Origin of the sequence: Streptomyces sp. NPDC001401 (genome assembly GCF_042895385.1) — a bacterium.
GTDB lineage: Bacteria > Actinomycetota > Actinomycetes > Streptomycetales > Streptomycetaceae > Streptomyces.
Map to the genome: position 1 here is coordinate 1 of NZ_JBIAWI010000004.1, position 56901 is coordinate 56901.

The window sequence follows — 56901 nt, forward strand, 5'->3', positions numbered from 1 at the left end:
ACGGTCAGCGTCCCCATGGGGAGTCGTGACCACAGTGGTGGGGAATTGGCTGACGCCGATCATGCAGATCGTGGGGAATTGTTTGACCGTCGACATCTGGGCCGTGCGAGGTCACCCGACGCCGACCGACAACGACAGAAGCCCACGGCATCTGAACTGGTCAGAGCCGTGGGCTTCCTCAGCCTCACTGGTCGGCGAGGCCTGTGTTCAGTAGACCGGCTACTGATCGCCCGCGACGGCACTTGACATTGAGACTCCGCCAACCGCGATGCCAAGATCTGGGTTCACGAGGCGAGGAGGGCCGCAACCTGGGCTATGAGCCCGACAGCAACGAGGAACCAACCGAGCACCTGTTCGCGTAGGCCTTCGAGGGCATCACGCTTCGCCTGTTCATCGAGCGCCGAGATCTGCGCTCCAAGGTCCGCAGCAACTTGTTGATCTCTCTTATCTCGGACCTGCTCCTCCTGCCTCAGCTCATGTTGCACGTCCTGAGCCAACTGGAAGGCGCGGTTCAGCCGACGCTCAACCTCTGCCGTGAAGGCTGCTGGCTCCTGCGTTACGTCTGGCAAGGGCCCGAACTGAACGAACCCACGGAGATTCATCGCTGTCTCCACGGACAGAGCCGTGCCGAGGGTGGCCGTGATGGTTGGAGCGGGCCGTCGAAACGCGCGGCGAACGGCACGGGTAAGACAAGAACGCCAGCGAGTAACCAACGCAACCTCAGTCGCGAGCACACGCCTGAAGAATGGATCGCCAGGGGCAGTGACACTCTTGAACGTTCGGCGAAAGCCGTCGGCAGCATTGAACAGCCCTAGAGCCGAAAACCCAACGCTGATCAAGTTGAACGTCATTTCAGCGGACACGGGATCATCATGATGTTGGGTAGCAGATCAAGTCACGCGGTCAGGGCACCCAGCACACCGGACCCTGCACCGCCCGAGGCTCCCCGAGGCCACCCAACGACGGCCGACAGCGACAGTCGAGTCACAGCCGCCGGCAGTGAAACCCCCAAGTCAGGGCCCGCCGACCTTACCCGTTTTCCCCGGAGGGTAGCGGTCAGGCAAGATGGGGTGTTTTCCCTCCGGGCGAGGTGCGCCGCCCGACATGACAAAGCGGCTACAGACGGACACGCCCCGGCCTAACAGCCCAACGGCGCATCGTGGTTCGACCATCACTACGACTGAGAGCAGCAGTGGATCCTCAAATCCAAGGTGCCTTGCTGGGTGCCGGCGCGACGGCTCTAGGAGGTGCGGTCGCATGGGTAGGGGCCAGAGCGCAAGCGCGGGCAGCGTTGGAAGCCGACCGGATGCAGGTGCGCGGGCAACGGTTCGATGCCCGTTGGCAGATGAGACGTGACGCGTACGCTTCGTTCTTCGGAGCTGTTGAAGAGGTTCGGACTGCAGTTGCTCATGCGCGCGGCGTCCAGGCTGTGCACTTGCAGCACCCTGGGCAGTCTTTCGGCGATAGCCCTGCTGAGGCCCGTATCGCAGTTGCCGAGGCGATGAAGCGGCTGTGGTTCCAGCAGTCCCTGCTGCGCCTCTCTGTGTCATCTCTCGAAAGGATGAGCGCCGACAGCCTCGTCGAGCAGATGAGTGGCCTGGTGCGGTACTTGGATGAGTGGTGGGGTGCTGCACTCAGCGATGAACCGTCAGCGGGCGAATTGGATGAAAGGCTTCGGCATCGGTCTGGCGAGCTGATCGAGGTGATAGATCACGTGATGCAGTCAGCACGAGACTGGTTGGACGCCGCCCCCGATGTCGACCCGCCCAGGCAATCGCCGTGGCGCCGGTTCTGGTCGTGGTACCACGATCGAAGATTGCGCGGCGTCCTTGATTGATACACCCGGCGCGCCACCGGGATGTGCACCTACGAGCGGGCCTCTGTCGAATCCGTGTCGACGTCCGCCCAGATGAGGGCTCAAATGGGAAAGGAACCCCAGGTCAACAGTAGGTTGAGGATCAAGCCGCTAAGCGCCTTCTAAGCGCTTGGCTGCTGCCCCCTGGTCTACTCATCGATTCGGTCATCTGCCACAGCGGCAACGAAAGTTGCGAGATCATCTTCGGATGGTGGCTCCAAACCGAGTCTCGAGTACCGCAGATAGTAGGCGCGCACGTGCTGGCGTAGTGCAGCTTCCTGCGAAGCTGCGGAAGCAAGCTCCAACCGTGGCACCCCCTCCACCCAGGCCAGCCGCAGCGGGCGCCCTCGACCGTCGTAGCCGTAGGCAAAGTCCTCTGGTGACTCAATCTGCTCTTCGCCAAGAGCAACGTCACCTGCCCACCACATGTGGCAATCAGCTGCAAACAGAAGCACCAGGTCGTCCGGCTCACTCAAAGCCTCTCCCCGCTTCGAAGTGCTGAAACGACGCGAACTCGCCCAGCACACCGCCTTCGTCATAGTGCACGCCCTCGATCTGGATCGCAGCGCTACCGCACCAGACTGTCGGCGACATCCTGCACTGCGTCTCACTGTGGGCGGTAGACGAGGACGATCTAACCGTCGTCTCGTACTTCTACAGCACGGGTCCGTGGTCTAAGCGTGCAGCTGCGGGTGGAGCCCCTCCGCCGGAAGGAGTGACAGGTGACGGGGCGAATGTGTGGGATGACAGCCGGCCCGCCTCCCGGAGGCCAATAGATCAGCGAAGTACAGCAACCTCGCCAACACGCTTCCACCGTCGGCGGTCCATACAGCCCTCCTGATCTGCCCGGCAGACCTCAGCAACCCTCGTGCCCGCGGTTCGTATCTAGGGGGCATGGGCTCAGATCCCCTCAGGTCCACGCAGGACAGAGACTTGTTCCCGGCTTGAGAGCGGGCCTCTTCTCACGCATGCGGTAGCCATAGTTGCTTGACTCGACCATTAGGACTCCACCGACCTTCGCTGCGGTCTGCACCTTCATGACCCAGTGCCCCTACCGTGCGCCCCCTTGTCACGCACCTAAGACCATGCTTTAAATGATCAATCGGATCTCATCTGTGGGGGCAGGATGTACTTCAGCGAGCGATTCGGAATCGAATATCTGACCGAATATGACTGGTTCGATCCAATTCTCGAACGAGACACCCTACTTTTTGTTGATCCGTTTCTTATCTTCAGCGACGCCGATGAACATTGGAAGCAGTCCCACGACGAAATCATGGACTACTTCCAGCACGCGTTCAACACGCTCGCTAAAAGCGGCTTACGCAAGCAACATCAGTACTACAAGCGAACTCTCACCCTGATGGAATTCCCCGAGCCAAAGGAATTCCGACTCGGTTTCGCGGGAAAAAGCGCCAACGGGTCCGGGTCTGGACCTGAACTTGCTGCACGCGTAGTAGAGGCTATGCGTGAAGCCATCCAGCGCGGGATGCAAGACATTGAGCATTTCGAAGAATTGGGCATTCTAGTTGAGGGAATCAACAGGGACAGAATATCCGACATCACCTGCAACCTCCTCAAACCTAAGCTGATTAAGTACACTCAGAGTGTATGTCATAGCTTGGGCATACCCATGCAAGAAACCGAAATCCGCCATAGCCGGTTCGACGAAATGCGGCAAAGATGGATGCCTGCTGAGCAACTGGTACCCATGGATCCCGACACGGGCAAGCCCATTCTCCTTGTCCCGAAGAGATTCCTGCGCGAACTGCCGACTTTGTCCTCAAATAACTGGGGCGACTTTCTTGACACGTCACTCAGAGACGACCTGAATTTGCAGATTTCTGGCAGGATGCGAAAGCCCGACATCGTGGCCATCGCCCGCCGGCGTCCGGAGTTCGTCCGTGAGTGGATCCGAATGATGGAGCAGGAAGGGTCCCGACCGTACGACACTGACGTGGACCCCAAACTGTACGTTAAGTGGCAAAAGGTGGCCAAGAATGCCGCCGATGAAGCGCCACTAGCTTACGAAACAGAAATCAAGACCCCCCGAGACCTCCTCGATTTTGCGCACACCGCGATCGCGACCTTCCGACATTGGGTGGAGAACAAAGGCGGATGGCGGGTATTTTGGCGTGATCTGCCAGAAAAGCGCGCCATTCCAGAACCCAACATGCAACTCCTGTTCCTGGGTGTGCTAGACGACTATTGCAAGAGAGCAGGGGTAATTCTCGACCGTGAGGTTGAGACAGGCCGCGGTCCAGTAGACTTCACATTTACTTCGGCAGGAAATCTCCGCATTCTTCTAGAGATGAAGAAGCTGAGCCACGGGGACTTTTGGAACGGCCTAAAGACACAAACCCCGATCTACATGGCAAGCCAGGAGATAGACCATGCAATTTTCCTGACTGTCCGCGACTCAGACACTGCACCAATGCAAAAACGCTGGCGGAGTCTCGAGGAACAAGCACGGCTCGTGAGTCAGGTATGTGGGCGAACAATCGAAGTGTCACGCATCGATATCTTGCCCAAGGAATCGGCTAGCAAGTCGAGTTGATACATCTGTATCTCCTGGCATGGTGCACTATGCTTGTTCCGTGCAAGGAATTGGCCGAATTACCTGCGTGGCAACGCCGCGCACAGCCGCAGACCGCCGTACGCACCTGTGGACCGCCGCCCCGAGCTGCAAGTCGTTATGTCACTGGCGCCATTTAGAGTCAGGTACGGCATAGTTCGATCAAGGCTAGGAGGGGGCGTTGTGCTGCAATCTGCCAACGTGGAGGAGCTCTGTGCAGCTGTCGAGGCGCTGCGAGTGGCTCAATCCACAGGGCTCCCAGCACGGCATCAACCGATCACGTTGTTGTGGGGGCTCGGGCGTGCCGCAGTCGGACAACCACGCTTGGTGCCATGGGCAGACGCGCGTACCGAGTTGCGCCGCCTGCTGCGCAAGTACGGACGCCCAGGCTCGGATCCTTCGCCTGAGTACCCGTTCGTGGCCCTAAGCCGATCCGAACTATGGGAGCTTGACGGTGTGACTGGCGAAGTGGCGCAGGCACGTAGTTCACGACTACGGCCTTGGCTCACCACACAGAACCCGCGCGGTGGCCTACGCGACGAGGTTTACCACCTCATGGCTACGGACCCGGTTGCACGACAGCGAGTGGTTGACGCGCTCTTGCTCCGCTTTTTCGAGGACGATGATCCCTCCGAAATGCTGCAGGACTGCCAACTGACCGATCGAGCCTTCGACGGGTTCGGAACCTTGCCAGGAAGCGACGTAGGCCAGGCCTTTACAGATCGGCGAGCGTTGGCAGCCACCCGCGTTCACCGTCCTCTGCAGGCAGGCATCTGCGGCACCGCGCAGCAGGGCGCAGAATCCATCGTGGTCTCAGGCGGCTACGAGGACGACGAAGACTACGGCGACGTGATCGTCTACACCGGCCAAGGCGGCCGCGACCCCGATACTGGCAGACAGGTACGCGACCAGGAACTCACCCGAGGAAATGCCGCCTTGGTCACCAGCCTGACCACGGGCGCGCCGGTGCGCGTGGTGCGTGGGGCGGGCGGAGAGCCTAAATACTCGCCGACATCCGGGTTGCGGTACGACGGACTGTTCCGCGTCGAGGACTACTGGTCCGAACGCGGACGCGCCGGCTACTTGGTCTGGCGCTACCGGCTGACACAACTTCCCCTGACAGAACCCACACCGCCGCTGGCCATCCCAGCCTCCCGCCAGCCGGAAGGTCAACAGACCCCTGGACGCACCAAAGTAACCACCCAACGCATCGTGCGCAGCACCGCGGTCGCAGACTTCGTCAAGCACGCTCACGACTACACCTGCCAGGTCTGCGACATTCGATTGACCACTCCAACCGGGGCCTACGCTGAAGCCGCTCACATCCAGCCCCTCGGTCGCCCCCACGCCGGCCCCGACATCGCCGCCAACGTCTTGTGTCTGTGTCCCAATCACCACGTGCTCTTCGATCTCGGCATGCTGACCATCGCCGCCGACTTGACCATCACCAGCCTTGCCGGTGGTTCCCATCGAGAGCGACTTCGCGAGGTCCCCACCCACCAGATCGGCCGCGAATACCTCGCTTACCATCTGACGCACCACGCGCAGCCTCCCGCGGCACATTCATGAGACGGGCTGTACATCCCCTCAAGCTTCCGAGCGGGCGCGTTGGCTAGTGCCAAGAGCCGCCGGTCAATCACAAGCGGCACGCGCCAGGGGCACGAATGGATGCTCAGAGCCAGTGAGTTTTCCTCAACTGGCTGCAGCACTTGCCACGTAACTGTAAGTTATGAACTAAGAGAGAGGGATCAGATGGCTACGGACAGTATTCTCGAACAGTTTCGCATTCACGACTTCTTGGACTGGCATGACTCGGGAGCTCTCATCCTCAACCCTACATTTCAGCGCAGGGAAGTGTGGCGCCCCGAGGCCAAGATCTACCTGATCGACTCCATCTTGCGAAGCATGCCCATTCCAAAGGTCTATATCCGCACCATCGTAGACCCTCGAACCCGAAAGAGCCGTCGGGAAGTAGTCGATGGTCAACAGCGGCTTCGCGCTATCATTCAGTTCGCTAACGACGAAATCACACTCACCCGACGAAGTAAAGAATTCGCTGGACTCAAGTATTCAACTCTCCCTGAAGACGTACAGCGCGATTTCCTCGACTACCCGATCGCTGTTGATACGCTCCAGAACGCTAGCGATAGCGACGTGCTGGAAGTCTTCGCACGGCTCAATAGCTATACGGTTTCGTTGAACCCCGCAGAGAAGCGTCACGCCAGGTTCCAGAGCGCGTTCAAATGGGCCGTGCACGATGCCGCACGCGACTGGAGGATTCTTTGGGAAGATCTAGAGATCGTGACAGGTCGGGACAGGTTGCGTATGGGAGACGACAACCTTATGGCGGAGATGTTCTCGGTGATCATGAAAGGCGTGACCGACGGCGGATCCGCCGCAATTGACCGACTGTACGCAGAGATGGATGAGGGATTTGAGCAAGAAGAACAAGTACGAGCCACTCTTGACTCAACCCTGAACTTCATGGTTTCGAACTTCTCGCCGATCATCCGGGAGACCTCCCTCAAGAGGTCCCCTCAGTTCCTGATGTTGTTCGCAGCTTTTTGTCATGCACTGAAGGGCATCCCGCAAGGTGACCTCTTGGAAATCCCAGCCAAAAAACAAGGAGTTAAACGAACGGCGGAGGTGAGGGATTCACTCGCAAGGCTAGCAGCCGCCTTGGAAGCGAACGAACCAAAGGGTGAACACGCCGATTTCGTACTTGCGAGCCGGGGGTCGACCCAGCGCATTGCGACTCGACGAGTTCGGTTCGGCGAGTACTTTCGCGCCGTTTCCAAAGGGTAGCCCACCTAATGAAGGACTTGCTCCGAATCGCACAAAGATTCACCAAGAGGGCATCCGCCTTAGACGTAGCCGTTGAATCGACGCTAACGACGCAAATAGACCCACTGCACGCTATGGCTGTTCAGCGGATTTCAACGATCAATTTGTATGCCGGATGGGAGGAGTTCACCCATCGCCTCCTCCTGTCGAGTTCCTACGCCAAGCCATACACCGCATCTGGAATCCGGCTTATACGAGCGACAGCTGTAACCTGCCCTAAAGACTTCGAAGACGAGGTAAAACGCACGTTCAATAGAAACGTTAATGCCCCGTGGTCTCCGTCATGGGGTCGCATTCAACATGTCCGGCGAATCCTCAATCACGTACAGCCGCAGAATTCTGGAACCGTACTGGCGGCACTGTCGTCTGCCACCTCTCCGGCAGACGACCTTAGGCTAGCTCGAAATTTCTTTGGACACGTCAACCCAGACACAGCACGCCAAGTACAACGACTTCTGGTCTTCCAAGGAAGCGGTTCGTTGGAGGCTTGGATTTGCCAGAGAAACCCTCAAGGAAATACCAGATTCACCGAGTGGGTTGCCGCCATGCAAGACATGGCATATGCAGCCGTTCAATGAAAACGAGGCAGTGATGGTGCCGCCAGTCCGTGGACTATGCGTGGACGGCATCCATTCCATACGACGTCTATGGGCCTCCGACCAGCAAGTTTCCAGCGGAGGGAAGGGGCCTCCGGAGCCGTGTGCGCAGGTTCGAATCCTGCCGGGGGCACTCGCCAGTCAGCCAGCATGAACCAAGCTCTGACCTAGGCGGATGCCGACATGAGGGAGCGGGAGTCAGTCTCACTGACTCCCGCTCTTTCTCGTTGTCTCTCAGTGTTCGCGACACACCTCCGACACGCCTCGGCTACGAAGCCTGATCACAGTGTTCTGCTGGCCGCGTCGAACCACCGCTCAGTCGATACCCGTCAAGGCCGCCCCCCGTGACGACATCAAAGTCAACTCCCGAACGACCTGGAGCCGCGTCGCGAAGTGCATCCAAGCCCGTTTCGCGGCGCTTCCAGTTGGCCCCAGAAGCGTCTTGGAACGTCATGGCGGGGATTTCCACCAAGCGGACGCTGTCAGGCACGTAGTCGAGCGACTGTTGCCAAGTCTTGGCCATAACGACTTCCGTCAGGTCAAGACGTGTACACGGTGGAACCACGTCGAACTCGTAGCCAACCGTGCTGCCCTTCCGTGGCTGGTGTGGAGCGTTGCCTTCCCCTGGAACCTTGATCCAGGAGGATTGATAGCGGAGATAGACGGTGAGGGAGTAGACCGGATCCAGGGAGCGGTTATTGATGATCAAATCAGCTTCGCCCTTACTGCTGTACTCCCACCAGTAGGAAATCTGCGCGGCCTGTTGGCGCCGTTCGCGAGCTGAATCCGCCGCCTGCTGCTGCCGTTGATCCTGTGCAGCCTGGGCCCCTAGCACGGTGACAATCCCGCTGAATATCAGACCCACCGCTGCGGCAAGCGCGGAGATCATGGTGCCCCAGGAGGAAAGCCAAGCCGCTTTCCGCTCGGGAGCACCACCATCCGCCCTACCAGGAACCGAAGCATCGCCGTCAGGGGCCCCGTCGCCTGTATCGTCTGTGCCGCCATCTGGGTTCCCGTTGGTGCCACTTGCGGCGCTATCTGCGTCCCCATCCGGCGTCTCATCGCCAGGTCCGCGCCGTGCGCTGCCTCCGGCATCGTCTGGGCCGCGACCGTCCGAACGGCCATCAGCGGCCCCGTCTGGAGAATCCCCCGATGTCATGAGGCCAAAATAGCCATCGCGCGGTGGTCGGGGATGCTAAATCTGGCCCCACCGCACCCAATGGCTCACGCCGAATCCCCTTCCTCCTCCAGTGCCTTCGTGATCTTTGCGTTGGCCGCCTCTTCGTGTCCGTCGATGCAGCCGTGGTATCGCCGATGGATGACCTCGGGAGAGTTGCCGACCCGGCGAGCCACCTCAGCGATCGGCACTCCGGCGTTCAGCCAACGCGTGATGCACGCGTGCCTCAGGTCGTAAGGACGCCCGGCGAGCGGCGAAGCGACCCGCTCGGGCGGTAGCCCGTACTCCCGCGCTTCCTCCCACACCCGCCAGTAGGTGGATGAGCCGACCACTCCCCCACGTTCGTTCCCGAACACGCGCCCTTCCCTGGCCGTCCCGAACTCCTTCAGGTGTGCTTGGAGGATGGAGACCAGGACGGGCGGGATCGGCACAGGCCGGTCGGTGGATGCCTCCCGCGCCTTCAAGCCCCGGCGGTCGTGTCGTTCCCCGGAGTCAGTCCACTGCTTGCCGGAGACGGGGCGTGTCTCCCGCAGCGTCAGCGCGCCCCAACCCGAGTCGGGCAGGTGGCAGTCCGACAGTCGTAGCCCGACCGCCTCAGCGGGCCGAAGCCCCGCGTAGTAAAGCACCGCGTAGAAGGCCACCAAGCGCCGCCCACGGCAGCGATCCCACGACCCCACGTAGGAAACGGCGGTGAGCAACTGCCGCGCCTGTACGGCGTTCACCAGGACGCGGCGGTCCACCACGTCGTTTGAGCCGACGTGCTTCCGGCGGGTGCGCTGAAACGGGTTCTCCGGGAGCTCCCCGGCGACCACAGCGTGTTCGAGGGCGGTGTTCAGAGCGCGACGGCGCCGCTTGTAGGTGTCGCTAACAATGTAGCTAGTCACTAGAACGGGCCCCATTCGTCTCGGCCCTCCCCGGTGCGAAGTGACCGCACCCGCCGGGCGAATTCGGCGGCAGCCCTGTCGTTCGTCGCGACCTGGTGACCGAGCCAGGCAACCATCATCAGTTTCACGCAGGTCCGCAAGGGTCTCGTACCCAGGCCAGTTCATCAGGTCGAAGCCGTACCGGTGCACGAACTCCGAGTATTCCGCCCTTGTGTGCCAGCCGTACCTTTCATAGAACATCGCTGTCTGGACCAGGTCCCACTCGCGTGGCGCGAGAGCGAAGCCGTCCAGGTCGATGACCACCGCGTGCCCGTCCCGATGACGAAGGATGTTCCCGATGCCGGCATCCCCGTGGATCATGCCGAAGGGGAGAACGAAGTCCAGCCGGTCGTAGTCCTTGCCGAGGCTCGCCGCTCGCTCCTCCAGGAACTTCCGGTCCTCCCCCGAGATGCCGTCCAGCCCCTCTAGGGACGCCGCCACCTTGGCCAGCGGGTCGAAGAACGGCAGGCGCAGGGATTCCGGCTCTTCGAGCCAATGCAAGCGGCGTAGAAGATCGGCGAGTTCGCGTACCGTTCCGTACTCCTCGTACTCCTCGTACTCCTCGTGCTCCTGAACGCTCTCCCAGAAGGTGACCACCGGCCGCCGACGACGAGCGGTTGGGCGACCGCCGCCGGCACACGTATGGCCGGGAAGTCCTGCGTCTCAAGGCACCGGGTCACGTTCACGGCCCGTTCCATGTCGGCGGCACCGATGGGTCACGCGCGATGCGGACGATGATCGGTAACGATGCCAGGCGATAGGCCGCGTTCGAGCCGAGCCGCAGCAACTCGGCGCCGCGGGAGTCGAGTTCGGCCGTCGTGCATGCCTCCCGAAATGGTCCCGAATAACCCCACTTCCCGCATCGGGAGGGGGCTACCTTCGCTTTCAGCGGTCATCGGGCGGGCCAGGCCCGCCCGATGCGTGGCTCTGTCACTGGCCGGCACTCAGGCGTTGACGTCGTCGTATGCCAGGTCGCTGCCCAGTACGCGGGATGCCTGGGCCTGTGCCAGGAGCTCCCTGGCCTTGGCCTCGACGCCTTCGATGGCGTCGGCTCCGGCGACGAAGCGCTGCAGAGGTTTTTCCTGGTCGGCGATGGTCAGCAGGGCGCGGGCGAGCTTGGCCGGGTCGCCGGTCTGCCGGCCGTTCATGCTCTTCCAGGCCGCGATGGTGGCCGTGGTGCGCTCGGCATAGTCGTCGATGGTCGGCTCGGGCCAGGTGGTGGAGGCGTCCACGAGCAGCTCGGTGCGGAAAAAGCCGGGTTCCACGACCGTGGTGTGGATGTTGTACGGCTCGACGTCGTAGTGCAGCGACTCCATCCACCCCTCGACGCCGAACTTGGAGGCGGCGTAGGCGACGCAGAACTCCTGACCGATCAGACCGGCGGAGGAGGAGAGCGTGATGATGTGGCCGGCGCGCTGCTTGCGCAGGATGGGTAGGACGGCGCGGGTGACGTTCATGGGTCCGAAGAGGTTGGTCTCGATCTGCTGGCGCATCTGCGCGGGGGTGATCTCCTCGAAGTAACCGGCGAAGAAATTCCCGGCGTTGTTGATGAGGACGTCGATGCGGCCGAAGCGGTCGACGGCGGCTTGCGCGGCGGCCTCGGCGTCCTCCGGGCTGGTGACGTCCAGCTTGGTGACCAGCAGGTTGTCCTGGGGTCCGCCGAGGGTCTTCTCGACCTGATCGGGGCGGCGGCCGGTGGCGACGACCTGGTGGCCGGCGGCGAGGGCCGCGCGGACGATGTCCGTGCCCAGACCGCGGCCGGCACCGGTGACGAGAATGACCTTGTTCATGGGTGCTTCCTTTCAGGTGCCGTGATCGGGCACCCGGTGTTGTGCGGTGATGCTGCGTGGCGTCGCGGCGGGTGGGCGAGCCGTGGGTGAGGGGAGACTGTTCAGGCTTGGTCGGTGGGCATGATCCACAGTTCGCCGATGGAGGCGTGGCGGGGCCGGGTGACCATGTACACGACGCCGTCGGCGATGTCGTCGGGGGTGAGAATCTCGGTCTGCTCGTAGAAGGTGCCGATCGCTTCGCGGACCTCGGGCTTGTGGTCGTTGTGCGAGCCGAGTTCGGTGTCCACACCGCCCGGTTCGAGGACGCCGACGCGGACGTGGCGCTGGGTGACCTCTTGGCGCAGGGACTCGGTGAAGCCGTTCACGCCGAACTTGGTGAGGTTGTAGACGCCGTAGCCGTTCCAGGCGACGCGGCCTGCGATGGAGCTGATGTTGATGATGTCGGCGACTCGGCGCGGCCCGTCCTCGGCGGCCTTGAGCAGGTGCGGGAGGGCGGCGCGGGTGGTGTAGAGCAGGCCCTGCACGTTGACGGCGATCATCCGCTCCCACTCCTCGGCGTCCGCGCCGACGACCGGGCCCAGGAGCATCAGGCCGGCGTTGTTGACGAGGGTGTCCAGTCGTCCGAAGTGCTCGACGGACTGCTGTACGGCGGCTTCGGCCCGGGCGCGGTCGGTGATGTCCGCTTCCACCGCCAGGGCTGTGCCGCCCGCCTGCTCGATCTCGGTGGCGAGGTTGTCCAGCCGGTCCTTGCGGCGGGCCACGAGCGTTACCGAGGCGCCGTGCTCGGCCAGCCGACGGGCGGTGGCGGCGCCCGATACCGCTGCTCGCGCCGGTGACGAGAGCGACGGTACCGGTCAGATTCGATGCGGTCGGGGGAGCCATGGGGGTGTCCTGTTCTGTGGCCGGGGTTCGTGGTGCGGTGGGCCCGTAATCCAGGCAAACACCTGCCGACCCCGCCTGGGACGCCGTAAAGGGCACCCTTCCACCGGGGGTCCCGCAGTACCCCTTTCCGGGCAGCCGACGGCCCGGGAGCGGCCGTACGGTGGATTCATGGACCGCAGCACCGAGATCCGCGAGTTCCTGCGCACCCGCCGGGCCCGGGTCACCCCTGAACAGGCCGGCCTCGCCCCGCACGCGGGCGCTCGCCGGGTTCCGGGGCTGCGTCGCGAGGAAGTCGCTCAGCTCGCCGGTGTCAGCGTCGACTACTACGTCCGTCTGGAGCGGGGCCGCGTCCAGGGCGTCTCCCACGCCGTTCTGGAGGCTGTGGCCCGCGCCCTGCAACTGGACGACACCGAACGCGCGCACCTCTTCGATCTCGCCCGGCCCAGCGAGACCCGGGTCCGCCGCAGGCAACCGCTGAGCCCGCAGCGGGTGCGACCGGTCCTGTACCGGGCGCTGGACTCACTCGGCACTCCCGCGATCGTCCTGGGACGACGTATGGATGTCCTGGCGGCCAACCGGCTCGGCTACGCCCTCTTCACGGACTTCCAAGCCCGGCCTCACCGTGAACGCAACTTCGCCCGCTACGTCTTCCTCGACGAGACCGCCCGCGCCCTGTACGCCGACTACTGGGAGACGGCCGCCGGAGACTGCGTGGCCACGCTGCACCTGTACGCCGGACGTCACCCCGACGACCCCCAACTCACCGAGCTGATAGGTGAGTTGTCCGTGCAGAGCGATGTCTTCCGCCGGATGTGGGCCGACCATGACGTCCTCGCCCACGCCACCGGCACCAAACGCCTCCACCACCCGCTGGTCGGCGAACTGACCCTCGACTACGTCGTGTTGGCCGTCGAGGGCGACCCTGACCAGAACCTCACCATCCTTACCCCCGAACCCGCCTCACCCTCCGCACAAGCCCTCGACATTCTCGCCAGCTGGACCCACACGTCCGGTGGGCAGGTGAGCGAGGGGATCACGCAGAAAGGCTGAGCCAGAGCGCCGGCCAGCCATCGCCAGGTCATCTTGCCGTTGGTGGGCCGGCCCGTCGCGTATCAGGCCGTGCGTTTGCGGGATGTCGTTTTCTTTGCGGTGGTTTTTTTCGCCGTCGTCTTCTTCGCCGTCTGCGTCGACTTCGCCGTCGACTTCTTTGCTGATGCCGACGCCGTTGTCTTCTTCGCCGTCGTCTTCTTGGTCGTGGACGTCGACTTCTTTCCGGCCGCCTGCTTCGGTGCCGTCCGAGCCGACTTCCGGGCCGGCAGCTGCCTGACCTCTGCCGGCTCCTCGCCGCGCGATTCCTTGGCGGCCTTCACGCTCTTCTCCAGTGCCGCCATGAGGTCGAGGACCTTGCCGCCGCCGGCCGGTTCCGGGGCTTCCCGTGGTGTCTCGCCGGCTGCCTTTGCCGCTACGACCTCCTCGAGCGCTTCGCGGTACTCGTCGTGGAGTTCGTCGAGATCGATGCCGCCCAGGGTGTCCATCAAGGCGTCCGCGAGGTCGAGTTCCTTGTCGTTGATGTTGACTTGCGTGTCGGGGGCCACGCCCTCGGGGGCACGGACCTCGTCCGGCCACAGGAGGCCGTGCATGGCTATGGCGTCCTCCACCACGCGCAGCATGCCCAGCCGTTCCCGGCCGCGCAGCGCGTACTTGGCGATCGCCACCTTGTTGCTGCGTTTGAGGGCCTCGCGGAGCAGGACGTACGGCTTGGCGGCCGGGGCGCCTCCTGCAGCCAGGTAGTACGAGGCGTCCATCTGGAGGGGGTCGATGCTGTCCGCCGGGACGAAGGCCACGATCTCGATCGTCTTCGCCGTGGGGAGCGGCAGGTGGGCCAGGTCCTCGTCGGTGATCGGGATGATCGTGCCGTCCGCGTCCTCGTAGCCCTTGCCGATCTCCGCCCCGCTCACCTCCTTGTCCTCCAGTTCGCAGACCTTGCGGTAGCGGATGCGGCCGCCGTCCTCCAGGTGGATCTGGCGGAAGGAGATCGAGTGGCTCTCGGTGGCGTTCACCAGCTTGATCGGGATGCTGACCAGGCCGAACGAGATGGCACCGTTCCATATGGATCGCACGTGCAGCACCCTTTCGGTCGGTTTATACCGTTCACGCCGTTCCATTGGAGTTTGCGTGAGATTCTCATCGTATGACGCCGATGACAGAGGTGGAGGGGAGACGGCTCGCGCTCAGCAACCTGGAGAAGGTGCTGTATCCCGCCACCGGGTTCACCAAGGGCGAGGTGCTGCATTACTACGCCACCACCGCCGACCACCTCCTCCCCCACCTCCGCGATCGGCCCGTTTCCTTTCTGCGGTATCCCGACGGGCCGGACGGGCAGGTGTTCTTCACCAAGAACGTCCCGCCGGGTACGCCCGATTGGGTCAGCACGGCAGAGGTGCCACGGGTGGAAGGGCCCGCGCGGATGGTGCTCGTGCAGGATCTGGCCAGCCTCATGTGGGCCGCCAATCTCGTCACCGAGTTCCACACTCCCCAGTGGGTCATCGAGGATCCCGGCGTCGCCGATCGGATCGTCTTCGATCTCGACCCAGGCACCCCCGCAACCATCGCCGACTGCTGTCAAGTCGCTCTCTGGCTGCGCGAGCGGCTCGCCGCCGACGGCATCGACGCCTTCGCCAAGACCTCCGGGTCCAAGGGGCTGCACCTTCTCGCCGCCGTCCGCCCCACCCCCTCCGACCAGGTCAGCGACTACGCCAAACAGCTCGCCGTGGAAGCCGAGCGGGCCATGCCCCGCCTCGTCCTGCACCGCATGACCCGGAGTCTGCGGCCCGGGAAGGTGTTCGTCGACTGGAGTCAGAACGCCTCCCGGAAGACCACCGCCACGCCCTACACCCTCCGTGCCCGGCCTCGGCCCACCGTCTCCGCGCCCGTCACCTGGAGCGAGGTCGAGGAGTGCGCGGCGCCCGCGCAGCTCACCTTCCAGGCACCCGACATCGCGCCCCGCCTCCAGGACTACGGCGATCTGCTCGCCCCGCTGCTCGACCCCGCCGGTGCCGCCCCGCTGCCCTGAGCCCACGGCCCGCAGATATCACCGCAAACCGCTCCAACGGGTGCATCGCGCACGCCCTTCAGGGGGCACGAACAAAGGGGCACTTCAACACCAAGGAGCAGCATGGAAGTACGACCACCCTCCCGAACCCGTGGCACCCGTCGTACCGTCCTCGTCGGCCTCGCCTCCCTCGCCCTCAGCGCCCTCCCCTGGGCATCCGGAGCAGCCACCGCGAACCGGACCCCGAGGCCGGCCCCGAGTGCCTCGGTCATCACCGACTGGAACAAGACCGCCGTCGACGTCATCGCCGGTGACGCCCAGCGCCCGTCCGCCGAGCCCTTCCTCTGGTACGGCTTCGTCCATGCCGCCGTGTACAACGCGGTCGTAGGGATCGAGGGGCGGTACGCCGAGTACAAGTGGGATGTACGGGGACCCCGTCGTGCCTCCTCCGAAGCAGCCGCCGCGGCCGCCGCCCACCGGGTCCTGCTCACCTACTTCCCGGCCTCCCAGGCCCGCATCGACGCCGCCTACACCGCCTCCCTCGCCAAGATCCCCGACGGGCGCGCCGAGCACGAAGGCGTCGCCTTCGGCGAGAAGGCCGCCGCCCGGATCATCCGGCTCCGCGAGCATGACGGGCGTGACGCCCAGGTGGCCTTCGACCCGGCTCCCGCCCCCGGCGTCTGGCGCCCCGCCCCGCCCAGCTACAGCCCTGCCGTCGACCCGTGGCTCGGCAAGGTGCGGCCCATGACCTTCGACTCTCCGGACAAGTTCATGCCAGGGCCACCGCCCACGCTGACCTCGAAGAGGTATGCCCGGGATCTGGCCGAGACGAAGGCGGTGGGCGGGAAGAACAGCACGGCACGGACCCCGTACGGCACCGAGACCGCGCTCTTCTTCTCCGATCCGCTGCCTCAGCAGCTGCAGGCCGGCTACCGCGACTACACGACACGGCACGGGCTGGACATCGTCGAGGCCGCCCGGTTCTTCGCGGCCCTCAACACCGCCGCCGCCGACGCGACGATCACCACCTGGAACGCCAAGTTCACCTACGCCTTCTGGCGGCCGATCCATGCCATCCGGCTCGCCGACACCGACGGCAACCCCGCCACCGTGGCCGACCCCTCCTGGGAGCCGCTGCTGCGCACGCCGCCGTACCCGGAGTACATCGGCGGGCACTGCGCCAACGACGGCGCCGTCATGGCCGTACTGGACGGGCTGACCGGCGGCCGCATCGACCTGCGGCTGTATTCGGCCGTCACGGGCACCACCCGTACGTACACCCGGTCCGCCGACTACAACCGTGACGTGATCGACGCCCGGATCTGGAGCGGGATCCACTTCCGCACCGCCGACGTCGTGGGGAACCGGATCGGGCGCCACATCGGCCACTGGGCGCTCGACCACTACTTCCAGCCCTTGCGCTAGCCGCCGTATCGCGTTCAGCGGACTGGCCAATCTGGGGAATCCCCCAGTCCGCCCCGGTCGTGGGTGCACTCTTGGCTCCAACAAAACCAGCCAAGGGGGGCACCCCGTGACAAAGAAACCGACAAAGGATCTACTTGGATCATTAGCAACACCGCGTTCCCGCACCGTCCGCCGCGGCCTCGTCGTCGGACTGACGGTTCTCACCCTGGGCGCCGTGCCCTGGGCATCCTCGTCAGCCACCTCCGCCCCAGCCGCCAAGCCGGCCCCGGGCGCCGGTGTGATCAACGACTGGAGCGAGACCGCCGTTGCCGTCGTCCAGACGGACGCCAAGCGACCGGGGGCCGAGCAGGCCCTCTGGTACGGCTTCACGGGCGCCGCCGTCTACAACGCGGTGGTCGGGATCGAGGGGCGGTATGCCGAGTACGAGTGGCATGTGAGCGGGCCGCGCCACGCCTCCTCCGAAGCGGCCGCCGCTGCCGCCGCCCACCGCATCCTGCTGACGTACTTCCCGGGCTCCCAGGCCCGCGTCGACGCCGCCTTCGCCGCCTCCCTCGCCAAGATCCCGGACGGGAAGGCGGAGGACGAGGGGGTCGCCTTCGGGGAGCGGGCGGCCGCGCGGATCGTCCGGCTCCGTGAGAACGACGGACGCGGTGCCCCGATCACGTTCGACAAGCCGCCCGCACCCGGCGTCTGGCGGCCCACCCCGCCCGCCAACGCGCCCATGGTCGACCCCTGGCTCGCGAAGGTGCGGCCGATGCTGCTCGACTCACCGGATCAGTTCCGGCCCGGTCCCCCGCCGAAGCTGACCTCGAAGACCTACACCAAGGACTTCAACGAGGTGAAGGCGATGGGCGCGAGGAGCGGATCGTCCCGGACCGACGCGCAGACCGACACCGCGCGCTTCTTCAGCGATGTGCTGCCGGTGCAGTTCCAGGCCGCACTGCGCAGTTACACCCAGCGGCACGGGCTGGACATCGTCGAGGCCGCCCGGCTGTCCGCCGCCACCTGGACCGCGACCGCCGACGCCCAGATCACCGCCTGGAACACCAAGCTGACGTACGGCCAGTGGCGGCCGATCACCGCCATCCAGCTGGCCGACACCGACGGCAACCCGGCCACCACGCCGGATCCGTCGTGGCTGCCGCTCATCGACACGCCCGCCTATCCGGACTACATGAGCGGTCACTGCACCTTCGACGGCGCCGCCATGGCGGTCCTGTCCGGCCTGACCGGCGGGGACATCGACCTGCGTGTCTCGTCGGCCGTCACGGGCACCACGCGTACGTACGCCAGTGCGCGCGACTACAACCAGGACGTGATCAACGCCCGGGTCTGGGACGGCATCCACTTCCGGACCAGTGACATCGTGGCCGACCACGTCGGCACCCACATCGGTGCCTTCGCGCTCGGCCACTACTTCGAACCGCTCAAGTAACCGGTCGAGCAATCGGTCAAACAGGGCTCACACCCGCGTCCACGTCCCCCGGTCCCGTGCCATCGCGTGCAGCGCCTCCACGTCGGCCGGTTTGAGGACGCCGCCGAGGCGGGCCAGGCCCTCGAGGTCCGTGTCCTTCAGGACGCGGACCTCGCGGAGCGGGGCCGGGATCGCCACCTCCGCGGGCTCCGCAAGGGCCAGGACCGGGTGGACCTCGGCCGTCAGCGCGTACGACGCCCGGTCGGCGTCGGCGCGGACGCGGCGCAGCAGGGGGTGGGGTTCGCGGCGGCCCAGGGTGACCATGGGGTCGGCGACCGTCACCTTCTGCTTACGGGCGTACAGCGTGTGCACGGCGAACAGGCCGCCCGGGCCGATCGCCAGGTGGTGGATGCGGTCGCCGCCGGGCAGCGGGACCGAGTGCAGGGCGTGCCAGCCCGCGCCGTCGAGGCGGTCCAGGGCCTCGCCGACCGCCTGTTCCGCCGCCAGCGCCCTGCGGCGCGGGTCCGGACGCAGGCGGTGCGGCGGGCCGGGTTCCCGGTCCAGGGCGACCAGCAGCGCCTCGCCGGGGCGGTTGGGCGCCAGGTCGTCGTCCGGGTGCAGGGAGAGCCGGGCCAGCTCGGCCGGGGTCGGGACCGGCGGCGGGCCGACGGTCACCGGGCCGGTGAGGAAGGGGCCCAGCGCCTGGAGGACGCCCTCCCGCTCGTCCTCGCTGAGCAGGTTGATCCTGGCGGCCTCCCTGTCGTACCAGGCGATGTTCCGCCCGTCCGTGAGGCATACGTAGAGCCGCTCCTGGCCGTGCCGCCAGGACGGTACGACACGCAGTCCGGTCATGCTCATCACCCCTTGACCATGGGAACAGGCGGGGTGCTCCCCGGGCAAGAACCCGGCTACCTTTGAGAGCAGTTGGGAGGGGGACTTGGGGAGGCGTGTTTGCGTACCCGCAGGAAGCAGCCCGACGTACCGGCTCCGGACAGTCCATGGAGCGAGATAGTGCCCGGACTGTGGATGGGCGGGCACGAGTTCAGGGGTCACACCGGGCAACTGGAGTTCGCTGTCGTGCGGGACGAGTTCGATCTCGTACAGACCCTGCTGAGACTGCCGGGACACGGGCCCGACCCCGGCGTGGAGCACCATGTGTGGGCGATACCCGACGGGCCGCTGGACGGCACACAGCTCGCGGGCGTGATGCGCCTGGCGCAGGCTGCGGGCGAGGCACTGGACGAGGGCCGCGAGGTCCTCGTCCGCTGTTACCACGGGTACAACCGTTCGGGGCTGGTCATTGCGCACGCCCTGGTCCGCCGGGGGCACTCCACCGAGGAGGCGATACGGCTGATACGGTCCCGTCGCTCGCCCTGGGCGCTGCACAACGAACTGTTCGTGGACTATCTGCGGGCGGGGCTGTCCACGGCCCGGCTGCTGGAGGAGCTGGCCGAGTAGCGAGGTAATCGTTTCGCCGGACGAATAGGGTGTACCGGGTCACCGATCGTTCTCAGCCACAGGAGTACAGTGCTCCGCACTCGCGCCGCACGCACAGCGCTCGCCACAGCCGTCCTCGCCCTGCTGGCGGCGGGCTGCGGCGACGCGGGCGGGCTGCAGGGCGCGGGGTCGACCCCGACCGCGACCAGCCCGGCCAAGCTGTGGCCGAGCCTGAGCCCCGCGGCCAGTCCCGCCTGGAACTACGACAACGGTGAGTCCGAGGCCATGAAGGGGATCACGGCTGAGGGCGACGACATCCGCAAGGTGGATCCGGTGGCCGTCGTCAGGGCCGAGATGTCCCAGCACCCGGACGACTACTCCGGTTCCAAGGCGCCGTACCGCGAGACGGCCCGCCGGATGGCCTACTGCGGCAGGAAACCGGCGAACCCGAAGTGTCCGCTGCTCAAGGCGTACTACCGCGACATCACCGGCGACGGGCACGTCGACCTGACGCTGGGCTTCCGGCTGCTGCCCGGCAACCAGACGGCCGTGCGGGTCTACACCGTCGAGGGGGGCCGGGTGGTCCAGGTCATGTCCAACAACGACGCGGTGAGCGGCGTCGAGCTGGCCGGCCGGTCCGTGATCATTCATGCGCCGTCCGATCTCGCGGACTACGAGTACCGCTTCCAGTGGACCTGGGACCCCAACCAGCGGGTCATGCTGCTGACCCACGACGAGATGCTGCACATCGGCAAGCGCGAGCACCCCTCGAGCCCCTCCCCCTCCACGTCCCCTTCCGCATCCCCCTCGGCGACCCCATGACAAGGCTCGCGCTTCCCCAGTGGGCCGGCACGCTCGCCCTGAAGGCCGCCGTCTTCATCGCCGTTATGTGCTGTGCGCTCGCCGCGCTGCTGGGCGTGCTCGTGCACGTGTCGGTGACGAACCAGACCGTCGGCCAGGCCCGCGACCTCGCACTGTCGCGCCTGACGGACGCGACGAAGGCGTACGAGGCCGGGGACTCGCTGCTGCCGGGCGCGGGCGTCGACCCCCCGGGGCTGCCGAAGGCACTGCGGAGGCTGGCGGCGGACGGGGATCGCGGCACGATGGTCTCCGACCGGCACGGGCACCCCACGATGTGGGCGGCGGGTCCCGCCGACCGGAACAGGGCGCTTGCCGTCGAGGTCGACTACTCGCAGCAGTCCCGCACGATCGCCGGGCTCGACCGGGCGATCCTGTGGTCGTCGGGCCTGGCGATCACGGTGACGCTGCTGGTGGGCGCGTTCGCCGTGACCCGGGTGACGCGGCGGCTGCACGCCACGGCGCAGGTGGCCCGGCGGATCAGCGGCGGCGACCTGGACGCGCGCGTCGACGATCCCCGTACGAAGGATCCGACGCACCCCCAGGACGAGGTGGCCGCCGTGGCCGCCGCGCTGGACTCCATGGCGGCCTCGCTGCAGGGCAAGCTGCTGAGCGAGCAGCGGTTCACGGCGGACGTGGCGCACGAGCTGCGCACCCCGCTGACCGGGCTGCACGCGGCGGCCGAGCTGCTGCCGCCGGGGCGGCCGACGGAGCTGGTGCAGGACCGGGTGGCCGCGCTGCGCACGCTCACCGAGGACCTGCTGGAGATCTCCCGGCTGGACACCGGGCGGGAGCAGCTGGAGCTGGACGCGGAGGAACTGGGTGCGCTGGCGACGCGGGTGGTGCGGGCGTCGGGTACCGACACGTCGGTCGTCGTCCTGCAGGACGCCCGCGTGGAGACGGACCGGCGGCGGCTGGAGCGGGTGCTGGGGAATCTTGTCGCCAATGCGCACAAGCACGGGCGGGGGCCGGTGTCGCTGACCGTGGACGGGGCGGTGGTGACCGTGCGGGATCACGGGGACGGGTACCCGGACTATCTCGTGGAGCACGGGCCGCAGCGGTTCCGCACTGAGGGGGGTGCCAAGGGGCACGGGCTTGGGTTGACCATTGCGGTCGGGCAGGCGGAGGTGTTGGGGGCGCGGCTGGAGTTCGCGAATGCGGTGGACGGTGGGGCGGTGGCGATTCTGACGCTTGGTCTGGGGGACTGAGAGAGCTCGGGGCTGCGGGTCGTTCGTCGGGTGCGGGTCGGTGGGGGCTTGTTGCGCCCACGCGGCGGAGCCGCATATCGATACAGCCCCGCGCCCCTGAAGGGGGCGCTCCTATGGACCAGCGTGACAGGCGAGCCCCGGTGCCTCCTCCTAATGTGGCGAATATGTGGCGAATAGTCAGCTTCGCCCCCGTTCACGGAGGTACCCCCCATGTCCCTGCGTTCCAGCCTCATACGCCTGGCCACTGCCGCCGCTGTCGGCGTTCTCGTCACGTCCGTGGCTGCGGGGCCCGCCCTCGCGGACGACGGATGGGGCGACGGTGACGGTGACCCCGGTTTCGGCCAGGAAGGCGGCCACCACAACGACCGGCTCGCACGGGGCGTGGTCACCGCGGAGACGCTGTTTCTGCGCAGTGCGCCGAACCGCGGCAGCCAGGTGATCCGGGTGGCCCACCGGGACGATGTGGTCTCGATCTTCTGCAAGACCACGGGCCAGAGCGTCCAGGGCGACAACCTCTGGTACCTGCTCCCGGACGGCACATGGGCGTGGGGCGCGGCCCGGTACATCGACGTCATCGGGAGGGCACCGCGCTGGTGCTGAGACCCGGAGATCACAAGACGCACTATTTGGGTAGGTTCCGGACATGACCAACGCCGGACCCAGCGTGGCACAGGTGGCACAGACCGACACCCCCGCTCCCGTGACCCGCCTGCCCCGGCGCCGTGGCATCGAACTCACCCTCATCGTCGTGGCCGTACTGCTCTGCGTGTCCGGCTACTGCGCCGTGGGCCTCGCCAGGAACGGCACCGTCCCGCCCGGCGCCGCCGGTTACGGCGCCGGGCTCGGAGTGCTCGCGCTGCTCGCGCACTGCGCGGTACGGCTGCGGGCGCCGTACGCCGACCCGCTGCTGCTGCCCATCGGCGTACTGCTCAACGGAATCGGTCTGGTTCTCATCCACCGGCTGGACCTGGAGACTCCCCACGACCATGCCGCCCCCACCCAACTCGTGTGGTCCACGCTGGGCGTGACCCTGTTCACCGCGGTCGTCCTGATGCTCCGCGACTACCGATGGCTCCAGCGGTACGCGTACGTCTGGGTTGTCGCCGCGCTCTTCCTGCTGCTGCTGCCGATCCTGTTCCCGGCCGTGAACGGCGCCCGTATCTGGGTCCGGATCGCCGGATTCTCCATCCAGCCGGGCGAGTTCGCGAAGGTGCTGCTGGCGGTGTTCTTCGCCGCGTATCTGGCGGCCAACCGCAGCGCGCTCGCGTACACCGGCCGTCAGGTCTGGCGGCTGCGGAGGATCCAGCTGCCCACCGGGCGGGTGCTCGGTCCGATCCTCGCCATCTGGCTGCTGAGCGTGGGTGTCCTGGTGCTGGAGCGCGACCTCGGCACCTCGCTGCTGTTCTTCGGTCTGTTCGTGGTCCTGCTGTACGTCGCCACCGGCCGCACCGGCTGGATCGCCGTCGGCCTGCTGCTGGCCGCTGCGGGCGCGGTGGCCGTCGGCTGCCTGGAGCCGCATGTGAACAGCCGGGTCCAGGACTGGCTGCACCCCTTCGCGACGATCGAGGCGGGACAGGGCCCGGGCCAGGTCGCCCAGTCCCTGTTCGCCTTCGCGGCGGGCGGCGTCCTGGGCACGGGCCTCGGCCGCGGCCACGCGATCCTCATCGGCTTCGCGACGAAGTCCGACTTCATTCTCGCGACGGCCGGCGAGGAACTGGGCCTGGCGGGCCTGTCCGCGCTCTTCCTCCTCTACGGCCTTCTGGTGGAGCGCGGCTACCGGGCCGGCCTCGCCCTGCGCGACCCCTTCGGCCGGCTGCTGGCGGTCGGGCTGGCCTCGATCGTGGCGCTCCAGGTGTTCGTGATCGCGGGCGGGGTGACCGGACTGATCCCGCTGACCGGTATGGCGATGCCCTTCCTCGCACAGGGCGGCTCGTCGCTGGTCACCAACTGGGCGATCGTGGCGCTGCTGATCCGGGTGAGCCATTCGGCACGGCGTCAGTACAACGGGGAGGTGGCACCCTGATGGCGAGGCACATCCGGCACGCCGCCTTCTTCTGCGCGCTCCTCCTCGTCGCGCTCCTCGTCAACGCCACCCGCATCCAGATCTTCCGGGCCAAGTCCTTCGACGACAATCCCGCCAACCGCCGGGCCACCATTGCCCGTTACGACCGGCCGCGCGGCAACATCCTGGTCGGCGGCCAGAGCGTCACCGGCTCCCGGGACTCCGGCGAGCAGCTCCGCTACGAACGGACGTACACGGACGGCCCGTTGTACGCCCCCGTCACCGGCTTCGCCTCGCAGGTGTACGGCACCACGCTGCTGGAGCACACCGGGGACGCCGTCCTGGCCGGCACCGACCCGATGCTCTCGCCGTTCCCCCTGGTGAACGATCTGACCCGCGCCCAGAGCCGGGGCGGCAACGTCGTGACGACCCTCAACCGGGCGGCGCAGCGGGCGGCGTACGAGGCGCTCGGCGGGCGCAGGGGTGCGGTGGCGGCGATCGAGCCGGCGACGGGGCGGGTGCTGGCGCTGGTGTCGAGTCCGTCGTACGACCCGGCCGTGCTGTCGGGGAACGCCGCGGCGACGGAGCGGTCCTGGACCCGGCTGAACGCCGATCCGGACAAGCCGATGCTCAACCGGGCGGTGCGCCAGACGTATCCGCCGGGTTCGACGTTCAAGGTGGTCACCGCGGCGGCCGCGCTGGACGCCGGTGTCGTCATGGGCATCGACAGGGCGACCCAGTCGCCGGACCCGTACCGGCTGCCGGGTACGTCGACCACGCTGATGAACGAGGGCGACGGCTGCGAGGACGCCCCGCTGCGGGAGGCCTTCGAGTGGTCCTGCAACACGGTGTTCGCGAAGCTCGGCGTGGATGTGGGCGTGAAGCGCATGGGGGCCGCGGCGAAGGCCTTCGGTTTCAACGACCCTCGGCTGCGGATCCCGTTCTCCGTTGCGCCGAGCACCTTCGACACCTCCGTCGACAGGGCGCAGCTCGCGCTGTCGTCGATCGGGCAGTACAACACCCGGGCCACGCCGCTGCAGATGGCGATGGTCGCGGCGGCCGTGGCGAACAGCGGGCAGGTGCGCTCGCCCTACCTGGTGGAGCGGACGACCACGGGCAACGGCGCCACGATGACCACGGCGGGCTCGCGTCCCGTGCGCCAGGCGATGCGCCCGGAGACCGCCGACGTCATGAAGGAGCTGATGGAGGACGTCGTGACGGACGGCACCGGCACGAACGCCGCCATCCCCGGCGCGATCGTCGGCGGCAAGACCGGCACCGCCCAGCACGGCCTCGACAACGCCGGTATGCCGTACGCCTGGTTCGTGTCCTGGGCGCAGAGCTACCGGGACGTGCTGCCGAAGGTCGCGGTCGCCGTGGTGGTGGAGGACGCGTCGGCGGAGCGGGAGGACATCACCGGGGGCGGGGTGGCGGCGCCGATCGCCCGGGATGTGATGCAGGCGGTGCTGAAGTCCTCACCCGACGGCGGCAGTTGAGGGCTGCTCCTGGACGAGCTTGGCCGGCAGGGCGACGTACGCGGTGACGCCGGTGCCCTGTGTGGGGCGCAGTTCGACGTGCGCGCCCAGGCGGGCCGCGAGGGCGCCGACGACATGGTGGCCGAGGAAGCGGGTGGGGGCGGCGAGGAGCGTGCCGCCCCGGCCGGTCAGCAGGGAGTTGGCCTGTGCCATCCGTTCCCGTGTCATGCCGATGCCCCGGTCGATGACGGCGAGGCAGTACTCGCTGCCGTCCCGCCAGCCGTAGATCTCGACCGGCTGTTTGGGCGGGCTGAACATCAGCGCGTTCTCCACCAACTCGGCCAGCAAGTGGGAGAGTTCGGCGACGGCGTGACCGCGGATGCGGCACTGTTCGAGGTCGACGGCGGCGACCCGCCGGTACTGCTCGACCTCCGCGACGGCCGACCGCACCACGTCGGCGACGGCGATCGTGCCGGACCAGGAGCGGGCCGGGGACTCCTCGCCGGCCAGCACGAGCAGCGATTCGGCGTTGCGGCGCATGCGCGTGGCGAGGTGGTCGAGCTCGAACAGCTCCCCGAGGGCGTCCGGGTCGAGTTCCTGGCTCTCCAGGGTGGTGATCAGGCCGAGCTGGCGGTTGAGGAGGGTCTGGTTGCGGCGGCCGAGGCTGGCCAGGGACTCGGTGCTGTTGCGTCGTAGCACCGCCTGTTCGGCGGCGAGGTCGACGGCGGTGCGCTCGACGTTGCGCAGGGCGGCGGCGAGACGGGTGATCTCCCGTGCGCTGCCCGGGAGCCCGGGACTTCCTTCCTCCGCGGGCAGCGGGGTGTCGGGGTCGGCCTGCTGGATGCGCCGGACGGCTTCGGGCAGCCGGTTGCCCGCGACGGCGTCCGCCTCGTCGGCGAGGGCGCCGAGGGGGCGGGTGATGGAGCGGGCCGAGAACAGGGCGAGGGCGGTGGCCACGGCGAGGATCAGCGCGCCGAGGGCGAGGAAGCCGACGAGTTCCCAGGTGGCCGAGGCAGCGGTGTCCGCCGCCTGCGCCCGTACGTCGTCGCCCACCGCCTTCTGCACGCCGTGCAGATCGTCGACGAGGGCCGTCATGTCGGCCCACCAGCGGGCGGGGGCGACATCGAGGGCGGATCCGTCGGCCCCGGCTTCGGCCTGCTTCTCGTACCCGGTGACACGTCGGGCGGCGGCGGTCGTGAAGGCCTTGTCGAGCGCGGACTCCTGTGCTCCGCCCGCGAGTTGGCGGAACTGGCCGAGGGCGGCGACCCGGGTGGCGCGGATCTCGGTGAAGTCCAGGTACTCGCCGGAACGGAAGTGCTTGGCGGCGAACACGCCGTTGAGGGAGCCGCGTTCGAGGGCGACGGCCTCGGTGGCCCGGGCGAGGGCCTGGAGTGACTGGACACCCCGGGCGATCCGGTTGTCGCCGCCGGGCGCCCCGGCGGACTCGGCGTCGATGAGGGCGGTGACGGCCTTGGTGTAGGTGTTCAGGGTGGCGGTGCGGTCGGCGGTTCCGGCGTCCACGCCGGTACGGGTGGAGGTGAGGGCGGCGAGGGGGAGCTCGGCGGCGTCCAGGGCGGAGACGGCGGCGCGGGGCAGGTCGCCGCGCTCGCCGTCGAGGGCCGCCGTCAGCTTCTCCTCCGCCGCGTCGGTCCGCTCCCGCTGCCGCCGTACGTCGTCCCGGTACTCCTGGGCGCCGCCCAGCAGCCCGTTGGTGAGCCCGCGTTCGCGCTGCACCTCCCGTACGACATCCTGCACACGCAGCAGGACGCCGACGTGCGCCTCGGCCGCCCGGGCGGCGGACCAGTCGGAGGCCCGGCCCGCGACGCCCAGCGCCACAAGCGCAAGCAGGAGGCAGGTCGGGACGGCCAGGACGATGGCCATGCGGCCGCGGATGGAGTTCCAGCCGGGCAGCACGGGCAGTCGCAGCCAGGCCGGTCGGAGGGTGGTCGATACGTTCCCCGTCATGCCCGCCGAGACTACGGACGGGCCGGTCAGAACACGGTTTCTCCGCCGTAAGACGCCGGTACACAGGAGCTCACTCGGGCAGTGGGAGGGCTGTGAAAGGCGGACATTGCTCACATGCCGAGGTCACATGCTGAGACAGGGTCTGGGATCGCCGGACCCTCCCGACCTATCGTTCGGTCCATGACGACACCCGATGCCGCGTACCAACTCGCCCAGGTCAACATCGGACGCCTCAAAGCCCCTCTGGATTCACCGCAGTTGAAGGACTTCGTCGACAACCTCGACCCCGTGAACGCCGACGCCGACGCGGCGGACGGTTTCGTCTGGCGGCTCGAGAGCGACTCGGGCAACGCGACGGACGTACCCGTCTTCGGCGACGAATGGCTGATCATCAACATGTCGGTGTGGCGGGACAGCAACGCCCTGACCGCGTACATGTACCAGGGCCGCCACCGGGAGATGCTCGCCCGCCGCCGGGAGTTCTTCGAGCGGGTGCAGGAGGTCATGACGGCGCTGTGGTGGGTGCCGGCCGGGCACCGGCCGACGGTCGCGGAGGCGGAGCAGCGACTGCTGCACCTGCGGGCGAACGGGCCCACGCCGTATGCCTTCACGCTGCGGACGTCGTTCCCGGCGCAGGGGGCAGAGCCGGTCTCTCTCGACATCCCGGAAGATCTGGGGTGCCCTGTCTAGAAAGCCTGAAACACGGTCACCGGATCGCCTTCCTGATCTCGGAGCGGACCTCGAGTGTGGTTCTGGCGGCCGAATCGAGGTCCAGGTCCGGGTCAGTGGTACCGAAGGCCATCTGGGAGACCACGGCCGAGGTGTTGCCGTCGGTCCAGGAGCAGACCGGATAGGTGATCACCGTGGAGGCCGCCGGCTTGCGGGTGAGGATCTCGCAGCTGACCTTGACGTCCGAGCCGGAGGGTGTGACGTCCTCCGGCGGGACGGCCACCGTCGCGCCGGCGGCCCGGCCGTCGCTCCTCAGGGCGGCGGCGCTGACCCGGTCGGGGTTCCCGATGCGGCCGTAGAAGCCCGAGAGCACCAGTGCACCCTTGGTCCGGTCGCCGTGCAGGCTGTACCGGGCGAGGAGGGCGCGGGTGACCTCGACGGCCGGATCGCGGGCATCCGCCTCCTCCATTTTCCGGCCCACCAAACCGGAATCGTCCTGCGCGAGCTCGTAGCGGCCGCCGAGCAGCGTCCTGGGGAGGGTCAGCGCGAACTCGGCCTTGGGAAGGTCGGTTCCGGTCGCCTCCCCGATCTTCACGTACATCACGTTGACCACCAGCAGCAGCCCGAGGGCCGCGCCGACGACGCCCAGGGCGAGGACGAGCCGGGGGCGCCGGCTCTGGAGACGTGAAGGCATGGACACGCCAGCACGGTATCTGTGAACGAACTGTCAGGACTCGGCGGCCCCCGCCTCGATCGCCCCCTCCACCTCCGCCACCCGCTCCCGCTCCTCCGCCGCGAACCGTTCCGCGTCCAGTTGCTCGGCGATCTCCTCGTCCTGGGCCATCAGGAGGTCCAGGTTGGAGTCGCCCATCTCGAAGACACCCATGTCGACGTACGCCTGCTGCAGCCGCTTGCCCCACAGGCCGATGTCCTTGACGCAGGGGACGATGCGGGAGAACAGCAACTGCCGGAACAGGGCCAGGAATTCGGACTGTTCGCTGTACTCCTCCGCCTCGGCGGTCGGGATGCCGAAGTTCTCCAGGACCTCGACGCCGCGCAGCCGGTCCCGCATCAGATAGCAGCCCTCGATGACGAACTCCTCGCGTTCGCGCAGTTCGGCGTCGGTGAGCTGCTTGTAGTAGTCGCGCAGCGCCATCCGGCCGAAGGCCACATGCCGGGCCTCGTCCTGCATGACATAGGCGAGGATCTGCTTGGGGAGCGGCTTGTCGGTGGTGTCGCGGATCATGCCGAAGGCGGCCAGGGCCAGGCCCTCGATCAGGACCTGCATGCCGAGGTAGGGCATGTCCCAGCGGCTGTCGCGGAGGGTGTCGCCGAGCAGGGACTGGAGGTTGTCGTTGATCGGGTAGAGCATCCCGATCTTCTCGTGCAGGAAGCGGCCGTAGATCTCCGCGTGCCGTGCCTCGTCCATGGTCTGGGTCGCCGAGTAGAACTTCGCGTCCAGGTCGGGGACCGACTCCACGATCCGGGCCGCGCAGATCATCGCGCCCTGCTCGCCGTGCAGGAACTGGCTGAACTGCCAGGAGGCGTAGTGCTTGCGCAGCTCGCCCTTGTCCTTGTCGGTCATCTTGGCCCAGTGCTTGGTGCCGTACAGGGACATGGCCTCGTCGGGGGTGCCGAGGGGGTCGTACGGATCGACTTCGAGATCCCAGTCGATCCGCTTCTGGCCGTCCCACTGCTTGTCCTTGCCCTTCTGGTACAGGGCGAGCAGGCGGTCGCGGCCGTCGTCGTACTCCCAGCTGAAGCGGGCCGCGCCGGTCGCCGGCACCTGCCAGAGAGGGTCTCCCGAGTCCTTGGCGTACAGGTCGTAAGTCGGCATGCCTCGCAGGCTCACACGTGGTAGACGCCGGGTCAACAAGTCGCGCACAGGGGATTGACGAGCTTGCTGACAGGCAGTCTCATAAGCGATGGAGGATGTGACCCCGGGTAACAAAGGTGGAAGAACCATGACGACCTTGACGGAAGCCGACGCGCTGGACGGTCTGCGCGACGCGCTCGGGCTGCTCAAGGACCGCGAACAGGTGGCCGAACGGCTGCTCGCCTCCTCCGCCAAGCACTCCTTCGACCCCGACAAGGAACTGGACTGGGACGCGCCCTTCGAGGAGGGCAAGTGGTTCTGGCCGCCGGAGCTGGTCTCGCTGTACGACACGCCCCTGTGGAAGCGGATGGGCGAGGAGCAGCGGATCCTGCTCTCCCAGCACGAGTCGGCGGCGCTCGCCTCGCTCGGCATCTGGTTCGAGCTGATCCTCATGCAGCTGCTGGTCCGGCACATCTACGACAAGGCGGCCACGAGCGCGCACGTGCGGTACGCGCTCACCGAGATCGAGGACGAGTGCCGGCACTCGAAGATGTTCGCGCGGCTGATCTCGCGCGGGGACGCGCCGTGGTATCCGGTGGCCCGTGTGCACCAGAACCTGGGGCGGCTGTTCAAGACGATCTCGACGACTCCGGGATCCTTCACGGCCACTCTGCTCGGTGAGGAGGTTCTCGACTGGATGCAGCGGCTGACGTTCCCGGACGAGCGGGTGCAGCCGCTGATACGGGGGGTCACGCGGATCCATGTCGTGGAGGAGGCCCGGCATGTGCGGTACGCGCGGGAGGAGCTGCGGCGGCAGATGGTGACCGCGCCGCGGTGGTCGCAGGAGTTCACGCGGGTCACCTCCGGTGAGTTCGCCCGAGTCTTCTCGGTGGCCTTTGTGAACCCCGAGGTCTACACGAATGTGGGGTTGGACAAGCGGGAGGCGATGGCGCAGGTGAGGGCCAGTGGGCATCGGCGGGAGGTCATGCAGACCGGGGCGAAGAGGCTGACCGACTTCCTGGATGACATTGGGGTGCTGCGGGGTGTCGGGCGACGGCTGTGGAGGGCTTCGGGGCTGCTGGCTTGATGCAAGGGTGCGGGCCGGTGGGGGCTTGTCGCGCCCACGCGGCGGAGCCGCATATCGAGACAGCCCCGCGCCCCTTAAAAGCCGCAGCCTGCGGTTACGCTGCACCGTATGACCCCCTCCGCCCCCGCCTACCGTCGTCTGAGCGTCGAGGAGCGGCGCAGTCAGCTGCTTGAAGCCGCGCTGAACCTCTTCGCGCATCGCGCGCCCGAGGAGGTCTCCCTCGACGACGTGGCGGAGGCGGCCGGAGTGTCGCGGCCGCTGGTCTACCGGTACTTCCCTGGCGGCAAGCAGCAGCTGTACGAGGCTGCCCTGCGGTCGGCCGCGGACGAGCTGCAGCAGTGCTTCGACGAGGCGCGTGTCGGGCCGCTGCTGCCCCGGCTGGCCCGTGCCCTCGACCGGTATCTCGCGTTCGTCGACCAGCACGACGCCGGGTTCAGCGCGCTGCTGCAGGGTGGCAGCGTGGTCGAGACGTCCCGGACGACCGCCATCGTGGACGGTGTGCGGCGGGCCGCCGCCGAGCACATCCTGAGCCATCTGGAGGTCACGGACCCCGGGCTGCTGCTGCGTATGACCGTACGGATGTGGATCACCGCGGTCGAGGCGGCCTCCCTGATCTGGCTCGACGAGGACAAGCAGCCGCCCCTCGACGAACTGCGGGACTGGCTGGTCGAGCAGTTCGTGGCCGTCCTCTCGGTGACCGCGGCCCGGGACCCGCAGACCGCCGCGCTGGTGCAGGCGCTGGCGGAGGATGTCTGAGACTGGTGCCGTGAAGAGCGAAGAGACACCGTTCGAGGGCGGGCCGATGGACGGCCGAGTGCTGCCCGTCCTCGTGGGCCCCACGGGACACCCGCCCAAGACGTACCGCATCCCCGTACCGGACGCGGCCGGCGGCCCGCCCGCCGTGCTCGTCTACCGTCGCGTCCCGCGCGGCCACAGCAAGCGGCTCGGACTGCCGCAAGGGTGGAAGTACCAGTACGACCCCGAGGGCAAGGCCACGGACGGCAGGCTGAAGTGGCCGTGGTCCAAGCCGGACAATGATCCAGGCGCCACGCCGGACCGCAAGCCGGACGACACCGACGGGTGACGAGGTTGCGCCGAACCGCGCACACGCGGCGCGCCTTGGTGGCAGGGACGGTCAACACCTGACTGTGCGGAGCAGAGGGGCTGCCCCGCACCGGAGGTGATGATGTGTCAGGAAAGCTTCTGCGCCTGGTCTGCACGGTGGCGGTGGCCGCCGGCGCCGGCGTCGTCCTCGTACTGCCACCCGCCGCGGCCGCACCCGGGCCGGAGCCCGGCGGGCGCACCGTCACCCAGCAGCTGACGGACCTTCAGCGGCTGTACCGCGAGGCCGAGAAGGCCACCGAGACCTACAACGCCACCGCGGAGAAGCTGACGAAGCAGCGCACGGAGGTGGCCCGCCTCGACCTCGAACTGGCCCGGGCCCGCCGCTCGCTGCACGACAGCCGGGTCGCCGCGGGACGCCTGGCCAGGCAGCAGTACCAGGGCAGCACCGAGATCTCCGCGTACGTGCGCCTGCTGCTGGCCCGCAACCCCCAGCAGGCGCTCGACGAGGGTCATGTGATCGGCCAGTTGGCGCGGGAACGGGCCGAGACGGTCGGCCGGCTGACCGAAAACGAGAAGAAGGCCGACGGTCTGGCCCGCGCGGCCCGCAAGGCGCTCGACGGCCAACTCTCCCTCGCCGAACGGCAGAAGAAGGACCGCGACGACGTACAGGCACGCCTGGAGGACGTCGAGAAACTCCTCGTCTCGCTGACCCCCGAACAGCTGGCCGCGCTCGCCGAGTTGGAGAAGAAGGGCACCGACGAGGCACAGCGGCAGCTCATGGCGTCCGGCGTGCTGAGCAGCGAGCGCAGGCCGTCACGGAAGGGCGACCGGGCCCTCAAGTACGCCGTGCGGCAGATCGGGAAGCCGTACAAATGGGGTGCACAGGGCCCGAAGTCGTACGACTGCTCGGGCCTGACCTCTCAGGCCTGGGGCAGGGCCGGTACGCCGATCCCCCGCACCAGCCAGGAGCAGTGGGCGCAGCTGCCACGCATCCCGCTGAAGAAGCTGCGCCCCGGTGACCTGGTGATCTACTTCCCGGAAGCCACGCATGTGGCGATGTACCTGGGCGAGGGCATGATGATCCAGGCGCCGCGGACCGGCGAGAACGTCAAGGTCTCGCCGATCGCGTCCTACCCGATCCTGGGAGCCGTGCGCCCGGACCAGCGCCCTCGGCGCCTGTGAACACGGGCTCTCAGGAGGCGGAGCCGGTCACTTCCGCGAGATAGGCAGCGGTCTTCTCCGGCTCGTAGAAGAAGTTCTCGAAGTCCGCCGGATCGTTGAACCCGTTGGCGAACCGGTCGGCAACCGGCTGCAGCTGGCCCGCCGCACCGATGAGATTGAGGATGTGCTCCGGCGGAGGCGAAAGCATCGCGTTCGTCCACTTGGTGACGTGCTGGGCGGTGTCCCAGTAGCGGTCGAACGTCGACTGCATCCAGGTCTCGTCGAATTCCTTCTCGCCCTGCTCGAGGATCGACGCGAGGTAGGAAGCCGCGCACTTGGACGCCGAGTTGGAGCCCTGGCCGGTGATCGGGTCGTTGGCGACGACGACGTCCGCGACGCCGAGGACCAGCCCGCCGCCGGGCAGCCGGCCGATGGGGTTGCGGACGGTGGGGGCATAACGGCCGGCCAGCACGCCGCCCGCGTCGGTCAGTTCGACCTTCGAGGCCCGCGCGAACTCCCAGGGCGTGAACTTCTCCATGAGTTCCAGGGTCAGGGAGAGGTGCTCCGCCGGGTCCTTGACGCCGTTGAAGACGTCGAGCGGGCCGCCGGGTATGCCCTCCCAGAAGAGGATGTCGGCGCGGCCGGAGGTGGTGAGCGTCGGCATGACGAACAGCTCGCCCACGCCCGGGACCAGGTTGCAGCGGACCGCTTCGTACTCCGGGTGCTCGGGACGGGGGCCGAGACCGTGGACGTAGGAGACGGCGAGGGCGCGCTGCGGTTCGCCGTACGGCGAGCGGGAGGCGTCCCGGCCGAACATGGACACCAGCTCGCCCTTGCCCGCCGAGACGAGGACCAGGTCGTACGTACGGGAGAAGTAGTCGAGGTCGGAGACCGCCGCACCGTGGATGACCAGCTGGCCGCCGCGCTGCGCGAAGGTCTCCATCCAGCCGGCCATCTTCACCCGCTGGTCGACCGACTGCGCGTACCCGTCGAGTTTGCCCACCCAGTCGATCACGCGCTGCGTCGGGCCCGGGTCGTGCGAGCCGGGGGCCGCGACCGAGACGCCGAGTCCTTCGATCTTCGGGGCCTGGGACTCCCAGAAGTTCAGCTGGAGATCGCGCTCGTGCTGCAGTGCCGTGTGGAACATGCACTGCGTCGACATGACCCGGCCGGAGCGGATCTCGTCCGCCGTCCGGTTCGACATCAGGGTGACCTCGTACCCGTGCGACTGGAGTCCGAGGGCGATCTGGAGTCCGGACTGGCCGGCTCCTACGACGAGTATCTTCCGCATGCGGGGCTGTTCTCCTAGTCGGGGCTACTCGGGGGTGACGTCCAGCGCGTGGCCCACCAGGGACAGCAGAGTCTCGATCACCGAGATCCGGCGGCGCGCGTCCATGATCATTACAGGTATGTGCGCGGGGATCGTCAACGCCTCCCGCACGTCCTCCGGTTCGAACCGCTCGCTGCCGTCGAAGTGGTTGACCGCGACGACGTACGGCAGTCCGCAGCTCTCGAAGTAGTCCAGCGCGGGGAAGCAGTCCTTCAGACGGCGGGTGTCGGCCATGACGACCGCGCCGATCGCGCCGCGCACCAGGTCGTCCCACATGAACCAGAACCGCTGCTGGCCCGGCGTGCCGAACAGGTAGAGCACCAGGTCGTCGTCGAGCGTGAGGCGGCCGAAGTCCATGGCCACGGTGGTGGTCAGCTTGCCGGGCGTGGCGGTGAGGTCGTCGGTCTCCTCGCTCGCCTCGGTCATCAGCGCCTCGGTCTGCAGGGGCGTGATCTCCGAGACGGCGGTGACCAGGGTCGTCTTGCCGACGCCGAAACCGCCCGCCACCACTATCTTCGTGGCTATGGGGGCGCGGGTACGGTCCGTCTGCCAGGGCTGTACGGGCCCCTCTTCGTCGAGGAGCGGGGAGACACCGCGAGCGGCGTCAGAGACGACGGAGTCCACTCAGCACCCTTTCCAGCAGAGCCCGGTCCGGACGGCCCGTGCCGTGACCGGTGCCTGTTCCGTACACGCGGATCCTGCCCTGGTCCGCGAGGTCGCTGAGCAGCACACGGACCACGCCCAGCGGCATCTTCAGCAGCGCTGCGATCTCGGCCACCGTGCGCATACGGCGGCACAGCTCGACGATGGCCAGCATCTCCGGCATCACCCGGGTGCTGAGGGAACCCTTCGTCAGCTCTTTGCGCTCCTCCGGGGCGTCGAGCGCCGCCACGAACGTCTCCACGAGGAGGACATGGCCGAAGCGGGTACGGCCGCCGGTGAGCGAGTAGGGGCGGACGCGGGCCGGCTTGCGGTCGCCGCCACGGACGGGAAGCTTCTTGGGCGTACTGCTCATCGGGTACTCCCGGCGGACTCCGACTCCAGGGATTTTCGTAGCTCGCTGCGGAGTTCGGGCGTCAGCACGTGGCCGGCGCGGCCCACGAACAGTGCCATGTGATACGCCACCACGCTCATGTCGCAGTCCGCGGAGCCGTGCACGCCGAGCAGCGAACCGTCGCTGATCGACATCACGAACAGGCTGCCCTCGTCCATCGCGACCATCGTGTGTTTCACGCCGCCGCGGTCCATCAGCTTGGCCGCGCCGATGGTGAGGCTGCCGATGCCGGAGACGATGGTGGCGAGGTCGGCGGAGGAGCCCCGGGGGCCGGTGGGCCTGGTGCCGCGGGCCTGGCGGGCCTCGTCGTTGCGGCCCGGGTCGGAGGAGAGCAGGAGCAGGCCGTCGGAGGAGACCACCGCTACTGACTGGATGCCCGGCACCTCCTCGACCAGGTTCGTCAGCAGCCAGTGCAGGTTGCGGGCTTCACTGCTCAGTCCGAAGGTACTGGGCGCGGTCAACTGCTTGCCTCCTCGACAGTGCCCCCCGTGGTTTCTTCGGATACGGCCGGTTCGGCGGCCGGCACCTGGTTCTGGGCCGTCTGTTCGGCGATCTCCGCCTCCACGGCGCGGTAGCCGGCCTGGGCGCCTGTGCGGAAGCCGCCGAGTCTCCTGCGGAGTGCTTCCGCGTCTACGGTGCGGGGGCGCTGGGGCGCGGCCTGGGTGGGTGCGGTGATCTTGGGCGTGCGTTTGGGGAGGCCCTTGTCCGTGAGCTGCTCGTCCTCGGCGCGTTCGTGTTCCGTCTCGGCTTCGCCATCGACGGATGTGGTCCCACCCGCACCAACCGTTTCCCCATCGTCGTCGGGTGCGGGTGGCCCCTGTGGGAGCTCCTCGCCGTCGGCGACCGCGGGTTGAGTGTTGTCGGGTGCGGGCTGTGTGTGGATGGAGTCCGTCTCCGGCGGCTGTGCCTGTGCCGGGATCAGGAGTTCCATCGTCGTCTCGGCGGGCGCGGCGGGCGGCGGCGTGGAGCGGCTCACCGCCCTCTCCGCCAGTGCCACCAGCGGGTCGGTCGACTTCGGGCGGCCGTGCAGCTCGTTGGAGTTGGCCTCGGCGTCGGCTCCCGGGAGGGAGAACGTGAGCGTGCCGCCGGTCACCGGGGCGGACGACGACGGGACCGCGGCGGACGGGGCCGGAGCCAGCAGGGCGTTCGGGAGGACCACCACCGCTGCCACGCCGCCCTGCTTCTGTTCGCGCAGCTGGGCGCGGACGCCGTGGCGGTGGGCGAGGCGGGCGACGACGTAGAGGCCGAGGCCCAGGCCTTCCTCGCCCTCCTGGTCGTAGGGGGACTCGGGGTCGAACTCGGCGAGGCGGGTGTTGAGGCGGGTCATGCGCTCGGCGGTCATGCCGATGCCCTCGTCCTGGACGGAGAGCATGACCTCGCCGTTCTCCAGGAGCCAGCCGGAGATCTCGACGGGGAGGTCCGGCGGGGAGAACGAGGTGGCGTTCTCCATCAGTTCGGCCAGCAGGTGGGAGAGGTCGTCCGCGGCGAAGCCGGCCACGTGCGCATGCGGCGGCAGCACGGCGATGCGGACGCGCTCGTAGCGCTCGATCTCACTGACCGCGGCGCGGACGACGTCGACGAGCGGGACGGGCCCCGCATGCTGCTGGACGTGCTCCGTGCCGGCCAGGACCAGGAGGTTCTCGCTGTGACGGCGCATGACCGTCGCGAAGTGGTCGAGCTTGAAGAGGGTGGCGAGGCGGTCCGGGTCCTGCTCGCGCTCCTCCAGGCTCTCGATGACGGCGAGTTGCCGTTCGACCAGGCCGAGGGTGCGCAGCGAGAGGTTCACGAACGTGCCGCCGATACTCTCCCGCAGCCGCTCCAACTGGGCTGCGGATTCGGCGAGTTCGGTGCGCAGCTGCTCGCGGGCGTCGGCCATCTTCTGGCGCTGGCCGACCAGGTGCTTGCGGTCGGCCTCCAGCGTGACGATGCGCTCGTTGAGTGCGGCGGCGTGCGCGTGCAGGGCGTTGACGGAGCGGACGACCTGCGCGAACTCGTCGTTGCGGCCGGTGAAGGCGACCGGTTCCTCGACGGCGGGGTCCGCCGCCTCGGCGAGGCGGGCCGAGCCGCGGCGCAGCACGGAGAGCGGCCGGGTGAGGGTGCGCGCCATCGCCGTGGCGATGCCGACGGCGAGCAGCATCAGGGCGCCGAGGACGGCTATCCGGAGTTCCAGCGCGCTGACGTCGTCGTCGCGCAGCAGGGCGAGATCCTTGGTGCGGCGGTCGTAGAGGGCTGACTCCGCGCCGCGCATCGCGTCGATACGGGCGGAGAGCGCGGCGTCGAGCTTGGTGGCGCTGGTGCCGAGTTCGGAGGCGGAGAGGGTCGGCTGGTCGGTGAGGGCGGCGAGGTACTTCTCGGCGGAGTTGACCTCGGGACCGGTGACCGTGGAGTCGTACGACGTCCGCGCGGCCTTGGTCGCGGTGTCGTGGAAGTCGGCGAGGGCCGCGTCGGAGCGCAGCCGGGCCTGCTGGGCGGCGGCGGTCAGCGCGTTTCGCTGCTTCGTGTCGGCGGCCGAGGAGGTGGTCGCCGTGGTCGGCAGGCCGGTGGTGGGGCTGATGACCGTCTGAGTGGTATTGGGCACGTTGAGTGCCGCGAGGAGCAGGCCGCGGGCGGCGGCGGCCTGCTGCACGGCGGAGTCCAGCTCGGCGAGGGCGTACGCACCCGATCCGGCCCGGGGCGGCATCTGCTGCGCCAGCTGTTCGGCCAGCCCGTGCAGTTCGGTGATGGCGGCGGAGTAGGCGTCGTGCGCCTGCAGGGCGTCGCTCTTGCCGGTGAGCGCGGAGCGGCGCAGGGCGGCGATGCCGTCGAGGTCGGTGCGGAGGGAGGCGGGTGTGTCGGTGTTCTCCCGCAGCTCCTCGACCTGCCGGTCAACGCGGGCGCTGCGCTGCTCGGAGGGCGCCTTGGACTTGGGCCGCCCGGCGGCGATGTACGAGGTGACCTCGTCCCGCTCGTCGGCGAGCGAATGGGCCAGGGCCAGGGCGTCCTGGGTCTGCCCGGCGAGCGTCACCAGGTCCTGGGAGTCGCTGAGCTGCCCGGAGGCGGTGAGAACAGAGGGGACACCGGCCCCGGCGATGGCGGCGGCCACGACGGCCACGGCGACGACGAGACGGTTGCGCACATGCGTGGGCCGGCCCTTGCCGGTGGTGATGCCGGTGCTGCCGGGCGTGCGCTCCGCGCCCGCTGCGGGGTCCGTCTGCTTGCCTGTGCGACGAGGCCGCGTCTTCTGCACCGGTGCTCGCATTCCTGACTCGTGATACTCATGGGCCCGGGTGACGCTCCGTCAACTGACGTCGACCATGCGTACGCCCAGTACGGTGCCGACCCTCCCAGTGCCGGTGGGCAGTGGACGAGCATCACCTGACCCGCCACCCGAAGGAGTGAACCTCGGAGGGGAGTTGGCGAGCAAGTTCCTCGGACGCTTTCAGCGACCTTGCCCGGCAGGCCGGTTGGACGTCCGCGCCGGGCGGTGGCAGTATTCGCCGACACGCCTTCCCGGAACCACGGATTCCACCCCAAACAGGGCGCCTGACCTGCGCGGGTGCGTCAATTCCGCGACCGATGCCAGCCTTTGGCGAACCTTGTGAAGACGTCGTGCAGACTGGCCGAATGCATACGGAACTTGTTTCGGAGCCCGGTGATCCCACCAGCCCCAACGAGGACTTCGCGGCGGCGGCCCTGCCCGCTTCCGGCCAGGGCGGCACGCTCGTCGTCCTGGACGGAGTGACACCTCCGCGCGGCGAGACGGGCTGTCTGCATTCGGTTCCCTGGTACACGGCCCGCCTGGGCGGCGCCCTGACCGAACTGACCGCTTCCCTCCCGGATGTTCCGCTGCAGGAGGCGCTGGCCCGCGCCATCGCGCGTACAGCCGAGACCCATGCCGCAACCTGTGACCTTTCTCACCCACGCACCCCACAGGCAACGGTGGTTGTGGCGAGGTGGGGCGTGGAGAGGGTCGAGTACCTGGTCCTGTCGGACTCGGCCCTGCTGCTGGAGTCGCCGGAGGGCAGGGTCACGTCCCTTCTGGACGACCGTCTGTCCCGGCTTCCGCGGTCGTCCCTGGCGACGGACGCCATCGTGGACTCGACGGTCCGGAACAAGGAGGGCGGCTTCTATACGGCCGCCGCGGATCCGGCCGTGGCGGCGCGGGCGGTGACAGGCGTGCTGTCGCGGGGCGACGTGCGGGCCCTGGCCGCCCTGACGGACGGCGCCACCCGGTGGGTGGAGAAGTTCCGGGAGGGCGACTGGGCGGACTGCTTCCGCTTTGTGCGGAAGGAAGGGGCGCAGGCGCTGGTCGACCGGGTACGGATGCTGGAGCGGGCCGATGCGGAGGAGCGGAGGTATCTGCGGCGCAGCAAGACGCACGATGACGCGACGGTCGTGTACGTCGTCCTGTGACCTACTTGGCGGCTGCGCGGATGAAGGACGTCCAGGCCGCGGGCGACAACAGCAGGATTGGGCCGTCGGGGACCTTGCTGTCGCGGACGGGCATGACGCCGGGGAAGTTGTTGGCGACCTCCACGCACTCTCCGCCTTCCGCGTTGCTGTACGAGGACTTGCGCCAGCAAGCGGACCGCAGGTCGTGCGTGCTGTTCATGGTGTGAAGTCCTCCGCGAGTAGCCGATCGACAAAGCCCAGGGACGCTTCCGGGGGCATGGCTGCGGCCCTGGCCAGATCGTATGACTTGGCGATGCTCGCGACTACGGCCGGATCCTCGATCAGTTGGCCGGTGTGGGCAGTCTCCGTGTAGGCGGCGGACGGTTCCTCAGCGAAGGTCATGACCCTCATCGGGCCGTACATGAGGGGAGTCATCCCGGCTGAGAACGGCAGGACCTGGATGACCGCCTGATGAGTCCGGGAGACGCCGGCGATGTGTTCCAGTTGTTCGCGCATCACCTCGGCTCCGCCGACATGAGTGCGCAGCACGGCCTCATGGATGACGAACCACAGCTCGGGCTCCAGAGGGTTCTTGAGCAGAGCCCGAGCCCGCTCCTGCCGTGCGCCGACGATTTGCTCGATTTCCTGCTCGTCCACCAAGGGCCGGAGCGAACGAATGAAGGCCCGCGTGAAGGCGGACGTCTGGAGAAGCCCCGGCACGACGGTCGTGGCGAAGTCGCAGATGGCCAGGGCCCGTTGCTCCAGCTCGGCTGCCGCCGCGAAATAACCCGCGAACTTGGACCCCTTGAGAACGGCCCCGCACAGCCGCCGGAAGAACCCGTCCGTCTTCAGGACGGAGTCGATCTGCTCGGACATGTCCAACTGCGGGCTGCGGGCGGCCATTTCCAGGTATCCGATGTACGCCCCCGAGCAGAACACGAGGTCTCCGAGCCCGGACTGCGACAGCCCCGCCTCCTCGCGGCGCCGCCTGAGCTCGGCGCCGTAGAACTCCTTCATGGAGGCGGGGTCCAGATTCTTCGGCTGAGGCATGCTCCGAGAATAGGCACGCTTCGGAGCCGATCGGGCACGGACGGTGAAATTCACCAGGTGACCGCGTACCCGGCCTCCCGGGCGCAACAAGCCCAGTAGGGCCTCCTGCACAGCTCGTTGTCGTCGAATCACCGAGCAATGTCAGGAGGCCCTGGTGCGGCCTGGCTCACCGGTTCGGAACCGCTTTACATGACGCCGACGTACCGGAAGGTGCTGTAGTGGTCGATCGATATGAACACGTCACCGGTGTTGATCGCCCGTACGATGCGGAAGTTGCCGGTCGCTTCGCCGCTCTCTTCCGGGTTGCTCTGGTACACGGACCCGTAATACTCCTGGAAAGACCCCTGGTAGTTTCGCGGTTCACCTGCGTACCCCTCGTTCATGAAATCCCGTATCCGGACACCCCACTGGTTGGGGTGGTCGAAGTACTGGCCACCTGTCTCGATGTAGGCCTGGTTGTCGACCTGCCACACCTCGCCGCGTTGGCCGACGTTGTGCCAATTCGGCCAGCCCATGTTTCGCCAGTAGTTCAGGGCGCGCTGGACGCCACGGGGGACAGAGGCGAGTGACCAGCCCGTGCCCTGGAAGCCGGCCGGCGGATTCGCCGAGCACTGCTGGCTGGTGCCGCAGTCGGCCGCGGCGGCCGGGGCGACGGTGGCCGATGTGACCACGCCACCGGCCAGGACGCTGAGCAGAACGGCTGACACCGTGACCGCCCGGAGGCGGCCCCTTGCACGGGACGAGGCAGGCCGCTCGTCTCGCTCCGGCACCTGGGACGAAGATGTCTGCGTTGGGGACAATGTGACTCCTGGATTTCGCGGTTTCCGCCGAGGCTGTGCGCTTCGGCCGATCGCAATCAGAGCCGCCGTGCGTGTCAGTGACCCGGCGGCCGGATCACGGCTGCCGGTCGGAAATGACGTACGGCTGTTACAGAGATGTGGGAGCGATTCCATGCATTGCCGAGTCCTTGCTGTCAGGACATTTCTCGTTCACCGGGGGCCGTGAAGGTGGTCGTTCCGTGGGCGCAGGCGGAAAGGAAACGGCATGCGATACGGCGGACGGGCGCGGTGCCTGCTGCTCGCCATGAGCTTCCTGGGCCTCGCCGGATGCGGCACGGGGGCCGGTGGCGCGCACATCGAGGGCCCGGCACCGACCGCGGTCCCCTGGACGGGGCCGGTCTACGTCACCGACGTACGCTCCAACCCGCGGCAGCGCCCCGACGTGATGGACCTGACCGAAATCACCACTCTGTACGGCATGAAGTGGCGCGGCTGGGGCACGCCCCGGGCGGTCGGGACCGGGCTGGTGGTCGACTTCGCCTGCGTGTCGCAGTGTCCCCACGGCAAGGACAACCCGCCGTACTACCCCGTGCGTGTCGTTCTCAGCGACCTGGTCAAGCGCGAGTACGCCGCCTACTACAGCAACGCCGTACTCAGCCCCGCTCACCCGCCCGCGCCCCACTGGGCGCTGGACGTCGGTGACCTGCGCCTACGGGTGCCGGCGGCATGACAACGTTTCCGCCCCACGACTGTGAACCGGCCGCCGGGTCACCGACACATAGGACTGGTCCTCTGGGGCCGGAGCACGACGTCTCAGGAGACACACATGCACGAGGTCCTGCTGGTCGAGGACGACGAGATGATCCGGGAGGCGACTCGTCTCACCCTGGAGAGCAGCGGCTACGCGGTCCGCACCGCCGCCGACGGGACGAGCGGGCTCGCGCTGTTCCGGGAGCAGGCGCCGGACGTGGCGGTCCTGGACATCATGCTGCCCGGCCTGAACGGGGTGAGCCTGGCGGGCCGTATCCGCGAGGAGTCGGGGGTGCCGGTGCTGCTGATCTCGGCCCGCAACGATCCCGTGGACGTGGTGATGGGCCTGGAGGCCGGGGCCGACGACTACGTCACCAAGCCGTTCGACGGGATGGTGCTGGCCGCCCGGATCCGCGCCCTGCTGCGCCGCGCCGCGCCCGCCGAGCGGCGGCCGGACAGCACCCCGCTCACCTTCGGCGACCTGGCCTTCGACCCGCAGACCCTGGACGTCTGCCGGGAGGGGAGACCGCTCGCCCTCACCACCACGGAGCTGAAGCTGCTGCAGATGTTCGCCGCGGCGCCCGGGACGGTGCTCACCCGGGACCTGCTGCTGGAGAAGGTGTGGGACTACGCCTGGTCCGGCGACACCCGGGTGGTGGACGTCCACATACGGCGGCTGCGCTGCAAGATCGGCCGTGACCGCATCGAGACGGTGCGCGGCTTCGGCTACAAGCTGCGCCCGTAGTGGCCCGGCACATCGGTACGACTCCCATGAACATACGGCTGAACATCGGCACGAAGGTGGCCCTGGCCGTCGCCGCGGCGGCCGTCTGCGTCGCGAGCGCGATCGGCCTGCTCGTCCACCGCATCACCGCCGCCGACCAGCTGACCACGGCCCGCTCCGACATGGACCGGCGGCTGATGACCGCCGTCTACGACCAGGCGGCCGGCCGCAAGTCGGAGGCCCGGCTCGACCCGCCGGACCTGCCCGCGCCCGTGTCGAGGGCGGTGCGTCGCGGCGTTCGCGTCACCTACCTCCAGGACGGACCCGATCCGGTGCTGTGGGCGGCGACCCGCATCTCCGACCGGACGGTGCTCGCGCTGTCGCGGCCTTACGGCTGTGAGGCCGACGAACTGGCCGCGCTGGACCGGACGCTGGTCACCACGGGCGCGGCGGCCACCGTGGCCGTGTCCCTGGCCGGTCTGGCCCTCGGCGTGCGGATGGGCCGCCGGGCCACGGCCGCCGCCCGCACGGCCGAACGCATCGCCCACGGCGACCTGGACGCCCGTATCGGCCCGCAGGGGCGTGACGAAATCGCCCGGCTCGCCGACTCCGTGAACACCATGGCCGACGCGCTCGGCGCCCGGCTGGAGGCCGAGCGACGGGTCACCGCCGACATCGCGCACGAACTGCGCACACCGGTCGCGGCCATGGTGACGGCGACCGGCCTGCTACCGGCCGGTCCGGCCACCGACCTGGTCGCGGGCGGGGTGCACAAGCTGCGCGGGCTGGTCGAGGACGTCCTCGAAGTCGCCCGCCTCGACGCCCATGCGGTGTCGTTGGAGACCGAGCCGCGCCAGGTCAGCGCGATGGCCCGCCGCGCGGCTGCCGGGCTCGACGGGGTGGAGGTGCGCATCGTCGCGGACACACTCGCGGAGACCGATCCACGGCGCGTGGAGCGGATCCTCACCAACCTGGTCACCAACGCACTGCGACACGGTGCCCCGCCGGTGACGGTCGACGTGGACAAGGACCACGACGGAGCGATCGTCCGGGTCCGCGATCACGGCCCCGGCTTCCCGCCCGATCTGCTGGCCGTCGTCACCGCCTCCGGCCCGCAGCGGTTCCGCACCGGCTGCGGGTCGGCGGGAACCGGCCTGGGACTGACCATCGCCTCCGGGCAGGCCCGGCTGCTCGGCGCCGGTCTGACCTTCCGCAACCATCCCGAGGGAGGTGCGGAGGCGACCCTGCGCCTCCTCGGGGACGGCAGCGCCGACGCCTGAGGGCGGCCGGGGGACCGGGTGACCGCGTCGGCCTACTTCTCCATCCCCCGGTTCAACTCCCCCAGCAGCCGCGCCAGTTCCGCCACCTCGCGCCGGTCCCAGTGGGCCAGCTGGCTGACGTAGCGCGCCCGCCGGGCGTCACGGACCTTGCTCACCCGCCGGTGCCCCTCCTCCGTGAGGCGGACCAGCCAGGCCCGCCCGTCCGCCGGGTCGGGCTCGCGGGCGACCAGGCCCAGGTCCTCCAGGGCGCGGAGCTGGCGGGACATGGTGGCCTTGCCCACGCCGATGTAGGCGGCGAGTTCGGTGGCGCGCAGGCGGTCGTGCTCGTCGAGGCGTACGAGGAGGCCGTACGCGGCGGACTCCAGGTCGGGGTGGACCTCGCGGGCCATCTCGCCCTGGCTCGCCCGGGCGCGCCGCAGCAGCACCGTCAGTTCGCGCTCCAGGGACAGGTACTCCTGGTCCGCGCCACTCGGTGACGCCTGGGACGAGAGTCGGCGCTCGTCCCCGTTTCGGCCTTCGTGCACGTCAGCCCCTGCCTCGGTTTCCCGGTCCTGAAAGTTTCCGCCAAATGCCGCCGTCGCCGCAGCTCCGTCAGTATTTCGCAGGGCTAGACCAACGGCAGCCTCCGGCCCCTCTTCCCACCCGCTCTTCTACGTGCATAGCTTCTCTACCAGGCAATGACTGGCATGCCCACGCCAGCACGCCATCCCCAATACACCGGCACCTCAGCGCTACCCTCCACCGAGCATCACCGAGCCTTCGGAGGCACGCCATGCCCGTGCACAGACCCGGATCGGTCCGCCCCCTGCGCCTCTTCCCCGCCGGACTCCTGCTCGCCGCCCTCTCCCTCGCCCTGCCCTTCGCCGCCCCGGCCTCCGCCGCCACCCACCCGCCCCGCGGCTCCGCCCACATGGGCATGGGCGTCCTCGCCCACGACGGCCGAAGCGGCACCCCCGCCCCCACCGCCGTCACCCAGACCGAGGGCGTCGACGTCTCCGGCCACCAGGGCAACGTCGGCTGGTCGACCCTGTGGAGCAGCGGGGTCAAGTGGGCCTACACCAAGGCGACGGAAGGCACGTACTACACGAACCCCTACTTCGCCCAGCAGTACAACGGCTCCTACAACGTCGGCATGATCCGCGGCGCCTACCACTTCGCGACCCCCGACACCACCAGCGGCGCCACCCAGGCCAACTACTTCGTCGACCACGGGGGCGGCTGGTCCAAGGACGGCAAGACCCTCCCCGGCACCCTCGACATCGAGTGGAATCCCTACGGCGCCGAGTGCTACGGCAAGTCGGCGAGCGCGATGGTCAGCTGGATCGCCGACTTCCTGAGCACGTACAAGGCGCGCACGGGACGAGATGCCGTGATCTACACGGCGACGAGCTGGTGGAGCGACTGCACGGGGAACTACGGCGGCTTCGCGTCCGCCAACCCGCTGTGGATCGCGCGCTACGCGTCGGATGCGGGGACGCTGCCGGCGGGCTGGAGCTACTACACGATGTGGCAGTACACCTCGTCCGGCCCGACCGTCGGCGACCACGACAGGTTCAACGGGGCGCTGGATCGGGTGCAGGCACTGGCCAACGGCTGATACTTCCCGTATGCACGGCGAAGGCCCAGGCCCCCTCACGGGACCCGGGCCTTCCCCTATCCGATGACGTCCGTCACGCCGCCACCGGAACCTCCGGCTTCGCGTCGCTCGTGGCGGGCGCGAGGGCCAGTTCCAGGACCTGGCGGACGTCCGTGACGGTGTGGACGTCGAGCTTGTCCAGCACCTCCGCGGGGACGTCGTCCAGGTCGGCCTCGTTGCGCTTCGGGATGATCACCGTGGTGACGCCCGCCCGGTGCGCGGCGAGCAGCTTCTGCTTCACCCCGCCGATGGGCAGGACGCGGCCGGTCAGCGAGACCTCGCCCGTCATCGCCACGTCCGTGCGGACCAGGCGGCCGGACAGGAGGGACGCCAGGGCCGTCGTCATCGTGACGCCCGCGCTCGGGCCGTCCTTCGGGACCGCGCCCGCCGGGAAGTGGATGTGCGCTCCACGGTCCTTCAGGTCCGCCACCGGCAGCTCCAGTTCGGCGCCGTGGCTGCGCAGGAAGCTCAGGGCGATCTGCGCCGACTCCTTCATCACGTCGCCCAGCTGGCCCGTGAGGGTCAGGCCTGCCGCTCCCGTCTCCGGGTCGGCCAGGGACGCCTCCACGAAGAGGACGTCTCCGCCGGCTCCCGTGACCGCGAGACCCGTCGCCACACCCGGGACCGCCGTGCGGCGCTCCGCCGGGTCCTGGGCGGACTCGGGCACGTGGTGCGGGCGGCCGATCAGGGCGCGCAGTTCGCCGTCCGTGATGGTGAACGGCAGCTCCCGGTCGCCCAGTTCGTGCTGCGCCGCGACCTTGCGGAGCAGGCGGGCGATGGACCGCTCGAGGGTGCGTACGCCCGCCTCGCGCGTGTACTCGCCGGCGAGCCTGCGCAGCGCGCTCTCGTCGATGGAGACCTCGTCCGACTTCAGCCCCGCCCGCTCCAGCTGGCGCGGGAGCAGGTGGTCGCGGGCGATGACGACCTTCTCGTCCTCGGTGTAGCCGTCGAGGCGGACCAGCTCCATACGGTCGAGCAGGGCCTCCGGGATGGCCTCCAGGACGTTGGCCGTGGCGAGGAACACCACGTCCGACAGGTCGAGTTCGACCTCCAGGTAGTGGTCGCGGAAGGTGTGGTTCTGCGCCGGGTCCAGGACCTCGAGCAGGGCGGCAGCAGGGTCGCCGCGGAAGTCCGAGCCCACCTTGTCGATCTCGTCCAGCAGGACCACCGGGTTCATGGAGCCGGCTTCCTTGATCGCACGGACGATACGGCCGGGCAGCGCGCCGACGTACGTACGCCGGTGGCCGCGGATCTCCGCCTCGTCCCGCACGCCGCCGAGGGCGACGCGGACGAACTTGCGGCCCATGGCGTGCGCGACGGACTCGCCGAGCGAGGTCTTGCCGACGCCGGGCGGGCCGACGAGGGCCAGTACGGCACCGCCGCGCCGGCCGCCCACGACACCGAGGCCCCGCTCGCTGCGGCGCTTGCGCACCGCCAGGTACTCGGTGATGCGCTCCTTCACGTCCTCCAGACCGGCGTGCTCGGCGTCGAGGATCGCCTTGGCGCCCTGGATGTCGTACGCGTCCTCGGTGCGCTCGTTCCAAGGGAGTTCGAGGACGGTGTCCAGCCAGGTGCGGATCCAGGAGCCCTCGGGGGACTGGTCGCTGGACCGCTCCAGCTTGTCGACCTCCTTGAGCGCCGCCTCCCGGACGTTCTCCGGCAGGTCGGCGGCCTCCACACGGGCGCGGTAGTCGTCGGACTCCTCGCCGTCCTGCTCGCCGTTCAGCTCGCGCAGTTCCTTGCGTACGGCTTCCAGCTGGCGGCGGAGCAGGAACTCCCGCTGCTGCTTGTCGACGCCCTCCTGGACGTCCTTGGCGATGGTCTCCGCGACATCCTGCTCGGCGAGGTGGTCGCGCAGGTGCTGGGTGGCGAGCTTGAGGCGGGCGACCGGGTCGGCGGTCTCCAGCAGTTCGATCTTCTGGTCGGTGGTCAGGAAGGGCGAGTAGCCGGAGTTGTCGGCCAGGGCGGAGACATCGTCGATGGCCTGCACCCGGTCGACCACCTGCCAGGCGCCGCGCTTGCGCAGCCAGGCGGTGGCGAGGGCCTTGTACTCCTTGACCAGTTCGGTGACGTGACCGGGCTGCGGCTCGGGCACGCTCTCGTCGATCCTCGTCCCCTCGACCCACAGCGCCGCACCCGGGCCGGTGGTACCGGCACCGATCCGCACCCGGCCGCGGCCGCGGATCAGGGCGCCCGGGTCACCGTCGGCGAGCCGGCCGACCTGCTCCACGGTGCCGAGCACACCCGTGCCCGGGTATGTGCCGTCGATGCGTGGCACCAGCAGAACCCTGGGCTTTCCCGGCTCGGACCGGGCAGCGGCCTGGGCGGCCTCCACCGCGGCGCGTACGTCGGCGTCATTCAGGTCCAGCGGAACCACCATGCCGGGCAGCACGACCTCGTCGTCGAGCGGCAGCACGGGCAGGGTGAGCGATGTGGACGTCGAAGCCATGATCTACCCTCCGGCAGTCAAGTTGAGTTATGCCGACTCAATGCGTGGCGCTCCGCGAATGTTCCCGGGGCCCCGTTCGCTGTCAGCGATCACGGCGGTGAGGTGGGCGTTGCTGGGGGCTTGCAGCCCCCAGACCCCCGCCTTTCGGCCCTGAAGGGCCTCGTCCTCAAACGCCGGACGGGCTGAAGGGAGAACGCCGGAGGGGGGTGAAAAGAATCCGCAACGCCGCTCACAGGAAGCGCCTGCAAGCGGGCGGAGGGGTGTTCCTAGGCCGTCGCCGTGGCCGTTCGGTACCAGCGGCGGATCATCGGCCAGGTCGCGATGCCTATCGCCAGCGAGATCAGATGGCCCCAGTTGGTCATCGGGTCCGTGAACTCGATCAGGTCCTCGACGAGCATGGAGCCGAACAGGACGAGCACCGGCCAGCGCAGCCAGGGCGTCAGCAGCCCGGCCAGGGCGCCGACGCTGGCGGCGACGCCGAAGCTGATGCCGTAGTCGAGACGGTGCAGGGAACTGTCGGGGAGATGTCCGACGAGCACGGCCAGCCCCACGGGGACCTCGGTCGCCAGCGTGGCCAGGACATGCCCGAGCAGGAAGACGACAGCGGTGCGCGCCCCGCCTATCCGCCGCTCCAGTGCCGTCAGGACGAGCAGAAAGCAGACCACGTACGGCGACGCGATCCCGCCGGCGATCCACAGCGCACTGGTGATCAGCACCAGCACGGGCGTCTGCACGAGGTGCGCGACGTCCGTGCTGGAGGCCTGGTGCAGGGTGTCCACCAGGGACGGGGCGGCGTACGTGGTGATCAGTGAGGTGAGGGCGAGGACCACCGCGTAGAGGAAGGTGAACGGCGTGCCGGTGGGGGTCGGCAGGAGGCGCCAGGGGCGAAGGGTGCGGGTCGCGGGGACGGGCACCTGCACGGTCGGTCCGGCGATGGTCGCCGGGCCGCGCTGACGCGGCATTCCGTCCAGGAGTCCGGACACGTCGGGAAGGGGCGCGACCGAGGACTCCTTGTCGGCCGTCGCGATGGGTTCCACGTTGCGGCGCTCCTTCCGTTGCGCCCCACCCTTCGCAACCACAGGGGTCCCTGTCTGTGACCGACGCCACGCGAGAGGCGATTCACAGCAACCTCTCATGCTTTTTCTGCGTCAGAGCGCACCCATAGCCCCCTGAATGGGATTGTTCACGGGCGCAGGAGGTCGACCTCTTTCGCGTGCGCCGCCTGTGTCGCCGGGTCCCAGTCGCCGGTGCAGTAGACGGACGCCTCGCTGATGGCGCCGTCGCGGATGTCGGCGCGCATCAGCTCCCTGCAGTACCAGGTGCCGCCCTGCTCGTCCTCCCACTGCTCCTCGAACTCGAGGACGAGGCCGCTCGGCGTGGCGTCGACGCGGTGGCGCGGCACGGTGCCGAGGAAGGGGTGACTGCGGCGGCGTACGGCGACGAGTTCGTCGCGGCCCAAGGCCTGCAGCCGCCACTGGGGAACCGTCAGGTCGAGGAAGACATCGTCCGTGAACAGCCCGTCCGGGGCGGTGTTGGTCTCCAGGAACCGTACGAAGAGGTCGGCGAGTTCCTCGACGCGGGTGCCGGTGCCGGTGCCGGTGTCTGTGTCGGTGGTCATGACTGCGCTCCCGCGAGGTTGCGGCCGATGACCTCCATCGTGCGGTTCAGCTCCGCGGTGGGGCTGAACTCGACGATCTCGGTGCCGGCGAAGACCAGGGGGAGATGGCCGGGCGCGCCGTAGTAGGCGTCGCCGGCGTGGAAGACCTCGTCGTGGTCGGCGTACCGGAACACGAGCTTGCCGGAGACGACCTGGCCCCAGTGCGGGCACTGGCAGCGGTCGTCGGGCAGGCCCCGGAAGAGCGGGGCCGGGTCCATGTCCTCCTTCATGGTCTCGTACCCGACGGTGTACGGGCCGAGCTCGGCGTAGCGCCCCTCGATGACGGGCTCGTCGACCTTGAGTTCGGCCTCGGCCTTGGCTGTGCGTGGCATGGTGCTCGCCTTCCTTCGTTGCTTCTTGCCTGCTTTTACGAAGGAGGCGTGAGATCGGGCGGCACGGTGTGCGACGGGGCCTCACAGACGCCAGAGCGGGGGCTGTTCCGGCTGGTAGACGCAGAGGGTGCCGGTACGCAGGGCGCTCTCCAGATGGCGGCCGAGTTCGGGGTGGGCGTCGGCGACACGGCGCACGGCGGCATGGATGCGGGCGGTGACGGCGGTACGGGCGCGCTCGGCGGTCGAACCGGTACGGCGCACCCGCCCCCCGATGCCGTACGCGGCCGCGAGCTGCCCGACCAGCGCGTCCCGCTCGACGGCGATCCGCGCGGAGCGCACGGCGTCCCCGGCGTCGTCGGCGTCCTGCGCCTCTTCCTCCAACTCCCGCAGTCTGCGCCGGTAGGCGGCGCGCGCGGCGGCGTCGACGACCTCACCGGTGTCGCCCTGGGTGGCAGCGGATCCCGGCGCGGCCAGCTCGACGGCCGGCACGGGAGTACCCGGCCGGGCGAGCAGTACGGCGATGTCGCGCAGCCCCTTGCTGTCGGGGATCCGGACGGCACGACCGGCGTAACGGAGGTGCCAGAGGGGGCCTTCGCGCTGGAAGAGGGGGGTGTCGGGAAGGGGCTCGGGTGAGGTGTCGAGTCGGGGCTCGGGAGAGGTGTGCGCCGTTTCGCCCCCGATGCGCTCCGTCAGCGCGACCGCGCCCGCCGCCCCGGCGGCCCGCAGTGCCCTCTCGCGGTGCTCTCGGGCGCGGTCCGTGTCGCCCAGGGCCGCCGCCAGCAGCGCCAGATGGCGGTCGACCGGGCCGCGCACCGCCGCGCCGATGCCCTCCACGGCGAACAGGCCGGCGTACGGGGCGAGGAGGTCGTAGAGGACGGGTGCCGACGGGTGGGAGCCCACGGCGGCGACCGTTTCCGCGGCCTGCGCCAGCATCGGCAGCCACTCGCTGTCCCGGGGCGCACCGCCGAGCCGGGGTGCGACGGCCGACAGGCGGCGCGTGGCCTCGTCGAGCCGGCCGAACTGCGCGGCCACGAGCGCGAGCGAGACGCGGGGCCAGAGCATAGGGGAGCGTTCCAGCATGGTCGCTTCCGCCCGCACCCGCTCCAGGCCGGCCGTGTCGCCCGTCTCGGCGTACAGGCACCAGCGCTGGGTGACGGCGAGCATGGCGGCGTTCGCGCTGCCGGCCCTGCGGCCCAGTTCCTCGACCTCGTCGAGCGCGGCGGCGCAGTCGTCGTACCTGCCTTCCATCAGGGCCCGCGCCCCGCGCCACAGGGGCACGTACCAGGCGTACAGCGGACGCCGCAGCGGTCGTACGGCCGTCTCGTACGCCAGCGCCTCCGCATCGGCCCCGGCGAACTCGCCCGTCTCCATCAGCGCGACCAACCGCAGCCGCCGGCCGAGGAGTTCTAGCACCGGGTCACGCAGGTCGCGGCCGGTCGTCACGATCTGCGTGGACCAGTCGAGCCGGTCGCGGCAGTGGTCGGGGCCGGGCCGGGCGTCGCACAGCGCGGCGAGGGCCGGGCCGAGGGTCGCCGGATCGCCGGCCTCGCGGGCGGTGCGGACGGCCTCCTCGGCGAGGGCGATGCGGTGCTTCTCCGGTTCGACCAGCCCGGCGGCGAGCGAGAGCCGTGCGGTGACGGCGGCGCGCAGGGGCGCGTGGTTCGGCTCGGCGGCGAGGGCGGCGCGGGCCTCGGTCAGCAGGTCGAGCTGCTCACGGTCCTCGAGGTCGACCTCAAAACCGACGGGCCCGGTCCCGAGCCCCAGCGCGGCCCGCGCCAGCAGATCGGCCCGCCCGGCCTCCCGCGCCAGCCCGGCGGCCCTGAGCAGCGCCGCCCGCGCGGCACCCGGCTCCCCGGCCCCGAGCCGCGCGGAACCGAGCCCGAGCAGCACCTCTACGAGCTCTGCGAGTTCCGCGGGGTCTACGGGCTCGTCGTGTCCGGGCGCCTGGAGGCCCCACGCCTCCACCGCCCGCTCGTACCACCGAGCCGCATCCTCGAACGCGAACAGCCCTTCCGCCCGCACCGCCGCCTCGTGGGCGTACCTCGCGGCCTCCCCCGCCTGCTCCGGGCCGGACAACAGCAGGTGGTGGGCCACTTCCGCCGGGCCCGTGTCGCGGCCGCGGCGGGCGTAACCGGCCAGGACCTCCGCGGCGGTGTGATGGAGGGCGGCGCGATCGGCGGGGGTGAGAGTGTCGTACACGGCGTCCCGGAGCAGGTCGTGCCGGAAGGCACCGCGGTCGGCCCCGGCCTCGGCCAGCAGCCCGGCCCCGGCGGCCTCGCCCAGCAGCGTGCGCACCTCGCCCAGCGGCACCTCGGCGGCCTCGGCGAGCACGTCGAGCCGGAAGCGGGTGCCGAGGACGGCGGCCACGTCCAGAACGCGCGCGGCCCGCGGGGTCAGGACCGCCAACCGGTCCCGTACGGCGGCCCGGACGGCGACCGAGGAGTTCCCGGGCGGCGCCGCGCCCCAACTCCCGGCCCGCAGCAGCTCGGTGACGAAGAACGCGTCCCCGCCCGTACGCCGTACCAGCGAACGCACCGCATCCGCCTCCGGAGCGGCCCCCGTCACCGCCTCGACCAACGCCGCAACGTCCCGCTCCCCCAGCGGCCCGAGCCCCAACGAACGCCCCCGCCGCAGCAGTTGAGCCCGCGCCCACCCACCGTCCCCCCAGGCCGCATCCTCGTCCCGAGCCGTCACCAGCAGCAGGACCGGGCAGGTGCGGGCCGCGTCCGCGGTCTCCAGCAGCAGCCGCAGCGACGAGGCGTCGGCGGCGTGCACATCGTCCAGTACCAGGAGCAGGGAGCGGCGGCGGGCAGCCGTGGCCAGGAGTTCGCAGACATCGCCGGTGAGTCGCAGCCGTGCCGTCTCCGGGTCGGCTCCGTGCAGGGCGCCGGTGGCCGCGCCGGACACCAGCGCCCGTAGCGGCGGTGACGCGGCCACCAGCCGGCCGCAGGCCACGTCGTCCGCGACCAGCTCCCGCAGCAGCCGTGACCAGGGGCGGAAGGCGCGCCCCGCGGTCTGAGGCGGGCACCAGGTCCACAGGGTGCGGAAGCCGTCGGCGTGCGCGGCGGCCTCCTCGGCGGTACGGGTCTTGCCCGCGCCGGCGGGTCCGGTGAGGGTGACGAGCCCGCCCCTGCCGGACGCGGCACGTTCCAGGGCCGCCCGGAGCTCGCCCAGCACGTCCTCACGTCCCACGAACGGGTAATTCGCGGCCATGGCAGCCACCACGCACTTCCAACAGACCTCACGGCACTCGCACTGCTCCGAGCGTAAGCAGGCCAGCCAATATCCGCTGCGGATCGGCAGCGCCCCTATAGGGGCGCGGGGCTGTATCGATATGCGGCTCCGCCGCGTGGGCGCGACAAGCCACGACGGCCCCGCAGACGCTCGACAACCAATCGCCCCGCGGCGCAGCCGCAAACCGGCACAACCAGCGGAGCGTTCATGCAGGATGGAGCCATGACCGCCTCCTACGACACCCCTGTGGTCCTGGACCGTCGCGAGGGCCCTTACGGCGAGGTCGTGCTGCGCCGGCACGGCGAGCTACTGCAGATCATCGCCAACGGCTGCTTTCTGATGGACACCTCGGACGGCCGCTCGGAGCGGCTCCTCGTGGACGCCGCGCTCGCCGCCCTGGGCCCCCGCACGGAGCCGAACGTGCTGATCGGCGGCCTGGGTGTGGGCTTCTCACTCGCACATGCGGCGGCCGACCCGCGCTGGGGCGTGATCACGGTCGTGGAGCGCGAGCGCGCCATCATCGACTGGCACCTCGACGGCCCTCTCGGGGCCCTTTCGGAACGGGCCGTCGCCGATCCGCGCACAACGATCGTGGAAACGGATCTGATCACTTACGTCCGTGAGACATCCGCCACTTATGACGCCCTCTGCCTGGACGTCGACAACGGCCCCGACTGGACCGTCACCGAGGGCAACGACGATCTCTACTCACCCGCCGGACTGACAAGCTGCGCAAGGGTGTTGAAGCCGGGCGGGGTGCTGGTCGTGTGGTCCGCCAAGCCCTCTCCGGATTTCGAAGAAACCTTGCGGAATGCCGGGTTCCAACAGGTGCGTACCGAAGAGATCCCGGTTGCCCGGGGCGTTCCCGACGTCGTGCACATCGCCGTCCGACCTGGATAGCCGAGGGACGGTGACTCCCCGTACTCTGCTTCTCTGGCGCAGATCATTCAAGCGTCAATCGCAAGCATGCGCAGGCATGTGAGAGTAAGCGGATCACCCCACGGATTCCGAAAGCAACTCAGGGGCGGGCGATGGAGCAGACCCACACATCCCACAACGGCACGACGGCGAGCCCGGGCGCGCAGCGCAGGGTCCTGGTGGTCGAGGACGACCCGACCATCGTCGACGCCATCGCGGCCCGCCTGCGTGCCGAGGGTTTCCTCGTGCAGACCGCGGGTGACGGCCCGGCCGCCGTCGACACCGCCGAGGCCTGGCAGCCCGACCTGCTGATCCTCGACATCATGCTGCCCGGCTTCGACGGCCTGGAGGTCTGCCGCCGCGTGCAGGCCCAGCGCCCGGTGCCGGTGCTGATGCTGACCGCGCGCGACGACGAGACCGACATGCTGGTCGGGCTCGGTGTCGGCGCCGACGACTACATGACCAAGCCCTTCTCCATGCGGGAGCTGGCCGCACGCGTGCATGTGCTGCTGCGCCGGGTGGAGCGGGCCGCGCTGGCCGCCGCGACGCCCAGAAGCGGCATCCTGCGGCTCGGCGAGCTGGAGATCGACCACGCCCAGCGCCGGGTGCGCGTGCACTCCGAGGACGTGCATCTCACGCCCACCGAGTTCGACCTGCTGGTCTGCCTCGCGAACACCCCGCGCGCGGTGCTCTCCCGTGAGCAGCTGCTGGCCGAGGTGTGGGACTGGGCGGACGCGTCGGGCACCCGGACCGTCGACAGCCACATCAAGGCGCTGCGCCGGAAGATCGGCGCCGAGCGGATCCGCACGGTGCACGGCGTGGGCTACGCGCTGGAGACCCCGACGCCATGAGCGGCGGTCCGGCCGACCGGAGAAGCCCCGGGGAGCCCTGGGGCGGTGTGAGCCCGTTCTCGATCAAGACCAAGCTGGGCGCCCTGGTCGTCATCGCGGTCCTCATCACCACCGGGCTGATGATGATCGCGATGCGCACGGCGACGGAGCTGCGCTTCATCACGGTGTTCTCGATGATCGCCACACTGCTCATTACGCAGTTCGTGGCCCATTCGCTCACCGCGCCACTGGACGACATGAACGCGGTGGCCAAGGCCATCTCGCACGGCGACTACACCCGCAGGGTGCGCGAGAACCGCCGTGACGAGCTGGGCGACCTGGCACAGACGATCAACCGCATGGCCGACGACCTGGAGGCGCAGGACCGCCAGCGCAAGGAGCTGGTGGCGAACGTCTCGCACGAGCTGCGCACTCCCATCGCGGGCCTCAGAGCGGTGCTGGAGAACATCGTCGACGGTGTCTCCCCTGCCGACCCGGAGACCATGCGTACGGCCCTGAAGCAGACCGAGCGGCTCGGCCGGCTGGTGGAGACGCTGCTGGACCTGTCCCGGCTGGACAACGGGGTCGTACCGCTGCGCCAGCGGCGCTTCGAGGTCTGGCCGTACCTGTCGGGCGTGCTGAAGGAGGCCAACATGGCCGTGCCCGCGCGCGCGGGCATCGCCTCCGGCTCCGGCAGCCACACGCGCACGGACGTCCATCTGCACCTCGACGTCTCCCCGCCGGAGCTGACCGCGCACGCGGACCCGGAGCGCATCCACCAGGTGGTGGCGAACCTCATCGACAACGCGGTCAAGCACAGTCCGCCGCACGGCCGCGTGACCGTGAAGGCGCGGAGCGGGACGCAGCCGGAGTCGCTGGAGCTGGAGGTGCTGGACGAGGGTCCCGGCATCCCGCGCTCGGAGTGGCACCGGGTCTTCGAGCGGTTCAACCGGGGCGGCGCGGGCGCGTCCAACGGGCCGGGCAGCGACGGCGGTACGGGTCTGGGCCTGGCGATCGCCCGCTGGGCGGTGGATCTGCACGGTGGCGGGATCGGCGTGGCCGAATCCGAGCGGGGTTGCCGGATTCTTGTCACCCTTCCGGGAGAGACATCCGTTCCAGGTTGACGTAAAGTCCGAACCGGAGCCTCAAGATCCACCTGGGTCCGCGCTGACGGACACGTGTGATCAGGCACACGCCCGCACGCTGAGCGTGCAGGGCTTGCATCGGCGTT

General features: G+C 68.7%; 52 protein-coding genes. 27 read left to right on the forward strand and 25 right to left on the reverse strand.

Annotated elements, in window-relative coordinates:
* Window positions 1–284: 284 nt before the first annotated feature.
* Complete coding sequence (locus tag ACFY10_RS15265; RefSeq protein ID WP_390665588.1) at window positions 285–863, reverse strand: hypothetical protein; 579 nt, start codon at window positions 861–863, stop codon at window positions 285–287.
* Between the two features lie 428 nt (window positions 864–1291).
* Here ACFY10_RS15265 and ACFY10_RS15270 point away from each other — a divergent pair, with 428 nt between their 5' ends.
* A complete protein-coding gene (locus ACFY10_RS15270) occupies window positions 1292–1837 on the forward strand; it encodes a hypothetical protein (RefSeq protein ID WP_390665589.1) in 546 nt (181 codons plus the stop codon).
* A 167-nt stretch (window positions 1838–2004) separates the two neighbouring features.
* Here the strand turns inward: ACFY10_RS15270 and ACFY10_RS15275 are convergent, their stop codons facing one another.
* Window positions 2005–2331, reverse strand: coding sequence for a hypothetical protein (locus ACFY10_RS15275; protein ID WP_390665590.1), 327 nt, complete (start codon window positions 2329–2331; stop codon window positions 2005–2007).
* Window positions 2332–2981: 650 nt separating this feature from the next.
* On the opposite strand from ACFY10_RS15275, the gene ACFY10_RS15280 reads away from it, so the two are divergent.
* The 3 genes from ACFY10_RS15280 to ACFY10_RS15290 all read left to right on the forward strand — a co-directional run bounded on the left by ACFY10_RS15280 (window position 2982) and on the right by ACFY10_RS15290 (window position 7235).
* Window positions 2982–4412, forward strand: a complete 1431-nt coding sequence (locus tag ACFY10_RS15280; RefSeq protein WP_390665591.1) for a hypothetical protein — start codon at window positions 2982–2984, stop codon at window positions 4410–4412.
* Window positions 4413–4985: 573 nt separating this feature from the next.
* The gene (locus ACFY10_RS15285; RefSeq protein WP_390665592.1) at window positions 4986–5999 is read left to right on the forward strand and encodes a YDG/SRA domain-containing protein; all 1014 of its coding nucleotides are present in this window, start codon (window positions 4986–4988) and stop codon (window positions 5997–5999) included.
* A gap of 183 nt (window positions 6000–6182) precedes the next feature.
* Window positions 6183–7235: a DUF262 domain-containing protein gene (locus ACFY10_RS15290; RefSeq protein WP_390665593.1), complete on the forward strand. Its 1053-nt coding sequence runs from the start codon at window positions 6183–6185 to the stop codon at window positions 7233–7235.
* A 903-nt stretch (window positions 7236–8138) separates the two neighbouring features.
* Here the strand turns inward: ACFY10_RS15290 and ACFY10_RS15295 are convergent.
* The 4 genes from ACFY10_RS15295 to ACFY10_RS15310 all read right to left on the reverse strand — a co-directional run bounded on the left by ACFY10_RS15295 (window position 8139) and on the right by ACFY10_RS15310 (window position 12521).
* Entirely contained in the window at window positions 8139–8759 is a 621-nt protein-coding gene (locus ACFY10_RS15295) for a hypothetical protein (RefSeq protein WP_390665594.1), read from the reverse strand.
* A 335-nt stretch (window positions 8760–9094) separates the two neighbouring features.
* A complete protein-coding gene (locus ACFY10_RS15300; RefSeq protein WP_390665595.1) occupies window positions 9095–10567 on the reverse strand; it encodes a phosphotransferase in 1473 nt (490 codons plus the stop codon).
* 347 nt (window positions 10568–10914) lie between these two features.
* Window positions 10915–11760, reverse strand: coding sequence for an SDR family oxidoreductase (locus ACFY10_RS15305; protein ID WP_390665596.1), 846 nt, complete (start codon window positions 11758–11760; stop codon window positions 10915–10917).
* Window positions 11761–11861: 101 nt separating this feature from the next.
* Window positions 11862–12521: an SDR family NAD(P)-dependent oxidoreductase gene (locus tag ACFY10_RS15310; RefSeq protein ID WP_390665597.1), complete on the reverse strand. Its 660-nt coding sequence runs from the start codon at window positions 12519–12521 to the stop codon at window positions 11862–11864.
* 289 nt (window positions 12522–12810) lie between these two features.
* On the opposite strand from ACFY10_RS15310, the gene ACFY10_RS15315 reads away from it, so the two are divergent.
* Window positions 12811–13692, forward strand: a complete 882-nt coding sequence (locus ACFY10_RS15315; RefSeq protein WP_390665598.1) for a helix-turn-helix transcriptional regulator — start codon at window positions 12811–12813, stop codon at window positions 13690–13692.
* 62 nt (window positions 13693–13754) lie between these two features.
* Here the strand turns inward: ACFY10_RS15315 and ACFY10_RS15320 are convergent, their stop codons facing one another.
* Window positions 13755–14771, reverse strand: coding sequence for a Ku protein (locus ACFY10_RS15320; RefSeq protein ID WP_390665599.1), 1017 nt, complete (start codon window positions 14769–14771; stop codon window positions 13755–13757).
* Window positions 14772–14833: 62 nt separating this feature from the next.
* Here ACFY10_RS15320 and ligD point away from each other — a divergent pair, with 62 nt between their 5' ends.
* The 3 genes from ligD to ACFY10_RS15335 all read left to right on the forward strand — a co-directional run bounded on the left by ligD (window position 14834) and on the right by ACFY10_RS15335 (window position 18554).
* Window positions 14834–15715 (forward strand): non-homologous end-joining DNA ligase, encoded by an 882-nt coding sequence (gene ligD / locus ACFY10_RS15325; RefSeq protein WP_390665600.1) that lies wholly within the window; start codon window positions 14834–14836, stop codon window positions 15713–15715.
* A 102-nt stretch (window positions 15716–15817) separates the two neighbouring features.
* Window positions 15818–17119 carry a vanadium-dependent haloperoxidase gene (locus tag ACFY10_RS15330; RefSeq protein WP_390665601.1) on the forward strand — a complete coding sequence of 434 codons (1302 nt, stop codon included), beginning with the start codon at window positions 15818–15820 and terminating at the stop codon, window positions 17117–17119.
* A 214-nt stretch (window positions 17120–17333) separates the two neighbouring features.
* Complete coding sequence (locus tag ACFY10_RS15335; RefSeq protein ID WP_390665602.1) at window positions 17334–18554, forward strand: vanadium-dependent haloperoxidase; 1221 nt, start codon at window positions 17334–17336, stop codon at window positions 18552–18554.
* 27 nt (window positions 18555–18581) lie between these two features.
* Here ACFY10_RS15335 and ACFY10_RS15340 read toward each other — a convergent pair whose 3' ends face one another.
* Window positions 18582–19385: a nuclease-related domain-containing protein gene (locus ACFY10_RS15340; protein ID WP_390665603.1), complete on the reverse strand. Its 804-nt coding sequence runs from the start codon at window positions 19383–19385 to the stop codon at window positions 18582–18584.
* Window positions 19386–19484: 99 nt separating this feature from the next.
* Between ACFY10_RS15340 and ACFY10_RS15345 the strand changes: the two genes are divergently transcribed.
* From ACFY10_RS15345 to ACFY10_RS15370, 6 genes are all read left to right on the forward strand, one after another.
* A complete protein-coding gene (locus tag ACFY10_RS15345; protein ID WP_390665604.1) occupies window positions 19485–19991 on the forward strand; it encodes a dual specificity protein phosphatase family protein in 507 nt (168 codons plus the stop codon).
* A 69-nt stretch (window positions 19992–20060) separates the two neighbouring features.
* Complete coding sequence (locus ACFY10_RS15350; RefSeq protein ID WP_390665605.1) at window positions 20061–20792, forward strand: hypothetical protein; 732 nt, start codon at window positions 20061–20063, stop codon at window positions 20790–20792.
* Entirely contained in the window at window positions 20789–22036 is a 1248-nt protein-coding gene (locus tag ACFY10_RS15355; protein WP_390665606.1) for an ATP-binding protein, read from the forward strand. Before ACFY10_RS15350 ends, ACFY10_RS15355 begins: the two co-directional genes overlap by 4 nt.
* Window positions 22037–22246: 210 nt before the next feature.
* Window positions 22247–22636, forward strand: a complete 390-nt coding sequence (locus tag ACFY10_RS15360) for an SH3 domain-containing protein (RefSeq protein ID WP_390665607.1) — start codon at window positions 22247–22249, stop codon at window positions 22634–22636.
* A 43-nt stretch (window positions 22637–22679) separates the two neighbouring features.
* Window positions 22680–24059: an FtsW/RodA/SpoVE family cell cycle protein gene (locus ACFY10_RS15365; RefSeq protein WP_390665608.1), complete on the forward strand. Its 1380-nt coding sequence runs from the start codon at window positions 22680–22682 to the stop codon at window positions 24057–24059.
* A complete protein-coding gene (locus ACFY10_RS15370; RefSeq protein ID WP_390665609.1) occupies window positions 24059–25534 on the forward strand; it encodes a penicillin-binding transpeptidase domain-containing protein in 1476 nt (491 codons plus the stop codon). The genes ACFY10_RS15365 and ACFY10_RS15370 overlap by 1 nt, the downstream gene beginning before the upstream one ends.
* On the opposite strand, the gene ACFY10_RS15375 is transcribed toward ACFY10_RS15370, so the two are convergent.
* On the reverse strand, window positions 25514–27478 hold the full coding sequence (locus ACFY10_RS15375; protein WP_390665610.1) for a nitrate- and nitrite sensing domain-containing protein: 1965 nt from the start codon (window positions 27476–27478) through the stop codon (window positions 25514–25516). The two genes, ACFY10_RS15370 and ACFY10_RS15375, sit on opposite strands and share 21 nt — an antisense overlap.
* Before the next feature lie 180 nt (window positions 27479–27658).
* Here ACFY10_RS15375 and ACFY10_RS15380 point away from each other — a divergent pair, with 180 nt between their 5' ends.
* Window positions 27659–28168 carry a DUF3291 domain-containing protein gene (locus ACFY10_RS15380; RefSeq protein WP_390665611.1) on the forward strand — a complete coding sequence of 170 codons (510 nt, stop codon included), beginning with the start codon at window positions 27659–27661 and terminating at the stop codon, window positions 28166–28168.
* A gap of 16 nt (window positions 28169–28184) precedes the next feature.
* Here the strand turns inward: ACFY10_RS15380 and ACFY10_RS15385 are convergent, their stop codons facing one another.
* Window positions 28185–28847 (reverse strand): hypothetical protein, encoded by a 663-nt coding sequence (locus ACFY10_RS15385; RefSeq protein ID WP_390665612.1) that lies wholly within the window; start codon window positions 28845–28847, stop codon window positions 28185–28187.
* Between the two features lie 27 nt (window positions 28848–28874).
* Entirely contained in the window at window positions 28875–29984 is a 1110-nt protein-coding gene (locus tag ACFY10_RS15390; RefSeq protein ID WP_390665613.1) for a ferritin-like domain-containing protein, read from the reverse strand.
* A gap of 127 nt (window positions 29985–30111) precedes the next feature.
* On the opposite strand from ACFY10_RS15390, the gene ACFY10_RS15395 reads away from it, so the two are divergent.
* The 4 genes from ACFY10_RS15395 to ACFY10_RS15410 all read left to right on the forward strand — a co-directional run bounded on the left by ACFY10_RS15395 (window position 30112) and on the right by ACFY10_RS15410 (window position 33297).
* A complete protein-coding gene (locus ACFY10_RS15395; protein WP_390665614.1) occupies window positions 30112–31050 on the forward strand; it encodes a diiron oxygenase in 939 nt (312 codons plus the stop codon).
* Window positions 31051–31158: 108 nt separating this feature from the next.
* Window positions 31159–31806: a TetR/AcrR family transcriptional regulator gene (locus ACFY10_RS15400; RefSeq protein ID WP_390665615.1), complete on the forward strand. Its 648-nt coding sequence runs from the start codon at window positions 31159–31161 to the stop codon at window positions 31804–31806.
* A 10-nt stretch (window positions 31807–31816) separates the two neighbouring features.
* Window positions 31817–32134: a hypothetical protein gene (locus ACFY10_RS15405; protein WP_390665616.1), complete on the forward strand. Its 318-nt coding sequence runs from the start codon at window positions 31817–31819 to the stop codon at window positions 32132–32134.
* A gap of 104 nt (window positions 32135–32238) precedes the next feature.
* Complete coding sequence (locus tag ACFY10_RS15410) at window positions 32239–33297, forward strand: NlpC/P60 family protein (RefSeq protein WP_390665617.1); 1059 nt, start codon at window positions 32239–32241, stop codon at window positions 33295–33297.
* Window positions 33298–33307: 10 nt separating this feature from the next.
* Here ACFY10_RS15410 and ACFY10_RS15415 read toward each other — a convergent pair whose 3' ends face one another.
* From ACFY10_RS15415 to ACFY10_RS15435, 5 genes are read right to left on the reverse strand one after another with little or no spacing between them, the layout of a single operon-like run.
* Complete coding sequence (locus tag ACFY10_RS15415; protein WP_390665618.1) at window positions 33308–34567, reverse strand: styrene monooxygenase/indole monooxygenase family protein; 1260 nt, start codon at window positions 34565–34567, stop codon at window positions 33308–33310.
* Window positions 34568–34591: 24 nt separating this feature from the next.
* Complete coding sequence (locus ACFY10_RS15420) at window positions 34592–35230, reverse strand: ATP/GTP-binding protein (protein ID WP_390665619.1); 639 nt, start codon at window positions 35228–35230, stop codon at window positions 34592–34594.
* Window positions 35211–35621 (reverse strand): DUF742 domain-containing protein, encoded by a 411-nt coding sequence (locus ACFY10_RS15425; protein WP_390665620.1) that lies wholly within the window; start codon window positions 35619–35621, stop codon window positions 35211–35213. The genes ACFY10_RS15420 and ACFY10_RS15425 overlap by 20 nt, the downstream gene beginning before the upstream one ends.
* Window positions 35618–36121, reverse strand: coding sequence for a roadblock/LC7 domain-containing protein (locus tag ACFY10_RS15430; protein WP_390665621.1), 504 nt, complete (start codon window positions 36119–36121; stop codon window positions 35618–35620). The genes ACFY10_RS15425 and ACFY10_RS15430 overlap by 4 nt, the downstream gene beginning before the upstream one ends.
* On the reverse strand, window positions 36118–38886 hold the full coding sequence (locus ACFY10_RS15435; protein ID WP_390665622.1) for a nitrate- and nitrite sensing domain-containing protein: 2769 nt from the start codon (window positions 38884–38886) through the stop codon (window positions 36118–36120). Before ACFY10_RS15435 ends, ACFY10_RS15430 begins: the two co-directional genes overlap by 4 nt.
* Before the next feature lie 377 nt (window positions 38887–39263).
* Here ACFY10_RS15435 and ACFY10_RS15440 point away from each other — a divergent pair, with 377 nt between their 5' ends.
* A complete protein-coding gene (locus tag ACFY10_RS15440; RefSeq protein WP_390665623.1) occupies window positions 39264–40052 on the forward strand; it encodes a protein phosphatase 2C domain-containing protein in 789 nt (262 codons plus the stop codon).
* A 1-nt stretch (window position 40053) separates the two neighbouring features.
* Here the strand turns inward: ACFY10_RS15440 and ACFY10_RS15445 are convergent, their stop codons facing one another.
* The 3 genes from ACFY10_RS15445 to ACFY10_RS15455 form a co-directional block, all read right to left on the reverse strand.
* A complete protein-coding gene (locus ACFY10_RS15445; protein ID WP_390665624.1) occupies window positions 40054–40251 on the reverse strand; it encodes a DUF397 domain-containing protein in 198 nt (65 codons plus the stop codon).
* Window positions 40248–41081 carry a Scr1 family TA system antitoxin-like transcriptional regulator gene (locus ACFY10_RS15450; RefSeq protein ID WP_390665625.1) on the reverse strand — a complete coding sequence of 278 codons (834 nt, stop codon included), beginning with the start codon at window positions 41079–41081 and terminating at the stop codon, window positions 40248–40250. Before ACFY10_RS15450 ends, ACFY10_RS15445 begins: the two co-directional genes overlap by 4 nt.
* A gap of 185 nt (window positions 41082–41266) precedes the next feature.
* Window positions 41267–41788: a hypothetical protein gene (locus ACFY10_RS15455; RefSeq protein ID WP_390665626.1), complete on the reverse strand. Its 522-nt coding sequence runs from the start codon at window positions 41786–41788 to the stop codon at window positions 41267–41269.
* A 337-nt stretch (window positions 41789–42125) separates the two neighbouring features.
* On the opposite strand from ACFY10_RS15455, the gene ACFY10_RS15460 reads away from it, so the two are divergent.
* From ACFY10_RS15460 to ACFY10_RS15470, 3 genes are all read left to right on the forward strand, one after another.
* The gene (locus tag ACFY10_RS15460) at window positions 42126–42590 is read left to right on the forward strand and encodes a hypothetical protein (protein WP_390665627.1); all 465 of its coding nucleotides are present in this window, start codon (window positions 42126–42128) and stop codon (window positions 42588–42590) included.
* A gap of 96 nt (window positions 42591–42686) precedes the next feature.
* A complete protein-coding gene (cseB, locus tag ACFY10_RS15465) occupies window positions 42687–43355 on the forward strand; it encodes a two-component system response regulator CseB (RefSeq protein ID WP_390665628.1) in 669 nt (222 codons plus the stop codon).
* 26 nt (window positions 43356–43381) lie between these two features.
* Window positions 43382–44614 (forward strand): ATP-binding protein, encoded by a 1233-nt coding sequence (locus tag ACFY10_RS15470; RefSeq protein ID WP_390665629.1) that lies wholly within the window; start codon window positions 43382–43384, stop codon window positions 44612–44614.
* Window positions 44615–44646: 32 nt separating this feature from the next.
* Here ACFY10_RS15470 and ACFY10_RS15475 read toward each other — a convergent pair whose 3' ends face one another.
* A complete protein-coding gene (locus tag ACFY10_RS15475) occupies window positions 44647–45138 on the reverse strand; it encodes a MarR family winged helix-turn-helix transcriptional regulator (RefSeq protein ID WP_390665630.1) in 492 nt (163 codons plus the stop codon).
* A gap of 248 nt (window positions 45139–45386) precedes the next feature.
* Between ACFY10_RS15475 and ACFY10_RS15480 the strand changes: the two genes are divergently transcribed.
* A complete protein-coding gene (locus ACFY10_RS15480) occupies window positions 45387–46211 on the forward strand; it encodes a lysozyme (RefSeq protein WP_390665631.1) in 825 nt (274 codons plus the stop codon).
* Window positions 46212–46284: 73 nt separating this feature from the next.
* Here ACFY10_RS15480 and lon read toward each other — a convergent pair whose 3' ends face one another.
* The 5 genes from lon to ACFY10_RS15505 form a co-directional block, all read right to left on the reverse strand.
* A complete protein-coding gene (lon, locus tag ACFY10_RS15485) occupies window positions 46285–48699 on the reverse strand; it encodes an endopeptidase La (RefSeq protein ID WP_390665632.1) in 2415 nt (804 codons plus the stop codon).
* A gap of 266 nt (window positions 48700–48965) precedes the next feature.
* Window positions 48966–49736, reverse strand: coding sequence for a rhomboid-like protein (locus ACFY10_RS15490; RefSeq protein ID WP_390665633.1), 771 nt, complete (start codon window positions 49734–49736; stop codon window positions 48966–48968).
* A 146-nt stretch (window positions 49737–49882) separates the two neighbouring features.
* Window positions 49883–50317, reverse strand: coding sequence for a hypothetical protein (locus ACFY10_RS15495; protein ID WP_390665634.1), 435 nt, complete (start codon window positions 50315–50317; stop codon window positions 49883–49885).
* On the reverse strand, window positions 50314–50688 hold the full coding sequence (locus tag ACFY10_RS15500; protein ID WP_390665635.1) for a hypothetical protein: 375 nt from the start codon (window positions 50686–50688) through the stop codon (window positions 50314–50316). The genes ACFY10_RS15495 and ACFY10_RS15500 overlap by 4 nt, the downstream gene beginning before the upstream one ends.
* Before the next feature lie 81 nt (window positions 50689–50769).
* Window positions 50770–53901 carry an ATP-binding protein gene (locus ACFY10_RS15505; RefSeq protein WP_390665636.1) on the reverse strand — a complete coding sequence of 1044 codons (3132 nt, stop codon included), beginning with the start codon at window positions 53899–53901 and terminating at the stop codon, window positions 50770–50772.
* 243 nt (window positions 53902–54144) lie between these two features.
* On the opposite strand from ACFY10_RS15505, the gene ACFY10_RS15510 reads away from it, so the two are divergent.
* The 3 genes from ACFY10_RS15510 (at window position 54145) to ACFY10_RS15520 (ending at window position 56794) form a co-directional block, all read left to right on the forward strand.
* A complete protein-coding gene (locus tag ACFY10_RS15510) occupies window positions 54145–54822 on the forward strand; it encodes a spermidine synthase (RefSeq protein ID WP_390666170.1) in 678 nt (225 codons plus the stop codon).
* 131 nt (window positions 54823–54953) lie between these two features.
* Window positions 54954–55691 (forward strand): response regulator transcription factor, encoded by a 738-nt coding sequence (locus ACFY10_RS15515; protein WP_390665637.1) that lies wholly within the window; start codon window positions 54954–54956, stop codon window positions 55689–55691.
* The gene (locus ACFY10_RS15520; RefSeq protein WP_390665638.1) at window positions 55688–56794 is read left to right on the forward strand and encodes an ATP-binding protein; all 1107 of its coding nucleotides are present in this window, start codon (window positions 55688–55690) and stop codon (window positions 56792–56794) included. The genes ACFY10_RS15515 and ACFY10_RS15520 overlap by 4 nt, the downstream gene beginning before the upstream one ends.
* Window positions 56795–56901 lie beyond the last annotated feature (107 nt).

What these genes read in the sequence shown, in the direction of transcription:
- ACFY10_RS15280 (WP_390665591.1), top strand. Translation starts at nt 2,982, where the DNA reads ATGTACTTCAGCGAGCGATTCGGAATCGAATATCTGACCGAATATGAC.
- ACFY10_RS15285 (WP_390665592.1), top strand. Translation starts at nt 4,986, where the DNA reads ATGGCTACGGACCCGGTTGCACGACAGCGAGTGGTTGACGCGCTCTTG.
- ACFY10_RS15290 (WP_390665593.1), top strand. Translation starts at nt 6,183, where the DNA reads ATGGCTACGGACAGTATTCTCGAACAGTTTCGCATTCACGACTTCTTG.
- ACFY10_RS15295 (WP_390665594.1), bottom strand. Translation starts at nt 8,759, where the DNA reads ATGATCTCCGCGCTTGCCGCAGCGGTGGGTCTGATATTCAGCGGGATT.
- ACFY10_RS15305 (WP_390665596.1), bottom strand. Translation starts at nt 11,760, where the DNA reads ATGAACAAGGTCATTCTCGTCACCGGTGCCGGCCGCGGTCTGGGCACG.
- ACFY10_RS15315 (WP_390665598.1), top strand. Translation starts at nt 12,811, where the DNA reads ATGGACCGCAGCACCGAGATCCGCGAGTTCCTGCGCACCCGCCGGGCC.
- ligD (WP_390665600.1), top strand. Translation starts at nt 14,834, where the DNA reads ATGACGCCGATGACAGAGGTGGAGGGGAGACGGCTCGCGCTCAGCAAC.
- ACFY10_RS15330 (WP_390665601.1), top strand. Translation starts at nt 15,818, where the DNA reads ATGGAAGTACGACCACCCTCCCGAACCCGTGGCACCCGTCGTACCGTC.
- ACFY10_RS15340 (WP_390665603.1), bottom strand. Translation starts at nt 19,385, where the DNA reads ATGACCGGACTGCGTGTCGTACCGTCCTGGCGGCACGGCCAGGAGCGG.
- ACFY10_RS15355 (WP_390665606.1), top strand. Translation starts at nt 20,789, where the DNA reads ATGACAAGGCTCGCGCTTCCCCAGTGGGCCGGCACGCTCGCCCTGAAG.
- ACFY10_RS15360 (WP_390665607.1), top strand. Translation starts at nt 22,247, where the DNA reads ATGTCCCTGCGTTCCAGCCTCATACGCCTGGCCACTGCCGCCGCTGTC.
- ACFY10_RS15365 (WP_390665608.1), top strand. Translation starts at nt 22,680, where the DNA reads ATGACCAACGCCGGACCCAGCGTGGCACAGGTGGCACAGACCGACACC.
- ACFY10_RS15370 (WP_390665609.1), top strand. Translation starts at nt 24,059, where the DNA reads ATGGCGAGGCACATCCGGCACGCCGCCTTCTTCTGCGCGCTCCTCCTC.
- ACFY10_RS15375 (WP_390665610.1), bottom strand. Translation starts at nt 27,478, where the DNA reads ATGACGGGGAACGTATCGACCACCCTCCGACCGGCCTGGCTGCGACTG.
- ACFY10_RS15380 (WP_390665611.1), top strand. Translation starts at nt 27,659, where the DNA reads ATGACGACACCCGATGCCGCGTACCAACTCGCCCAGGTCAACATCGGA.
- ACFY10_RS15390 (WP_390665613.1), bottom strand. Translation starts at nt 29,984, where the DNA reads ATGCCGACTTACGACCTGTACGCCAAGGACTCGGGAGACCCTCTCTGG.
- ACFY10_RS15395 (WP_390665614.1), top strand. Translation starts at nt 30,112, where the DNA reads ATGACGACCTTGACGGAAGCCGACGCGCTGGACGGTCTGCGCGACGCG.
- ACFY10_RS15400 (WP_390665615.1), top strand. Translation starts at nt 31,159, where the DNA reads ATGACCCCCTCCGCCCCCGCCTACCGTCGTCTGAGCGTCGAGGAGCGG.
- ACFY10_RS15415 (WP_390665618.1), bottom strand. Translation starts at nt 34,567, where the DNA reads ATGCGGAAGATACTCGTCGTAGGAGCCGGCCAGTCCGGACTCCAGATC.
- ACFY10_RS15425 (WP_390665620.1), bottom strand. Translation starts at nt 35,621, where the DNA reads ATGAGCAGTACGCCCAAGAAGCTTCCCGTCCGTGGCGGCGACCGCAAG.
- ACFY10_RS15440 (WP_390665623.1), top strand. Translation starts at nt 39,264, where the DNA reads ATGCATACGGAACTTGTTTCGGAGCCCGGTGATCCCACCAGCCCCAAC.
- ACFY10_RS15445 (WP_390665624.1), bottom strand. Translation starts at nt 40,251, where the DNA reads ATGAACAGCACGCACGACCTGCGGTCCGCTTGCTGGCGCAAGTCCTCG.
- ACFY10_RS15450 (WP_390665625.1), bottom strand. Translation starts at nt 41,081, where the DNA reads ATGCCTCAGCCGAAGAATCTGGACCCCGCCTCCATGAAGGAGTTCTAC.
- ACFY10_RS15460 (WP_390665627.1), top strand. Translation starts at nt 42,126, where the DNA reads ATGCGATACGGCGGACGGGCGCGGTGCCTGCTGCTCGCCATGAGCTTC.
- cseB (WP_390665628.1), top strand. Translation starts at nt 42,687, where the DNA reads ATGCACGAGGTCCTGCTGGTCGAGGACGACGAGATGATCCGGGAGGCG.
- ACFY10_RS15470 (WP_390665629.1), top strand. Translation starts at nt 43,382, where the DNA reads ATGAACATACGGCTGAACATCGGCACGAAGGTGGCCCTGGCCGTCGCC.
- ACFY10_RS15480 (WP_390665631.1), top strand. Translation starts at nt 45,387, where the DNA reads ATGCCCGTGCACAGACCCGGATCGGTCCGCCCCCTGCGCCTCTTCCCC.
- lon (WP_390665632.1), bottom strand. Translation starts at nt 48,699, where the DNA reads ATGGCTTCGACGTCCACATCGCTCACCCTGCCCGTGCTGCCGCTCGAC.
- ACFY10_RS15495 (WP_390665634.1), bottom strand. Translation starts at nt 50,317, where the DNA reads ATGACCACCGACACAGACACCGGCACCGGCACCGGCACCCGCGTCGAG.
- ACFY10_RS15500 (WP_390665635.1), bottom strand. Translation starts at nt 50,688, where the DNA reads ATGCCACGCACAGCCAAGGCCGAGGCCGAACTCAAGGTCGACGAGCCC.
- ACFY10_RS15505 (WP_390665636.1), bottom strand. Translation starts at nt 53,901, where the DNA reads ATGGCCGCGAATTACCCGTTCGTGGGACGTGAGGACGTGCTGGGCGAG.
- ACFY10_RS15510 (WP_390666170.1), top strand. Translation starts at nt 54,145, where the DNA reads ATGACCGCCTCCTACGACACCCCTGTGGTCCTGGACCGTCGCGAGGGC.
- ACFY10_RS15515 (WP_390665637.1), top strand. Translation starts at nt 54,954, where the DNA reads ATGGAGCAGACCCACACATCCCACAACGGCACGACGGCGAGCCCGGGC.
- ACFY10_RS15520 (WP_390665638.1), top strand. Translation starts at nt 55,688, where the DNA reads ATGAGCGGCGGTCCGGCCGACCGGAGAAGCCCCGGGGAGCCCTGGGGC.